The 57,290-nt window shown below is 59.2% G+C and carries 47 protein-coding genes and 9 pseudogenes (1 of these 56 only partly in view); 32 read left to right on the forward strand and 24 right to left on the reverse strand.

The genetic code is table 11. From position 1 onward, the window contains the following. Nucleotides 1–177, forward strand: the 3' portion of a protein-coding gene (locus tag QAZ47_RS32070; RefSeq protein WP_236473435.1) for a helix-turn-helix domain-containing protein. Its footprint begins 132 nt before the window's first position; 177 of the gene's 309 nt are visible here — the last part of the coding sequence; the start codon falls outside the window, past its left edge; it ends in the stop codon at nucleotides 175–177. 1,181 nt (nucleotides 178–1,358) lie between these two features. Then, a pseudogene (locus QAZ47_RS05815) lies at nucleotides 1,359–1,553 on the forward strand (DUF459 domain-containing protein); the annotation flags it as partial. A 69-nt stretch (nucleotides 1,554–1,622) separates the two neighbouring features. On the opposite strand, the gene QAZ47_RS05820 reads toward QAZ47_RS05815, so the two are convergent. From QAZ47_RS05820 to QAZ47_RS05835, 4 genes and pseudogenes are all read right to left on the reverse strand, one after another. After that, complete coding sequence (locus QAZ47_RS05820; RefSeq protein ID WP_063169408.1) at nucleotides 1,623–3,077, reverse strand: glutamate synthase subunit beta; 1,455 nt, start codon at nucleotides 3,075–3,077, stop codon at nucleotides 1,623–1,625. Between the two features lie 41 nt (nucleotides 3,078–3,118). Continuing rightward, nucleotides 3,119–3,282, reverse strand: a pseudogene (locus QAZ47_RS05825) (thioredoxin domain-containing protein); the annotation flags it as partial. A 278-nt stretch (nucleotides 3,283–3,560) separates the two neighbouring features. Further along, nucleotides 3,561–3,830: pseudogene (locus tag QAZ47_RS05830) on the reverse strand (pyridoxal-phosphate dependent enzyme); the annotation flags it as partial. An 8-nt stretch (nucleotides 3,831–3,838) separates the two neighbouring features. Next, nucleotides 3,839–4,043, reverse strand: a pseudogene (locus QAZ47_RS05835) (isopenicillin N synthase family oxygenase); the annotation flags it as partial. Nucleotides 4,044–4,844: 801 nt separating this feature from the next. Between QAZ47_RS05835 and QAZ47_RS05840 the strand changes: the two are divergent. The 3 genes and pseudogenes from QAZ47_RS05840 to QAZ47_RS32075 form a co-directional block, all read left to right on the forward strand. Further along, a pseudogene (locus QAZ47_RS05840) lies at nucleotides 4,845–5,124 on the forward strand (DUF411 domain-containing protein); the annotation flags it as partial. Nucleotides 5,125–5,133: 9 nt separating this feature from the next. Then, nucleotides 5,134–5,367, forward strand: coding sequence for a hypothetical protein (locus tag QAZ47_RS05845; protein WP_127312611.1), 234 nt, complete (start codon nucleotides 5,134–5,136; stop codon nucleotides 5,365–5,367). 41 nt (nucleotides 5,368–5,408) lie between these two features. Further along, entirely contained in the window at nucleotides 5,409–5,900 is a 492-nt protein-coding gene (locus tag QAZ47_RS32075) for a cytochrome c (RefSeq protein ID WP_244514239.1), read from the forward strand. A gap of 238 nt (nucleotides 5,901–6,138) precedes the next feature. On the opposite strand, the gene QAZ47_RS05860 is transcribed toward QAZ47_RS32075, so the two are convergent. Next, nucleotides 6,139–6,555 (reverse strand): hypothetical protein, encoded by a 417-nt coding sequence (locus QAZ47_RS05860; protein WP_063169404.1) that lies wholly within the window; start codon nucleotides 6,553–6,555, stop codon nucleotides 6,139–6,141. 697 nt (nucleotides 6,556–7,252) lie between these two features. Here QAZ47_RS05860 and QAZ47_RS05865 point away from each other — a divergent pair. The 12 genes from QAZ47_RS05865 to QAZ47_RS05920 all read left to right on the forward strand — a co-directional run bounded on the left by QAZ47_RS05865 (nucleotide 7,253) and on the right by QAZ47_RS05920 (nucleotide 20,239). Further along, nucleotides 7,253–7,528 carry a hypothetical protein gene (locus QAZ47_RS05865; protein ID WP_063169403.1) on the forward strand — a complete coding sequence of 92 codons (276 nt, stop codon included), beginning with the start codon at nucleotides 7,253–7,255 and terminating at the stop codon, nucleotides 7,526–7,528. 785 nt (nucleotides 7,529–8,313) lie between these two features. Then, complete coding sequence (locus tag QAZ47_RS05870) at nucleotides 8,314–8,595, forward strand: acyl carrier protein (protein WP_029356603.1); 282 nt, start codon at nucleotides 8,314–8,316, stop codon at nucleotides 8,593–8,595. After that, entirely contained in the window at nucleotides 8,596–9,804 is a 1,209-nt protein-coding gene (locus QAZ47_RS05875; RefSeq protein ID WP_063169402.1) for a beta-ketoacyl-[acyl-carrier-protein] synthase family protein, read from the forward strand. Nucleotides 9,805–10,657: 853 nt separating this feature from the next. Then, nucleotides 10,658–11,248 (forward strand): NodA family N-acyltransferase, encoded by a 591-nt coding sequence (locus QAZ47_RS05880; RefSeq protein WP_063169401.1) that lies wholly within the window; start codon nucleotides 10,658–10,660, stop codon nucleotides 11,246–11,248. Beyond that, nucleotides 11,245–11,904 (forward strand): chitooligosaccharide deacetylase NodB, encoded by a 660-nt coding sequence (gene nodB, locus QAZ47_RS05885; protein WP_063169400.1) that lies wholly within the window; start codon nucleotides 11,245–11,247, stop codon nucleotides 11,902–11,904. The genes QAZ47_RS05880 and nodB overlap by 4 nt, the downstream gene beginning before the upstream one ends. Before the next feature lie 15 nt (nucleotides 11,905–11,919). Beyond that, nucleotides 11,920–13,245: a chitooligosaccharide synthase NodC gene (gene nodC, locus QAZ47_RS05890; RefSeq protein WP_063169399.1), complete on the forward strand. Its 1,326-nt coding sequence runs from the start codon at nucleotides 11,920–11,922 to the stop codon at nucleotides 13,243–13,245. Between the two features lie 261 nt (nucleotides 13,246–13,506). Continuing rightward, nucleotides 13,507–14,421, forward strand: coding sequence for a nodulation factor ABC transporter ATP-binding protein NodI (gene nodI / locus QAZ47_RS05895; protein WP_024505873.1), 915 nt, complete (start codon nucleotides 13,507–13,509; stop codon nucleotides 14,419–14,421). Nucleotides 14,422–14,424: 3 nt separating this feature from the next. Beyond that, the gene (locus QAZ47_RS05900) at nucleotides 14,425–15,213 is read left to right on the forward strand and encodes an ABC transporter permease (protein ID WP_063169398.1); all 789 of its coding nucleotides are present in this window, start codon (nucleotides 14,425–14,427) and stop codon (nucleotides 15,211–15,213) included. Between the two features lie 283 nt (nucleotides 15,214–15,496). Further along, complete coding sequence (locus tag QAZ47_RS05905; RefSeq protein ID WP_063169397.1) at nucleotides 15,497–16,258, forward strand: sulfotransferase domain-containing protein; 762 nt, start codon at nucleotides 15,497–15,499, stop codon at nucleotides 16,256–16,258. A gap of 392 nt (nucleotides 16,259–16,650) precedes the next feature. Further along, nucleotides 16,651–17,934 carry a dicarboxylate/amino acid:cation symporter gene (locus tag QAZ47_RS05910; protein ID WP_210326678.1) on the forward strand — a complete coding sequence of 428 codons (1,284 nt, stop codon included), beginning with the start codon at nucleotides 16,651–16,653 and terminating at the stop codon, nucleotides 17,932–17,934. 275 nt (nucleotides 17,935–18,209) lie between these two features. After that, entirely contained in the window at nucleotides 18,210–19,271 is a 1,062-nt protein-coding gene (locus QAZ47_RS05915; protein WP_051695606.1) for a LacI family DNA-binding transcriptional regulator, read from the forward strand. 164 nt (nucleotides 19,272–19,435) lie between these two features. Continuing rightward, a complete protein-coding gene (locus QAZ47_RS05920; protein WP_063169395.1) occupies nucleotides 19,436–20,239 on the forward strand; it encodes a TIM barrel protein in 804 nt (267 codons plus the stop codon). A 48-nt stretch (nucleotides 20,240–20,287) separates the two neighbouring features. Here QAZ47_RS05920 and QAZ47_RS05925 read toward each other — a convergent pair whose 3' ends face one another. Further along, complete coding sequence (locus tag QAZ47_RS05925; RefSeq protein WP_063170390.1) at nucleotides 20,288–21,205, reverse strand: LysR family transcriptional regulator; 918 nt, start codon at nucleotides 21,203–21,205, stop codon at nucleotides 20,288–20,290. A 701-nt stretch (nucleotides 21,206–21,906) separates the two neighbouring features. On the opposite strand from QAZ47_RS05925, the pseudogene QAZ47_RS05930 reads away from it, so the two are divergent. The 5 genes and pseudogenes from QAZ47_RS05930 (at nucleotide 21,907) to QAZ47_RS05950 (ending at nucleotide 28,686) form a co-directional block, all read left to right on the forward strand. Then, nucleotides 21,907–23,130 (forward strand): annotated as a pseudogene (locus QAZ47_RS05930) (IS110 family transposase). Nucleotides 23,131–24,348: 1,218 nt separating this feature from the next. Then, nucleotides 24,349–24,630, forward strand: coding sequence for an acyl carrier protein (locus QAZ47_RS05935; RefSeq protein WP_029356603.1), 282 nt, complete (start codon nucleotides 24,349–24,351; stop codon nucleotides 24,628–24,630). After that, nucleotides 24,631–25,839, forward strand: a complete 1,209-nt coding sequence (locus QAZ47_RS05940) for a beta-ketoacyl-[acyl-carrier-protein] synthase family protein (RefSeq protein ID WP_063169394.1) — start codon at nucleotides 24,631–24,633, stop codon at nucleotides 25,837–25,839. A 772-nt stretch (nucleotides 25,840–26,611) separates the two neighbouring features. After that, nucleotides 26,612–27,655 (forward strand): annotated as a pseudogene (nifA, locus tag QAZ47_RS05945) (nif-specific transcriptional activator NifA); the annotation flags it as partial. Between the two features lie 464 nt (nucleotides 27,656–28,119). Next, nucleotides 28,120–28,686, forward strand: a complete 567-nt coding sequence (locus QAZ47_RS05950; protein WP_024505228.1) for a sugar O-acetyltransferase — start codon at nucleotides 28,120–28,122, stop codon at nucleotides 28,684–28,686. A gap of 307 nt (nucleotides 28,687–28,993) precedes the next feature. On the opposite strand, the gene QAZ47_RS05955 is transcribed toward QAZ47_RS05950, so the two are convergent. The 14 genes and pseudogenes from QAZ47_RS05955 to QAZ47_RS06020 form a co-directional block, all read right to left on the reverse strand. Then, entirely contained in the window at nucleotides 28,994–29,887 is an 894-nt protein-coding gene (locus QAZ47_RS05955; RefSeq protein ID WP_024505229.1) for an SIR2 family protein, read from the reverse strand. A 34-nt stretch (nucleotides 29,888–29,921) separates the two neighbouring features. Further along, a complete protein-coding gene (gene nifT, locus QAZ47_RS05960; RefSeq protein WP_024505230.1) occupies nucleotides 29,922–30,134 on the reverse strand; it encodes a putative nitrogen fixation protein NifT in 213 nt (70 codons plus the stop codon). Continuing rightward, nucleotides 30,131–30,451: a nitrogen fixation protein NifZ gene (locus tag QAZ47_RS05965; protein ID WP_024505231.1), complete on the reverse strand. Its 321-nt coding sequence runs from the start codon at nucleotides 30,449–30,451 to the stop codon at nucleotides 30,131–30,133. Before QAZ47_RS05965 ends, nifT begins: the two co-directional genes overlap by 4 nt. Before the next feature lie 85 nt (nucleotides 30,452–30,536). Further along, entirely contained in the window at nucleotides 30,537–30,731 is a 195-nt protein-coding gene (locus QAZ47_RS05970; protein ID WP_024505232.1) for a 4Fe-4S binding protein, read from the reverse strand. 29 nt (nucleotides 30,732–30,760) lie between these two features. Then, nucleotides 30,761–32,242: a nitrogenase cofactor biosynthesis protein NifB gene (nifB, locus tag QAZ47_RS05975; protein WP_063169393.1), complete on the reverse strand. Its 1,482-nt coding sequence runs from the start codon at nucleotides 32,240–32,242 to the stop codon at nucleotides 30,761–30,763. A gap of 273 nt (nucleotides 32,243–32,515) precedes the next feature. Further along, nucleotides 32,516–32,602 (reverse strand): annotated as a pseudogene (locus QAZ47_RS05980) (helix-turn-helix domain-containing protein); the annotation flags it as partial. A 691-nt stretch (nucleotides 32,603–33,293) separates the two neighbouring features. Next, complete coding sequence (locus tag QAZ47_RS05985; protein WP_063169392.1) at nucleotides 33,294–34,010, reverse strand: alpha/beta fold hydrolase; 717 nt, start codon at nucleotides 34,008–34,010, stop codon at nucleotides 33,294–33,296. Nucleotides 34,011–34,265: 255 nt separating this feature from the next. Continuing rightward, entirely contained in the window at nucleotides 34,266–34,565 is a 300-nt protein-coding gene (locus QAZ47_RS05990; protein ID WP_024505235.1) for a ferredoxin family protein, read from the reverse strand. A 12-nt stretch (nucleotides 34,566–34,577) separates the two neighbouring features. Next, nucleotides 34,578–35,882 carry an FAD-binding protein gene (locus QAZ47_RS05995; RefSeq protein WP_063169391.1) on the reverse strand — a complete coding sequence of 435 codons (1,305 nt, stop codon included), beginning with the start codon at nucleotides 35,880–35,882 and terminating at the stop codon, nucleotides 34,578–34,580. Nucleotides 35,883–35,892: 10 nt separating this feature from the next. Continuing rightward, nucleotides 35,893–37,002: an electron transfer flavoprotein subunit alpha/FixB family protein gene (locus tag QAZ47_RS06000; RefSeq protein ID WP_024505237.1), complete on the reverse strand. Its 1,110-nt coding sequence runs from the start codon at nucleotides 37,000–37,002 to the stop codon at nucleotides 35,893–35,895. Between the two features lie 16 nt (nucleotides 37,003–37,018). Then, the gene (locus tag QAZ47_RS06005; RefSeq protein WP_063169390.1) at nucleotides 37,019–37,870 is read right to left on the reverse strand and encodes an electron transfer flavoprotein subunit beta/FixA family protein; all 852 of its coding nucleotides are present in this window, start codon (nucleotides 37,868–37,870) and stop codon (nucleotides 37,019–37,021) included. A gap of 188 nt (nucleotides 37,871–38,058) precedes the next feature. Next, nucleotides 38,059–38,436: a nitrogenase stabilizing/protective protein NifW gene (gene nifW, locus QAZ47_RS06010; protein ID WP_063169389.1), complete on the reverse strand. Its 378-nt coding sequence runs from the start codon at nucleotides 38,434–38,436 to the stop codon at nucleotides 38,059–38,061. A gap of 179 nt (nucleotides 38,437–38,615) precedes the next feature. Beyond that, the gene (gene nifS / locus QAZ47_RS06015; RefSeq protein WP_063169388.1) at nucleotides 38,616–39,827 is read right to left on the reverse strand and encodes a cysteine desulfurase NifS; all 1,212 of its coding nucleotides are present in this window, start codon (nucleotides 39,825–39,827) and stop codon (nucleotides 38,616–38,618) included. A gap of 347 nt (nucleotides 39,828–40,174) precedes the next feature. Next, a complete protein-coding gene (locus QAZ47_RS06020) occupies nucleotides 40,175–40,495 on the reverse strand; it encodes an iron-sulfur cluster assembly accessory protein (RefSeq protein WP_029356570.1) in 321 nt (106 codons plus the stop codon). 210 nt (nucleotides 40,496–40,705) lie between these two features. Here QAZ47_RS06020 and QAZ47_RS06025 point away from each other — a divergent pair, with 210 nt between their 5' ends. Further along, nucleotides 40,706–41,029 carry a hypothetical protein gene (locus QAZ47_RS06025; protein ID WP_126066777.1) on the forward strand — a complete coding sequence of 108 codons (324 nt, stop codon included), beginning with the start codon at nucleotides 40,706–40,708 and terminating at the stop codon, nucleotides 41,027–41,029. Between the two features lie 51 nt (nucleotides 41,030–41,080). Continuing rightward, nucleotides 41,081–42,217, forward strand: coding sequence for a ChuX/HutX family heme-like substrate-binding protein (locus QAZ47_RS06030; RefSeq protein WP_082826587.1), 1,137 nt, complete (start codon nucleotides 41,081–41,083; stop codon nucleotides 42,215–42,217). A 156-nt stretch (nucleotides 42,218–42,373) separates the two neighbouring features. On the opposite strand, the gene QAZ47_RS06035 is transcribed toward QAZ47_RS06030, so the two are convergent. Next, nucleotides 42,374–43,606: an MFS transporter gene (locus tag QAZ47_RS06035; protein ID WP_063169386.1), complete on the reverse strand. Its 1,233-nt coding sequence runs from the start codon at nucleotides 43,604–43,606 to the stop codon at nucleotides 42,374–42,376. A gap of 1,487 nt (nucleotides 43,607–45,093) precedes the next feature. On the opposite strand from QAZ47_RS06035, the gene QAZ47_RS06040 reads away from it, so the two are divergent. The 6 genes and pseudogenes from QAZ47_RS06040 to QAZ47_RS06065 all read left to right on the forward strand — a co-directional run bounded on the left by QAZ47_RS06040 (nucleotide 45,094) and on the right by QAZ47_RS06065 (nucleotide 50,704). Next, a complete protein-coding gene (locus QAZ47_RS06040) occupies nucleotides 45,094–46,272 on the forward strand; it encodes a cytochrome P450 (protein WP_063169385.1) in 1,179 nt (392 codons plus the stop codon). 29 nt (nucleotides 46,273–46,301) lie between these two features. After that, nucleotides 46,302–46,424, forward strand: a pseudogene (locus tag QAZ47_RS06045) (ferredoxin); the annotation flags it as partial. Nucleotides 46,425–46,562: 138 nt separating this feature from the next. After that, entirely contained in the window at nucleotides 46,563–47,150 is a 588-nt protein-coding gene (locus QAZ47_RS06050) for a nuclear transport factor 2 family protein (RefSeq protein ID WP_050580531.1), read from the forward strand. Between the two features lie 148 nt (nucleotides 47,151–47,298). Next, complete coding sequence (locus QAZ47_RS06055; RefSeq protein WP_063169384.1) at nucleotides 47,299–48,900, forward strand: SDR family oxidoreductase; 1,602 nt, start codon at nucleotides 47,299–47,301, stop codon at nucleotides 48,898–48,900. A gap of 138 nt (nucleotides 48,901–49,038) precedes the next feature. Further along, nucleotides 49,039–50,091 (forward strand): LLM class flavin-dependent oxidoreductase, encoded by a 1,053-nt coding sequence (locus QAZ47_RS06060; RefSeq protein WP_063169383.1) that lies wholly within the window; start codon nucleotides 49,039–49,041, stop codon nucleotides 50,089–50,091. Then, nucleotides 50,078–50,704 (forward strand): nitrogen fixation protein NifQ, encoded by a 627-nt coding sequence (locus QAZ47_RS06065; RefSeq protein ID WP_063169382.1) that lies wholly within the window; start codon nucleotides 50,078–50,080, stop codon nucleotides 50,702–50,704. The genes QAZ47_RS06060 and QAZ47_RS06065 overlap by 14 nt, the downstream gene beginning before the upstream one ends. Here the strand turns inward: QAZ47_RS06065 and rpoN are convergent. Beyond that, entirely contained in the window at nucleotides 50,701–52,134 is a 1,434-nt protein-coding gene (gene rpoN, locus QAZ47_RS06070) for an RNA polymerase factor sigma-54 (RefSeq protein WP_063169381.1), read from the reverse strand. The two genes, QAZ47_RS06065 and rpoN, sit on opposite strands and share 4 nt — an antisense overlap. A 68-nt stretch (nucleotides 52,135–52,202) precedes the next feature. Then, a complete protein-coding gene (locus QAZ47_RS06075) occupies nucleotides 52,203–52,736 on the reverse strand; it encodes a peroxiredoxin (RefSeq protein WP_063169380.1) in 534 nt (177 codons plus the stop codon). A gap of 1,173 nt (nucleotides 52,737–53,909) precedes the next feature. On the opposite strand from QAZ47_RS06075, the gene QAZ47_RS06080 reads away from it, so the two are divergent. Beyond that, nucleotides 53,910–54,182 (forward strand): hypothetical protein, encoded by a 273-nt coding sequence (locus QAZ47_RS06080; RefSeq protein WP_199489650.1) that lies wholly within the window; start codon nucleotides 53,910–53,912, stop codon nucleotides 54,180–54,182. Between the two features lie 161 nt (nucleotides 54,183–54,343). On the opposite strand, the gene QAZ47_RS06085 is transcribed toward QAZ47_RS06080, so the two are convergent. Further along, nucleotides 54,344–55,297 (reverse strand): IS481 family transposase, encoded by a 954-nt coding sequence (locus QAZ47_RS06085; RefSeq protein ID WP_063169377.1) that lies wholly within the window; start codon nucleotides 55,295–55,297, stop codon nucleotides 54,344–54,346. Nucleotides 55,298–56,093: 796 nt separating this feature from the next. Here QAZ47_RS06085 and hisC point away from each other — a divergent pair. Beyond that, nucleotides 56,094–57,224 carry a histidinol-phosphate transaminase gene (gene hisC / locus QAZ47_RS06090; RefSeq protein WP_063169376.1) on the forward strand — a complete coding sequence of 377 codons (1,131 nt, stop codon included), beginning with the start codon at nucleotides 56,094–56,096 and terminating at the stop codon, nucleotides 57,222–57,224. Nucleotides 57,225–57,290 lie beyond the last annotated feature (66 nt).

The following is a 57,290-nucleotide window of genomic DNA, read 5'->3' on the forward strand; positions in this document are numbered from 1 at the left end:
GCCAAAAGCCAGATGGAGCGCCGGCTCAGGAACCGGCGCAAAAACTCGAGCCTGCCGGCGCTGATCGAGCTGGTGCTGGCGCGGCCGCTGGTGTCGGCAGGTCTGGTCGCGGCCGAGCTGAAAATTAGCCAGCGCGCTGCGCTCGGGCTGGTGCCGAACTCGGCATCCGTGAGGTGACCGGCAGGGGGCGCTACCGGGCGTGGGACCCCGTTTAGCTGCGGCGGGCTTTGGCGAAAGCGACAGCACTGATGATTTTTGCTGTACGCTCATTCTCCCTCATCTGCGCGTTGACAGAAAACCAGCAGGCGAGGGTCACAGCACGCTGTGCTCCCCGCGATTTCCGGAAAACCAATGAAAAACGACTTTGATCGATCGCGCGGGACGTATCATTCAACCATGTCGAGAACGGGCGTGACGGCACGTACACTATGGACCGAGAGAACTTTGTCTGGCGACTTTGCGCACGCTTGCAAAACTCTTCGGAAAACTTCCTTCTGTTGATCCAATGATCGTAATGAGCTGGAGTGGCATCGCCGCTCTCCTCGGTTCTTGCTCTCTCAGTTGAACTTGATGCTAGCCTGCACGAAAACGCCGTAGCGCTTTGCCTTCCAATCGTCGGCCTGCGGGGAACCACGACCGCCCATTGCCTCTTCGAAATGAGCGGTGCCGTTATTCGCCACGGCCGCAACACCGCCTCGAGCTGGACGCCATGCCCATCGCCGTCTTCGGGAATTAGCTTGATCTTGGGCGCATGTGGTGCTGCTCTTTGCCGTCGAGCCGCGTGAAGAGGAACGCCACGTCACCAGAAAGGCTGAGTCGCTCGGTGAGTTGCGTCTGCCCGGCCAAGCCGAGTCGCAGCGAATGCCAATCGTTGTCCTGGCTGAGAGGTTGACGTAGGTGGGACGGTTGGCACACAGGTTCCCCAGTTGGTCGCCTGCTGCGTGCAACCGAAAGCATCGTAGCTCTCGTGCCAGAAATTGTTGCCAACAAAAGCACCGATGCGGTAGCGCGGTGAGTTCAAGAAATTATATCCAAGATCGGCGGTGAAATAGCTGACGCCGCCCCCGCGCTGATCACTGAATGTGTTTGAGTAGCCCCCCATTTCCGTAAGAAGTCCTCGTCATGAGAAAATCCTCCCTGATGCCGCCCGCACCGAGGAGGCCTTTACGAAAATGCCAGTCGGATTGTGGACTCGAATGCGCGTCTAGATCGTCATAGGTGAGCCGCGAGACCAGTGACGTACCTTTATGATTGTAAAGTTCCTTCGATGCGTTGCCGGTACTGGCCAGTAACGTAGTCCACCCTCGAAGGAAAAGACTGAGGCCGCCGACCCGGCTACCGACGCCGACTCGCAATCACCGGCACTCGACGGCGGTTCGGAACTTCTCGGTGCCGCAGCGCCGGCCAAGCCGGACGGGCCCGGTGAAAAATTCGTCGTCGAGGGCAAGGCGCCCGCTGCTGCGCCCGGCCGCGCCGACGATTTTTCTTGGCCGCCAAGGCGGCAGCCTGCGGCCGGGGCCACAACCGAAACGACCACGGCGATCAGTCCGTAAGCTGCCCGGGGCAGCGGAAGGGCGGAAAGCGCCTTCAGGTGGCCGCACAAGTAGGGTCTCGAGACGGACTCAGCGCGGCAGCACGCTCGATCCCATCAGCGCCTCATCGATGGCGCGCGCCGCCTGGCGGCCCTCGCGGATCGCCCAGACGACCAGCGACTGGCCGCGCCGCACGTCGCCCGCCGCATAGAGCTTTTCGACGCTGGTCCTGTAGTCCCGGTCATTGGCCTCGACATTCTTCGAGCGGCGGCTGTCAATGGCGATCTTCATCTGGCCGGCCAGTTCCGACACCGGCCCGCGAGCGGCTGGCCCGGCAAAGCCGATGGCGATGAACGCGAGATCGGCGCGGATGACGAATTCGGTGCCGGCGATCGGCTTGCGCTTTTCGTCGACTTCGCAGCATTTGACCCCGGTCAGCTGGCCGTTTTCGCCGATGAATTCAAGCGTCGCCACCTGGAATTCGCGCTCGGCGCCTTCGGCCTGCGAGGATGACGTGCGCATCTTGGTCGCCCAGTATGGCCAGACCGACAGCTTGTCTTCCTTTTCCGGCGGCTGCGGCCGGATGTCGAGCTGGGTGACGCGCACCGCGCCCTGGCGGAAGGCGGTGCCGACGCAGTCGGAGGCAGTGTCGCCGCCGCCGACGACGACGACATGCTGGCCGCCGGCGAGGATCGGATGCGACGGCCACGCCACCGACTGGATCGGTTCGCCGCCGACACGCCTGTTCTGCTGCACCAGATAGGGCATCGCGTCATGCACGCCGCCGAGATCGTCGCCGGGAATGCCGGCCGCGCGCGGCGTTTCGGAACCGCCGCAATAAAGCACGGCGTCATGTTCGGCGAGCAGCTCGGCAACCGGCTTGTCGACGCCGACATTGACGCCGCAATGGAAGGTGACGCCCTCGCCCTGCATCTGCTCGATGCGCCGGTCGATATAGTGCTTCTCGATCTTGAAGTCGGGAATGCCGTAACGCATCAACCCGCCGGGCCGGCTCTCGCGCTCATAGACATGGACGTCGTGGCCGGCGCGGCCGAGCTGCTGGGCAGCCGACATGCCGGCCGGGCCGGAGCCGATGACGGCGACGCGCTTGCCGGTCTTCTTCTCCGGCGGATAGGGCCTGATATGGCCGGTCTCGTAAGCCTTGTCGGCGATCGCCTGCTCGACCGTCTTGATGGCGACGGGGATGTCCTCGAGGTTCAGCGTGCAGGCTTCCTCGCAAGGTGCGGGGCAGATGCGGCCGGTGAACTCCGGGAAATTGTTGGTCGAATGCAGGTTGCGGATCGCATTGTCCCAGTCGCCATTGTAGACGAGGTCGTTCCAGTCCGGGATCTGGTTGTGGATCGGGCAGCCCGTCGGCCCATGGCAGAACGGAATGCCGCAATCCATGCAGCGCGCGGCCTGTTTCTCGACCTCTTTGTCGGACATCGGCAGCGTGAATTCGCGGAAATGCCGGATGCGGTCGGAGGCCGGCTGGTACTTGTGCACCTGCCGGTCGATTTCGAGAAAGCCTGTTACCTTGCCCATAGTCCAGTTCCTGCTGTCCAGATGGTGCGCCTGGCGACGCCCTGCAGCTGGATCAGATGGGGCATCCCGTCCACACATGGGCCGCACCAAGTTGCCCAAAATTCGACTATGTACACTTGCCGGGCTCAAAGCTCGTGAGGGGCTCGCCATGCAGCCAGTTCTCGACTCTAATCGAAGGAGCCGGGGACTCCATCTGCAATACCACGTTGCGGTCCAAAGCTATTTCCAAAGGTTTCTGCACGAGCTGGTTTCCTCTCAGAGACGGCACACGGGTTCAGGGAGGAGCGCATCGCTCGTCTTGCCCCATTGAGTGCAGTCACAGTCACTCAGTCTCAAAAGCCATGCCAACGCGCTCAGCGCGCAGTTAGCGCCCATTGCTTCGAAAAACCTCGTCAGTGCCCAGATGTTGGTTGTAATGAACCTGACATTTGTCTGACGCTGTCAGCTTTTGGACACGCGATCACGCGCTTCGTGCCGCCAGATGGCCAGGCCGAGCCCTGTGTTGCCAGCGGTCGCTTCGATGATTGTACCGCCCCGCGCGTGCCACGCTGTTCGGCATTAACGATCATCGACAACGCAATGCGATCCTTGATCGATCCGCCGGGATTCTGGCTTTCGATCTTGACGAAGCGACGACACCTGCCGGTATCGAATCTCTTCAGTTCGACGACCGGCGTCTCCCCAATCAGATCGAGCACTGACAAATGGCGGACGCAGGCGAGAGGACGCCTTTGTCGACGGTCGGCGGAACATCTCGAGGCTCATGCGGCTGCGGTCTCCAGAATGTCGGCATAGTGCCGTTGCGCAATATCGGGATGCGAGCGCAGTCGGCTCTTCAGCAGTTGCGGAACAGGGGATTGTCGGGGTCGCTGGCGGGGCACCCGCTTCGGCAGCCAGTTCAGGCGGCAGGTCAAGAAACCGTATGTCGGCATCAAGCCGCGCGCCGAAGAAGAAGGGAATAGAAACAGTGCCCTTCGAAAGACCCAGGGCGACGGAAATCATTGCATCGGGCGAGTTCATGCGCCTGAAGCAGCGCTGGCTGCAACTGCTTCATAGCGACAGGCGGGCGGAGACTCTAGCGGGGCTTTCGCCGCTTGGTTGATTGAGGCTCTCGACGAAGCCACTAAGATTCGGCGGCCGATAATAGCTTGCTGCTCATTGGGACGCCGACCAACGCCGGGATTGAGAAAGGCAACCCTGCCCCACAAGGCGGGTGTCACACGTGCGGTGCGTCCGCTCGTCGCGCCGGATGGTCTTTGAGACCTGGGTTCACGGCTATTCAGATGCACCCCTGTCGGCTTTTCGGTGCAGGCCGCCAGGCGGCGTGTTGCAGCAGCGGTAATTAGTTTGAGAGCGTGCGAGCACGGGCTGCATAGTGAGATCATTTGCCGGCGTGGGGACCAAGGTGTGGCGCAGCCTTAGAGAACTCAACACCGAGACCGGAGCAACGGAGACGGCTCTTTCGTCGAGACAGTTTAATTGGAAGGCCGAGAAGCACCGGCTGGGTAGCGTCACGCCGCATCATTCTTTGCGGAGCTGGAGCGCGCGGGATCGCTGGAGCGGCTGGTGAAAGCGGTTGCCGGGGCGCACGCCAACAACAACACGTGAGCTGGCGCCTCGTGTGGCAAAAGGAGGGGGCGAGAGCCCATGGCCTGCAATGAAGCGATCAAGCATTGCGATCGTGGAACCAAGCTGCCTAGTCGACCATCCGGACCGCGGCCTTCAAGCCAGCTCGCCTTGGAATCGGCCTTCCAGGAATCACCGTCAAGGCCGACTCACGACCTTTTCGCCATGAGCCGCGAAGAGGGCATTCCGCCGGAAGCCGATGGCTGCCTTCTCTCGTTCATCGACGGCTATGTGGTGAGCGGCCATGTGCCGGTCGGCACGGTCAACAAGCTCTTGACCGAGCGGCCCGACATCAAAGGGCATGACGCTGCCCGGCATGCCGATGGGCTCCCCCGGCATGAGTGGCACGAAGGAAGCGCCCTTCGAGATTCTCGAAATCCGAAAGTCTGACGCGACCGGCGGCATCTACGCCACGGAATAGGAGGCTTCGATGATGGAATGCATGAGCGGCATGATGATGTTCGGCACGGGCCTGGTGTGGCTGCTTGTCGTCGTCGTGCTCGTCCTCGGGACGGCCGCGCTGATCAAATACCTGTTCTCCAGCGGCGGCAAAGGAGAAGGGCGTCGGTCCTCTTATCGATGCGTGGCCGCGGCAGGCCTCGGATTGGTCTGGACATTGCCTTGGCTCGCCAACCGGATGGCCGCGCCCCGGCCGCGGCGATAGCGCTAGGCAAGACGGTTTTAGCCAGGCGAAGGTCAGCGCGATTGGAAAGCCCGCTGCCTTCGGGACGCATGCCGGCGCCGGGACCGGCCGCGGTCGTCGGCGGCGGCTACCAGAGCGACATGCCGGGCTTCGGGAATGTCCTCACCGACGAGGAGATCCGGGCCGTTCTGGCCTTCATCAAAAGCACATGGCCCGAGCGGGAACGCGCCTATCAGGCAGATGAGCCGCCGGGAGCGGGAGCAGACACAGTGAGACCAATCCTAGCCGCGGAGCCCTCGAACGCCCCCAACCGGAATGCATTGTCCATGAAAGCGAAACCGTCGCTTGCGATTCAATTTCTGGCGCTGATCCTCGGGACCTCCGCGCTGGCCCACCATCCGGGCGCCGATCTCGACAAGATGAGGGACAGCGCGGAGAGGTTCTTCCAGGCGATCGACGAGCAGGCCGCGCCGCCTTTCGAACTGGCCGACGCGGACGGAAGGGCCGTCCGCCTTCCGATCTCTCCGACAAGATCGTGGTGCTCTACTTCATGACGAGGTAACCTTGGAAGAAGAAGGCGACGGCCACTGGCGGCAGGATGGCAAGCACGCTGGCCGCAAAAAGCGGCCCATACTCATAGAAGCGGGCCGGTTCTGTCGCAAATCGTGCTTTTGGCCACAACTGGACGCTTTCGCGCGCTTATGGACCAGCTCACATGACAGGGCTCGACGTGCCCCGGGGTGGCGCCCTACTTCCACGCTCGCACTGTCACACTCCCGCCGAAAGGCGGGTTTAGTGAGTTATGGCAGTGACTGTGCCACCAGTCCAAACGTCGAGTTTCGCGGCAACTTCGACGCTTTCCTTAGCTGACTTGCCCAAAACCAGCGCGGCCAAAGCATACTGCTTGCCGCTCCCGATGGCATAATATTCACCTTTCACGGGATCACTTGGCAGCCAATTGCCGTCCAACAATACGGCTTCCCCATTTTTGCGCACTATCAGCGCCTCAAATTCAAAATTGTCGTCGTTGCGCGGCACAGGAATATCAGAAACATCCATGCCCTTCTCAACCCAGTCTCGAACGGCCTTTGGAATACCCAAGGACGAAGAGGAAACGCCGATGAGTGTGCCGTCGCATAAGCGAAACACCTTCGTTTTCTCACCGACGGATACTGAGTCAAAACCCAAGGCTCGGCCGTCGCCAGCCATGGTTCCGTTCCTGTAAGCTATTGTTGTCATTGGCACCCTTCTATCGCTGCATCAAACTTCAGGACCTTGCGCATGTCCCCTGTGTCAAGGTCACTGACCGACGGCCTATTTGCCTGATACACGATACAGGCTGCGCTCCTTGAGTTCGCGCACGGGTGGCCGTCATCTTGCCGCCTTCGCGCAATGCCTTGAACAGGCCGAGTCTGTCCCCCAGCGGGAATGACAACCACCTCCATGTCGTTGAAACGCAGGAAATCCGTCACTTTGCCTCGTCGGTAACGGGCGGAGCCGGAGCGGTCGTCACCGGGCAAGCGCGGTCGCAGTAGGTATCCTGGGCAGCCCGTCAGACATGGATGGCTTCGGTTGTGTCATGCGACTTCTTGTTGGTCGGTCACGTGTTTCCGGATAACCAGCATGCGCTGTGCCAAATGAGAAAACCATTTAAAGTCAATCCAGCAGATCTGACTGTATTCCGACATTGTCGGAAATTGGACATCGCCGAACGCGGGCGCTCGGGGCTTGTGATGATACTTGGGCGTGCTGCTTCGGAGGAGGGATGCGCCTCGTACCGGCCGCGAAGCCTTCCTGCATTTAAGGCGCCAGATCAATTGAACGCGATGCCGGGCAGCGTCGCAGCGGCTAAGCCAGCCACTCGCATTGCTCCCTGACAGGATGGTGCCGATCCTGCTGAGATCGCATGCTGGCGCGACGTTGCTTTGCGGCCACCGTCGCGCCTGCCCGTGAACTGTTCGCGCCTGTGCTCATGCTCGCCTTGACACCCTCGATGGGTCCATCCGGGATGGTCAACCATCCGGAACATAGCGGGCAGGCGGGCATCTTCACCAGCAGTCTCTGTGTCGCTCTCGTGGCGGCAAACAAGATCGAGGCTGGCGGGGTGATGATCAACGGTCCTCGAACCATCGATTTTGATCGCGGTGGCCGTTCAGTGCGTTCAAGCACGAGGCGCCGTTAGACGGCACCGCAGCATCATAGCGAAGTGCCATGCAGGACGACTCCCTGCAGCATCGTCTCGCGCAGCCAAACACTTGCCGGATCACTGTTGTGAACGGCCGGGCGTTTGACGGCCTGTGACGCGAAAAGGCAACGGAAGATCTAGCATTTATGGGGGAAATGTTTTTTCGGAGTGCTTGACCCGCAGGAAGGGCAGGGCATGACTGCCTATCGCCCGACCCGGCAAGGCCGCACTCATGACCGGCTGGGCTCGGTTAATCCTGCATGCCGCGCCCATGAGGTTACTTGTCCGGAGTGCGTCGAGCACAACGAGGAGATGTAGTTCACGATCTTTGAAAAGCGTGGTCAACCATCCAAAGTGTGGATGCCTTTCATCGAAACAAACGATTTCATCAATGTTCTGGAATCCTGCATGGGCAGAAGCACCTGATGGACACCGATGCCCCCACTGCCTCATGGCGTGGCGAGCGTCTTAAGAAACCGCCCGAAAGGAGATTTTTCATGCGCTCTACCGGGCAGTGGAGTGCTGGGAAAGGGAGTTGCAACTGACCGGCCATGTCAAACTGTCCGACTTCTTCCGAGCCTATGGACAGACCGGGAGACGCGCACGTGTAGCGGCTCACATCGTCATACTGCACCTACGCCACACACCGGCCGGACCTGATCCGGCTTTATGAGCATTGGGTTTTGTCAGTTGCCCAAGCGTGATGGCTTTCGCGACGCGGCGCGCCTCAGGAACTGAGCCGCGTCCAGGTCGAAACGCGGGAAAGAAAGACAGGAAACAGAATGGCCGATCAATTCGCAACGGACGTCATTGCCCTGATCAAGAAACGCGCCGAGTCGGAGAGCGGTGAGGGAATGCCTGCGTCATTCGTCGGCGAGATAACAATCGCCACGGAACTGGACGCGCTCGGGTTCGATTCGCTGGGTTTGGCGGACGTCCTCTGGGATGTGGAGCAGGCCTACGGCATCAAGATCGACATGAACACGGCCGATGCCTGGTCCAATCTCAAGAATGTCGGCGACGTCGTGGAAGCCGTCCGCGGCTTGCTTGCGAAGGAGGCTTGAATGGACAGGCGCGTCGTTATCACCGGAGTGGGCGGCCTGTGCGGACTGGGCACCGAGGCCGCCTCTATGTGGAAAGAGATGCGCGAAGGCCGCTCCGCCATCGGCCCGATCGCCAATTCCGAGCTTCATGACCTGGAGGGCATGACCGGCGCTGAGATCAAGGCGCTGCCCCAGCACGACATCAACCGGGGGCATCTCATCTCCATGGACCGCTTCAGCTTGCTCGCCGTGCTTGCAGCGCGCGAAGCCATGCGGCAGGCCGGACTTTCCTGCGACGAGGGGAATGCCCATCGCTTCGGCGCGACAGTGGGCGTCGGATTTACCGGTTCGTACGCAACAGAACAAACTTACCGCTCACTGCTTTTGGGTAGCGCAATCCGTGCTGAACTCTTCACTGGAGTAAAGGTGATGCCCAGCGCCGCTTCCGTCCATCTTAGCTTGAGCCTCGGCTTGCGCGGGCCGGTCTTCGGGGTGACCTCCGCATGTGCCTCGGCCAACCATGCGATCGCCTCGGCGGTGGACCAGATCAAGCTGGGCCGGGCCGACGTAATGGTTTCCGGGGGCAGCGACGCACCCTTCGCATGGGGCGTGCTGAAAGCATGGGAAGCAATGCGCGTGCTTTCACCCGATACCTGCCGGCCCTTCTCCGCCGATAGGAAGGGCCTGGTGCTGGGCGAGGGTGCGGGCATGGCCGTGCTGGAAAGCTACGAGCATGCCACGAGGCGTGGTGCCACAATTCTTGCCGAGATCGCCGGCGTCGGCCTTTCCGCCGATGCCTTCCACATTGCCGCGCCATCTGTCGAGGGGCCAGCGTCGGCGATGCGCGCCTGCCTTGCCGATGCCGGGCTGAATGCCGAGGACGTCGACTACCTCAACGCGCACGGCACCGGTACCAAGAGCAATGATCAGACTGAAACGGCGGCGATCAAGCGTGTGTTTGGAAACCACGCTTATTCGATGTCCATCTCTTCCACCAAGTCCACGCACGCGCATTGCCTCGGCGCAGCGAGCGCGCTTGAAATGATCGCCTGCGTGATGGCAATCCAAGAGGACGTCGTGCCGCCGACCGCCAACTATCGCGAGCCAGATCCCGCTTGCGACCTCGACATCACACCCAATGTGCCGCGGGAGCGCAAGGTGCGCGTCGCCATGAGCAACGCCTTCGCCATGGGCGGTACGAACGCAGTTCTGGCATTCAGGCAGGTGTAGAAGCCATGCAAGACGCCTCATTTGAGGTCACCTGTCGTATCTAGCTGCTTGCCGGACCACTATGTAAAGCGAGCGCTATTGGCTGCCTCTGCGATGCGGGAATTGGCAGCGGACGTCTCTCGATCAAACAGGCATCTTGCTTGTAGAATTCTTTTAATCGTGAAGCGGCGCGAGTGCGCTATCCGTTGAGGTGAGCAAGGCCGGCGCCCTGGGTGAGCGCTGGTGTCGGGTGGTGGAAAGTACAGGGGGAGCTGTGTGGCCCCTCTTTCTCGGCCTCGACGATGTGCGAAGGAGCCTGCGCGGCGAACGGGCCAACGCCCCAGGCTCAGAACCTGGGCGAACCTAACTCCCGCCAAAGGACAGCCCAGAGCTGGATACACGAAAGAGATACTGAACCCGCGAATCAGATTCTGATCAATCGTCGTGTCTGAGCTCCACTCGGCTCTTACGGAGATAATCGCGCGGCCCGGCAACGGCCGCGCGTGCCGCGGGCGTGAGCTTTGCGCTTCGTCAGAAGTGCCTCGAGCGTGACGACGATAATTGACCAGCCATATGGAACGCATTCGCCCAGTTATCCAAAGCGTGGATACCTTTCATCTAAACAAAGGATTTTACCGTTTTTGCTGCAGGTCCCATAGAAGCGCTTCAAGTTGGAAAGATAGGTAGTTCCGATGGTTGCGTTGGATCTGAGGAGCATCATCTGGTGTGCGGGGCGTACAAAGTCAGTCGCATCTGCATTGCGGCTTGGTCTTTCGGCGGTCCCCACAAGTTACGCCCCGTTGGCGCGACGCCAATTATTTAATCAATGCTTGGACATTTATCTCAACCAGACAGCTACAAGGTGAGGTCTTCCATGCGTCCGAATGTCGAGTGGAAGTTGTGCTGGGAAAATGAGCTGCAACTGGCCGACCATGTCGAACTCTCCGACTTTTTTCGAAAGACCTATGGACGGACTGGCGCCTTCAACGCGGAGCCATTCGAAGGCGGCCGCAGTTGGGCCGGCGCGAGGCCGGAATTCCGCGCAATCGGCTACGACGCGCATGGGGTAGCGGCTCACATCGGCATGCTGCGGCGCTTCATCAAAGTTGGCGAGGTCGACTTGATCGTCGCTGAATTGGGCCTGTACGCGGTTCGTCCGGATCTTGAAGGGCTCGGAATCGGTTTTTCGATGCGCGTGGCGTACCCAGTGCTCCATCAGTTGGGTGTTCCATTCGCTTTCGGCACGGTTCGGCACGCGCTGCGAAACCATGTCGAAAGATTCTGCAGAGCCGGCCTCGCGAACATTGTGTCGGGCGTTCGCGTACGGTCGACCCGTCCAGATGTGCATCCCGACCTGCCGCCCACGCGCCTGGAAGACGTACTCGTGTTGGTTTCGCCGATCGGACGCTCGATGGACGAGTGGCCGTCTGGTACCCTGATCGACCGGAACGGTCCGGAACTATGAAGCCTCTGGACTACATATGCGAAGGGCAGAGTGACAATGCCGATCGCATTGCAGAGCGCAGCGTCTATCTGACGTTTGACGACGGTCCCAATTCATTTTTCACACCGCAGATACTCAATGTGCTGGCGCAACATCAGGTGCCGGCGACCTTCTTCGTTGTTGGGGCCTACGCGGCCGACGAGCCGGAACTCGTTCGCCGAATTATTACAGACGGCCACGGTATAGCCAACCACACGATGACTCATCCGGACCTAGCTAAATGCGGGTCCGTCGAAGTCGACTGCCAGATAGTTGAGGCAAACAGAGTCATAGGGATGGCTTGCCCGCAGGCCATGGTTCGGTACTTTCGTGCACCCTATGGCATCTGGACCGAAGAAGTAATCGCTGCATTAGCGGGTGAGGCATTGGCGCCCGTCCATTGGTCCATTGATCCACGCGACTGGTCTCGCCCCGGCGTTGACGCCATCGTCGACAGAGTGCTCGCCGATATCCGGCCGGGCGCAATCGTGCTGTTGCACGACGGGTGCGCTCCCGACGAATTGCAACCAGGCAATCAAGCCAGTCTGCGCGACCAGACGGTGACAGCGTTGTCACGCCTAATTCCAGAATTGCACGGCCGCGGATTTGTAATCCGATCACTTCCTCAACATCCCTGAACAAACAGAGATCCTATGGACCTTCTCACCACAGCCAGTACTGTTGCCGTTTCGTCTTATGCGGTGCTCTCGACTGTTTACAGAGGCATGCAAGCGGTCTACTCCCAACCGGAAAATGTTACGCCGCCGTCGGAAAGCTTGTTCGGATCCGACCGTTGGCCGAGCGTGGATGTCATTATCCCCTGCTACAATGAGGACCCGCGCACACTCGCGGCGTGTTTAGCTTCCATTGCAAATCAAGATTACTCCGGAACATTTCAGGTCTATCTGGTTGACGACGGTTCTGGAAATCGTAATGCCGTCATCCCGGTACATCACGCCTACGAGGGCGACCCGAGATTCAATTTCATTCTGCTCCGCGAAAATGTTGGCAAACGCAAGGCGCAGATCGCCGCCATCCGCCGCTCATCTGGAGATTTCGTGCTCAGCGTCGACTCTGACACGACACTTGCGTCCGACGTCATCACGAAGCTTGCAGTAAAAATGCGGGATTCCATGGTCGGAGCGGCCATGGGCCAGCTGACGGCATACAACCGCAGCGACACTTGGTTGACCCGATTGATCGATATGGAATACTGGCTGGCTTGCAATGAGGAGCGCGCGGCGCAAGGTCGCTTTGGTGCGGTCATGTGCTGCTGCGGCCCATGTGCAATGTACCGCCGGTCTTGTCTCCTTTCTCTGCTGGATCAATACGAGACGCAGCTGTTCAGGGGGAAACCAAGCGACTTCGGTGAAGACCGTCATCTTACGATCCTCATGCTGAAAGCAGGCTTTCGAACCGAGTACGTTCCAGGTGCCGTCGCGGCGACAGTCGTTCCGGACAAGATGGGACCTTATTTGCGCCAACAACTCCGCTGGGCACGAAGCACTTTCCGGGACACGATGCTTGCGCGAGGTCTACTGCGTGGCCTGGATCGCTATCTAACTTTGGATGTGATGGGAGAGAATCTCGGCCCATTGTTGCTCGGCATCGCGGTAGTAACGGCGCTCGGTGAGTTACTATTTTCACATACAGTAAATTGGTGGACGGTGCTGGCTATTGTCACGATGACCATAATCAGATCTACGGTGTTATCTTTCCGCACTCGGCAGCTTCGATTCATCGGCTATTCAATGCACGCGTTAATCAGGATATTCCTGTTGATCCCCTTGAAGGCTTACGCCCTGTGTACATTGAGCAATAGCGATTGGCTGTCGCGTAAAAGTGTTCCCCTGCCCAACAGCAGCACAAAGGAAATCACAAGCGCGATGCCGCTTGGCGGAGCAAATGCTGCGGGCAATTCTGGAATTGCGGAGTCACTTCATACTGCAGATCTTTCGCTCACAGCTAGTGAAGTCTGACGGCCTTGCAGCGCCGAGTGACCGAGTAAGTTGTGTCAGTCGACACGGGGTGAAGCTTGTCGAGTTACCTATGGTCAGAACGGGGACTATGTGGAAGCGACACGTGGCATCTTGACGTTATTCTTTGGCGGAAGCGATACACACGTCGCTCCGGCCGCGACTTTCCAAAGGTGTCATCTCAAGGCGGTGGCCTGCTCTGAACCAGAATTCGCAAGTAAGCTGCCGGTGGCCAATCGGACTCATTCCGCTTGAGATAGACGCATGTCCAATGTAGCAATCGACCTTACCGGCGTAACCAAATTATTCGGAAACAAGCTCGTTGTGGACGGGCTGTCCTTCACCGTTGCATCGGGAGAGTGCTTCGGTCTGCTGGGGCCTAACGGCGCAGGCAAGAGCACGATTGCGCGTATGCTCCTCGGTATGACCCGGCCTGACGCGGGTGATATAACAGTCCTCGGTCTACCAGTGCCGGCACGCAGCCGCTTGGCCCGCAAGGGCATAGGCGTGGTCCCGCAGTTCGACAATCTCGACCTGGAATTTACGGTACGTGAGAACCTGTTGGTGTTCGGGCGCTACTTCGGCATGAGTACAAGAGAGATCAACGCCGTCATCCCACGGCTGCTCGAGTTCGCTCGCCTTGAGAGCAAGGCGGATTCACGTGTCGGCCTGCTATCCGGCGGGATGAAGCGGCGCCTGACGCTGGCACGTGCTCTGATCAACGACCCCCAGTTGCTTGTGATGGATGAGCCCACGACCGGCCTCGACCCGCATGCCCGCCATCTGATCTGGGAGCGACTTCGTTTCCTGCTGGCGAGCGGAAAAACGATCATTTTGACCACCCATTTCATGGAAGAGGCTGAGCGGCTTTGTGATCGGCTGTGTGTTCTCGAGCGGGGACGCAAGATCGCCGAGGGCAGTCCTCATGCGCTGATCGACGAGTACATTGGGTGCAACGTGATCGAGATCTTCGGCGGTAATCCACAGGAGCTGATTTCGCTGATCAGACCGTACGTTCAGCGTGTCGAGGTAAGCGGCGAGACGCTCTTTTGCTATGCGCCTGAGCCGGAGGATGTGCGCATCCAGCTTCGCGGTCGAGCGGGTCTGCGTATTCTAGAGCGTCCACCCAGTCTGGAGGACGTTTTCTTGCGGTTAACCGGACGTGAGATGGAGAAGTGAGCAATGGGTGAACGTTTTGCGGCCGCTCTACCCGCCAACGCCTGGAACTGGATGGCGGTGTGGCGCCGCAATCATCTGGCATGGAAGAAGGTGGCATTTGCTTCAATGCTCGGCACCCTTGCTGATCCGATGATTTACCTTTTCGGGCTCGGCACTGGCCTTGGACTGTTGGTAGGCCGCATCGAAGGTGCATCCTACATCGCCTTTCTGGCAGCCGGCATGGTTGCGACGAGCGCGATGACAGCATCAACCTTCGAAACAATTTACGCGGTTTTCGGTCGAATGCGCGATCAGGGCACTTGGGAAGCAATCCTGCACACACAACTTACCCTCGGCGACATCGTTCTCGGTGAATTGACCTGGGCAGCCACAAAGGCTTTTCTGGCCGGTACGACAATTGCGATTGTTGCGGCCGCGCTAGGTTATGCCGCGTGGACGTCGGTTCTCTACGTGCTACCGGTCGTCGCTCTCACCGGATTCGCCTTTGCGAGCCTGGCCATGCTCGTCATCGCGCTCGCGCCCAGTTATCACTATTTTATTTTCTATCAGACGCTTGTCATCACACCCATGCTGTTCCTTTCGGGCGCGGTTTTTCCAGTCGGCCAATTGCCAGGAGTGTTTCAGCAGATTGCGGCCTTCTCGCCCCTGGCGAATTCTATCGAGCTAATCCGTCCGGTGATGCTCGGCCGCCTGGGCGACAATGTAGGGCTGCATATAGGCGCACTTTGCATGTTCGCTGTATTGCCTTTTTTTCTGTCGGCTGGACTGTTTCATCGACGACTAATGCGTTGACGCTTGCTTACACCCATTAACCAGAAGGAGGTCCGCAATGCCGGATGCAAACTGCCCACAGCGGCCCGGAGGCATGCGTATGCTAGGAATCGCGAGTGGTACAACGCCGAAGCCGGGCGCCACCCAGCCGCTGCAGGCACCCGCCCAGCTTCGCGACCACACCTCGAAGAACAGGCTGGATGGTGAGGCGCGGACCCACCCGGAGCGTTCAATCGATAGCAGCCAAGCTTCTTGTGCGCGTCCACAGACCGTCGCGGCCATTATTTAGTTGGATACACATGCAATGACCCACAACGAAGCAACTCTTGAGCCTTTTGTGATCCTTGCTATGCCAAGGACCGGAACACACTATTTAGAAGAATTGCTAAACGAGCATCCGACCGTTTTGAGTAACGGTGAGTTGCTAAACGAATATGATCCCAATTGGCCCAGCACTGATCGCCTGCTAGGCACGGATCGCGAGCTTCTTGAGCTTGCCTATGTGCGCTGCCCTATGCGCGACTACAAGAATGTGACGCATCTTGGATGCAAGATCAATGAACCTCAGTTTCGCGAGCGTCCCGCATTCTTTGCGGAACTGGCTCGTTGGCCAGCACTCAAGGTCATCCTTGTTGTTCGCCGAAACGTATTGGAATCGCTCCGATCCTTTGTGCAGGCCAGGGAAAGCGGTCACTGGCTGAAGTTCAGCTGGGACAACGATACCGCTCGGCCACCGAGCGTCAGGTTGTCAATCGCCGACTGTGAGGCTTATTTCAAAGCCGCCGACGATTTTCACGCTCGCGTTATGGACTCCTTCACGTCGACCAACCTGCTTGTAATGGAATACGAGAGCCTACTTCACGAACCTGCCCAATGCCTGGGAGCGGTTTGGGATTTCCTGGGCGTTCCAGCGCTTGAGCCATCAGATAACGCCATCCTGCAGCGCCAGGAAACGCGACCGCTGGATCAAACGGTGGAGAACTTTGACGAGTTGCGGATTCACTTCGCACGGGGACCTTATTCAAGATTTTTTGACCTCGGAGATTCAATGCGCTCCTACGCTTAATCGCTTGTACCGCGTGCTCTGATGGGCGTGTAGGATATCCTGCAGTTTGCGCGCATTCCGTCGCAAAACTGACAAACCAAAGTCACCAAGACGACAGAGATATCGGCCGGCAGTCGATCTGCGGCAGACATCAAAGACACGGCCGCAAGGCGACCTGGTCAATTCCCTCTCTGGCGAAGCACTTCTTCAGACGCGATCTTTGGCGAGCCTTGAGTGCAAATTCCGGCAAAGGTGGAGGGTTCCAGTGCGCAACCCGCACCAATCTCGCTGGACGGGACAGGCCTCCAGTTGGCACGGCGCTTGCTCCGAGATGACAGCAGCGCTCGACCGGAGCGCAGCATGGGAGAAGGAGGAGCCCCCACCCCGATCCGGTCAGGGAGAGAGAAACGGTGTTGGTTCCAAGAGTCCCCCGCGCGATCGCAGCGCCCCGCAAGCCCCATTTTGCCCGGACCTACGTGCAGGTGCTTGCCGCCATAGTCCTGGGAGCCGCAATTGGCTACCTCTATCCGGAAACCGGCCAGAGCCTGAAGCCGCTCGGCGATGCCTTCATCAAAGTCGTCAAGATGATTATCGCACCTGTCATCTTCCTGACAATTGCGACCGGCATTGCCGGCATGAGCGATCTGCAGAAGGTCGGCCGAGTTGCCGCCAAGGCGATGGTTTATTTCCTCACCTTCTCGACACTTGCACTCGTTGTCGGACTGATTGTCGCGAATATCGTTCAACCTGGCGCCGGCCTCAACATCGATCCGGCCTCGCTCGATGTCCAAGCCGTTAAGGGCTATGTGGCCACGGCTCACGAGCAGTCCGTGACCAGCTTCCTGATGAACATCATCCCGTCAACGATTGCCAGTGCCTTCGCGGAAGGCGACATCCTGCAAGTCCTGTTCTTCTCGGTCCTGTTCGGCATTGCTTTGGCGATGACCGGAGAGACGAGCAGGCCGGTCGTTACCTTTCTCCAGGCGCTTACCGCCCCCATTTTTAAGCTCGTCGGCATTCTGATGAAGGCTGCACCCATCGGCGCCTTCGGCGCAATGGCCTTTACGATCGGCAAATACGGAATCGGTTCGGTGGCCAACCTCGCGATACTGGTCGCGACGTTCTATCTTACCGCCTTCCTCTTCGTGTTCGGGGTTCTCGGCGCGGTCTGCCGCTACAACGGCTTCTCGATCTTTTCTCTCGTCCGCTACATCAAGGACGAGCTGCTGCTTGTCCTGGCAACGTCCTCCTCGGAGGCCGCGCTGCCCTCGCTAATGGAGAAGATGGAGAAGGCCGGCGCCGCCCGTTCGGTCGTAAGTCTCGTCATCCCTACTGGATACTCATTCAATCTGGACGGTACCAATATCTACATGACGATCGCCGCCCTCTTCATCGCCCAGGCGACGAACACAGATTTGTCAATTGCCGATCAGATCCTCCTGCTGCTAATTGCGATGCTTTCCTCGAAGGGTGCGGCAGGCGTCACCGGCGCCGGCTTCATCACATTGGCCGCTACTCTCTCTGTCGTGCCGAGTGTTCCCGTTGCCGGAATGGCTCTAATTCTTGGCGTGGACCGCTTCATGTCGGAATGCCGCGCGCTGACGAATTTAGTCGGTAATGCGGTGGCATCGCTCGTTGTCGCTCGCTGGGAAGGCGAATTGGACCAGTCACGGATGGAAACCGCTTTCCGCGGTTAGGGTTACATCAAACTGGCTCCCCGCAAGCAAGATCGCAACAGCGCGACGTGTAAGTAGCGGCCTTGACACAACAGTCGAATTGCCAGCCTCCAAAGAGCGCTGGAAATAGAGTACTAACGCAGTGAGTAATACAACACCATGAAGCCCCTAAGCAAACGAACGGTTCACGGAGACTCATCTGGGTGCGCATGGAGCGCTGTTCGTCGAATGCGCTATCCGCGGGGTGGGGGAACTATTTCAGCTTGCCGCCCCAAGCCGTCGCGGGAGCGCACCGGATGATGGAGGACCGGCCGATCAGAATCGCTAGGGGAAAGCGCGTCACAATAGCCGATCTCGCCCGCGAAGCCGGAGTCAGCGTAGCAACAGTCGATCGGGTTCTGAACGTCCGCCTTCCGGTGCGAGAGGAGACCGCCCAGCGGGTCCATGCGGCCGCGCACGCGATCGGCTATCATGCTGCCGGTCTCATCAAACAGCGCTTGCAGCAGCACCTGCCGCACTACAAGCTGGGCTTCATCTTGAGAAAACCTACCCACGATTTCTACCAAGATTTCGCTCGCAAGATCGAAGAGTCGGTCAGTATGGCTAAATCCTTCCACGGCCTTCCGATCATCGAGTTCGCGCAGTCACATTTGCCGCGTGACCTGCTCCCGCTTCTTAAGGACCTTGGGAGCCGCTGCCAGGCGATCGCCATGGTGGCGGCCGATCACCCGAAAATCACAGCATCAGTCGAGGAGCTCAAGGCGAAAGGTATCCCGGTATTTTCGCTGCTATCCGACTTCGCCGATGGCGTGCGCGAGGGCTACATCGGCCTCAACAACAGCAAGGTCGGACGGACTGCCGCTTGGGTGTTTTCCAAGGCCGCAAAACGGCCCGGCAAGGTGGCGGTGTTTGTCGGAAGCCATCGCTTCCAGGCGCATGCGACGCGGGAAACGGCCTTTCGTGCGTATTTTCGTGAGAACGCGCCAAAATTCGAGGTGCTTGATGCGCTCGTGAACCTTGATGAACGGCAGCTCACTTACGAAAAATTGCTGGATCTTATGCAGCGGGAACCAGAGCTCGTCGGCTTCTATATGGCCGGCGGGGGGATAGAGGGGGCAATTTCCGCGCTCCGAGAAGAGGGGAGCGGTCAGGATCTCGTCGCGATCGTGAGTGAAATGACGCCGCAGTCACGTGGGGCGCTTGCGGATGACATCTTGACGATGGCGGTCGGCACGCCAATGCGCCGACTTTGCCAGGAGCTGATAATGGCAATGGAGCGGGCCATCAAAGCCGGCGTCGCGGAGAGCCCGGGGCAGACATTTCTGCCGTTCGACATTTATCTTCCGGAAAATATTTGACCTTGATGGATTTCTATCATGAGCGCCCATTTTCCTTTCACCGATGAAAGGAAAGCTCGATTGACTCGGCCGTCTCTGTCCGATCTGTGAACCGGCGTGGTTCCGTCTTGAAAGAAGCCGGATGCCGAAATGGCAGCCGCGCTTCATGGAAGGAAAGTCAAGCAATGCGCCAGGTATCGCCCCGCTTTGCACTCGATCACATGGCGGCGCCCCGCCTTGACGTCAGTGCGCTTTTCGCGCTTGCCCGTGACCAAGGCCTGACCGACGTCCAAATCCGTTACCCTCATTTCAGCAATCCTGTCGCACGCGGCATTCCGGCTGCGGACGTTCGGTTGGCCGCTACCGAAGCGGGCGTCACGATCATCTCTGTCAACGCCTTGCAGCGGTTCAACGACTGGACTCCAACGCGTCAGGCCGAGGCAAGCAACCTCGCCGATTATGCGACGGCGTGCGGGGCGGAGACGCTCGTGTTGGTGCCGGCCAACCGCAGCTCGTGGCCCACCAATAGCGAGCGCCAGGACAATCTTCGTTTCGCTCTAAACGAGATCAAGCCAATCCTCCAGTCGCGGGGTCTGATCGGTCTCATCGAGCCGCTGGGTTTCCGAACCTGCTCGCTTCGATCAAAGAAGGAAGCGGCCGAGGCCGTTGCCGCGGTTGATGGCCAGTCCGTCTTTCGCCTCGTGCACGACACGTTCCACCACACCCTGGCCGGGGAGACATGCCTGTTCTGCGAGCTTACCGGCCTGGTGCACATTTCAAGCGTAAACGACCCGACCTTCTGGATTTACCCCGATCGCTTTCTTGCAGGTTCCGACAATGGCAGCCAGATTCAGGCGCTGCTGGATGGCGGCTACGCGGGACCTTTCTCATTCGAGCTGGTCGAGGAAGTCCATTCTCTGGACGATCTCGCAGGCGCACTTGCCGCCAGCATCGACTTTATCCGGCGAGGGCTATTGTCGTCAAAGTAGATGGTGACAGGAGTAGTGACTATAGGTGCGCCTGAATTTTCCGTGGGTTCACAGCGGGGCAGCCATCCGAGATGCCTCCTGTATCATTATCTCCCGCATCCAGATGCTTGCCGGATCGCTATTGTGGAGGGCCGGCCATTGGAGGGTCTCGGTGAATGTGGGAAATGGCAGCGGAAGTTCGATAACCCGCAGGGGGAACGTTTTTTCGAAATGCCTGACCAGCCGTAAGGGCATGGTCGCTATACGAGCTGTGCCGGACACCATAGGTGGAATCATGCTGAAGCCCTGCACGGCGACCTCGACACGTCTCTTAAGGCCATGCTCAAGCAAAAACCATTCCTCGATAGACGGCTTCATCGTACGCCCGAACCTGACCGCGACGTGCCTCATCGACATGTATCTCTCGAATGTAAGCTGCTGTGGCAGCTGCTTGTTTGTGGGACAGCCTACGCACACGAGCTTCTCGTCAAACAGCGCAACGCTTGAATGCACACTCGACGTGAACATATCCGGTAGAATTAGAAAATCGACGTCACCGCGCCGGAGAAGCTCATCGGGGCTATCGTCGACAGGCAGCAGTTCGAAGCTGACGGCGGGGGCTTCCCGTGAAATACGCTCCACAAGCTTTTCGAAAAACACGAGCGTGACGAAATCGGAAAGAATGATCCTGAAGAGGCGATCGGCTCGAGCTGGGTCAAACGGATCCGAAGAAATAATCGAGCACTGGATGTGCTGGAGAGCGTCGCGAACTGCGGGGGCAAATGCTGCCGCACGCGGGGTTAGAAATCTTTCGCGACCTCTTATCGTAAACAGTTCATCGCGGAAATAATCGCGCAGTCGGGCGACGGCCGCACTCATGGCGGGCTGACTCAGGTTAATCCTGCGTGCCGCCGCCGAGAGATTACGCTCCGTCAGGAGTGCGTCGAGCACAACGAGGAGATTTAGATCAAGTCCTTTGAAACGCATGTCATCAGCCATCCATGGGATGGATGCCTTTAACCGAAACAAACGACTTTAACAATTTAGCATTCTTGCAATCTTTTGTCGCAAAAAGTTTATGATGGATGACGTTAAGGTCCGACATATGAGCCGCGTGATCTGCCGAAGCGAGCAATCGTTCGTACTGTGCAGGTCAGAGATTGGCAGTTTGAAACGCCGGGCCGATGGCGCCGGTCTATCAACCAGCGTCTTCGGCGGCCCCGACCTAGCTAGGCGTGGAACCTAATAGGGTGCACCTTTCCAGTCCGAGGCGACTGATGGGCGGTTTGATCCTAAGCTGCCGTGAGGCCTGTGCCAATTGTATCGGCGAGCCAATGCAGCAGTCCGGCAGCGTTTTTGAGAGCTGTTGTAGGCTCGGCCTAAGCCCATTGGCGCAAGCCTATCTGAACGAAGCGCTTGGCCTTGCCGCTATCCGGTATGTGATCTGTGGTGCCTTCTCGTCCTGCTGTTCTTGTTTTGGAACGCCCTTATGGTGAGCCCATCCGGGACGTGGGGCACCGGGAGCACAAAGGTGCAGGCAGGCCGTCAATAGACCGTGGGCTGAGAGCCCGAGCTCGTTACATGGCCGCCCCTCGCGACTTTCCCGGATGCGCTGCGAGCGCGGATCAGTAGATGTCGTGTTGCCCGCCAGCTCCCGTCTTTGACCGAGCCAAGAAGGAGGAACGGGCATGCTTATCATCGGACTGGATATTCACCGCGCCTTCGCCGAAGCAGTGGCATGGGAGGAGGGCAGGCTCAGGCGACTCGGCCGCGTCGACATGCGGCGCGATCTGCTGGCGGCGTTCGCCGCGAAGCTGTCGCCGAACGATGTCGGGGTGATCGAGGCCACCGGCAACGCGACGTCCGCTGCAGCTGTGGTTGCGCCGCATGTGAAGAAGGTGGGGATCGCCAAGCCGAAACAGGTGTTTATCGTTGCCTATGCCAAGATCAAAACGACGATCGACGCCGACGTTCTTGCGCAGCTCTATGCCAGCGGCTTCTTGCCAGAAGTCTGGATTGCGGACGAGCCGACGCAGGCTCTGCGTCGACAGGTGACACGGCGCAATCAGATTGTCCGACAGAGATCTCGATTGAAGAGCGTCATCCAGTCGATCCTTCATAGCCACCTGATCCGTCCTGCCCGCATGCTGACCTGTGCGGCGCCAAGGGTCGGACCTGGTTAATCGAGCAGGTCGTACCGCAGGACGAGCGCCTCGCGATCGATGGGCATCTGCGCGAGTTCGACCGATTGGGCGAAGACCTCCAGGTCATCGAACGCGATCTTGTCCGCTCGGCTCTCGAGGATGAAGGCGTGAAGCGGCTGATGACCATTCCCGGCGTCGACATCACCGTCGCGCTGGCGATGAAGGGCGGCGATCGGCGACGTGTCGCGCTTCGACGATCCGCAGAAGCTCGTGACCTATCTCGGGTTGAACCCAAGCGTCCAGCAGTCCGGCCAGGTCCGGCCTACCATGGGCGGATCACCAAGCAGGGCCGTGGTCATGCGCGCGGCATGCTCGTCGAGGCGGCCTGGGCGGCCGCTCGTGCTCCCGGACCGTTGCGAGCCTTCTCCCTGCGGCGTGCGAGCCCGGCGCGGACAGCATGTCGCGGCCGTGGCAACCGCACGCAAACTCTCTGTCGTGATCTGTCATCTGTTGAGAAGGGCGAGAGTTACGCGTGGGCTCGACCCTCCCTGCATGCCAAGAAGCTTGCGCGATGTGGAACTCAAGGCCGGGAGCAAGGCTGTGCGCGGCCAAAAGGGAGCGCACGCCTACAACATAAAGAGCCACCGGGAAGAAGAGCGCCGCTGGGTGGAGCAGGCCGAGGGCGCCTATGCACGCCTCGTCGCCGGTTGGAACCCACGAGGTCCGAAGAGGGTAGGCACGGATGCCGCAAACGAGGCGCGACGATAGAAGCTGCGCGGCAGGGCTCTCATCTCGGACCCTGCTCTTCGCCACGCGGTCGTCCGTGCGCGACAGGAGAATAGCGCAGATTTATCAAAAAGGCTCTTGTCGATCACATCAGTGGTCTTGGGCGCTGTACGGCCGGGTGAAGACTTTGCAGGTGGCCCGGAAAGCGTTTGACCTGCAGCGAAGCAATTGTCGTCATTACGCGCTCGACCCGGGCGCCCAGCTTGGCATAAGGGCTACGTGGCCTCAGGAAGCGTCGTCGCCAATGCAGACCATGGACGAATTCCCAGCCGATGCCGAGATGCCGGTCGACCGTGCCTGTCGCCGTCCGGTGATGCGATGCCCCCGAGCGGATGAGTTCGCCCCGGATGCTCCCGGTCACGACGCACGGGTTCGGGTTCCAAGGCGCTCAGTTTTGTTCGCGCCCAATCGGTGTAGGACGCGGCAGAAATACGAGCGTGACGAAATCGGAAAGAATGATCCTGAAGCGGCGATTCGGTAGAGCCGGGTCAAACTATCCGACGAAATAAACGATCACTGGATGGGCGGGGGAGCGTCGCAAACTGGAGGGCAAGAGCTCCCGGACGCAGCGTTAAGTTTGAATACCTCCGCGGACATGGTCGCGAGCTTATCGCGCAAATAAATCGAGCAGCCGAGCGCCGGCCGCACTCATGACCGGCTGGGCTCGGTTAATCCTGCATGCCGCGCCCATGAGGTTACTTGTCCGGAGTGCGTCGAGCACAACGAGGAGATGTAGTTCACGATCTTTGAAAAGCGTGGTCAACCATCCAAAGTGTGGATGCCTTTCATCGAAACAAACGATTTCATCAATGTTCTGGAATCCTGCATGGGCAGAAGCACCTGATGGACACCGATGCCCCCACTGCCTCATGGCGTGGCGAGCGTCTTAAGAAACCGCCCGAAAGGAGATTTTTCATGCGCTCTACCGGGCAGTGGAGTGCTGGGAAAGGGAGTTGCAACTGACCGGCCATGTCAAACTGTCCGACTTCTTCCGAGCCTATGGACAGACCGGGAGACGCGCACGTGTAGCGGCTCACATCGTCATACTGCACCTACGCCACACACCGGCCGGACCTGATCCGGCTTTATGAGCATTGGGCTTTGTCAGTTGCCCAAGCGTGATGGCTTTCGCGACGCGGCGCGCCTCAGGAACTGAGCCGCGTCCAGGTCGAAACGCGGGAAAGAAAGACAGGAAACAGAATGGCCGATCAATTCGCAACGGACGTCATTGCCCTGATCAAGAAACGCGCCGAGTCGGAGAGCGGTGAGGGAATGCCTGCGTCATTCGTCGGCGAGATAACAATCGCCACGGAACTGGACGCGCTCGGGTTCGATTCGCTGGGTTTGGCGGACGTCCTCTGGGATGTGGAGCAGGCCTACGGCATCAAGATCGACATGAACACGGCCGATGCCTGGTCCAATCTCAAGAATGTCGGCGACGTCGTGGAAGCCGTCCGCGGCTTGCTTGCGAAGGAGGCTTGAATGGACAGGCGCGTCGTTATCACCGGAGTGGGCGGCCTGTGCGGACTGGGCACCGACGCCGCCTCTATGTGGAAAGAGATGCGCGAAGGCCGCTCCGCCATCGGCCCGATCGCCAATTCCGAGCTTCATGACCTGGAGGGCATGACCGGCGCTGAGATCAAGGCGCTGCCCCAGCACGACATCGATCGCAAGCAGCTCGTCTCCATGGCCCGCTTCAGCTTGCTCGCCGTGCTTGCAGCGCGCGAAGCCATGCGGCAGGCCGGACTTTCCTGCGACGAGGGGAATGCCCATCGCTTCGGCGCGACAGTGGGCGTCGGCGGCTTGGGCTGGGATGTGATGGAGGAAACTTACCGGGCCCTCCTTTTGGACGGCGCGAGGCGAGTTGGCATCCTCGCTGTACCCAAAACGATGCCAAGCGCCGCCGCCGGCCAGGTGAGCTTGAGCCTCGGCTTGCGCGGGCCGGTCTTCGGGGTGACCTCCGCATGTGCCTCGGCCAACCATGCGATCGCCTCGGCGGTGGACCAGATCAAGCTGGGCCGGGCCGACGTAATGGTTTCCGGAGGCAGCGACGCACCCTTCGCATGGGGCGTGCTGAAAGCATGGGAAGCAATGCGCGTGCTTTCACCCGATACCTGCCGGCCCTTCTCCGCCGATAGGAAGGGCCTGGTGCTGGGCGAGGGTGCGGGCATGGCCGTGCTGGAAAGCTACGAGCATGCCACGAGGCGTGGTGCCACAATTCTTGCCGAGATCGCCGGCGTCGGCCTTTCCGCCGATGCCTTCCACATTGCCGCGCCATCTGTCGAGGGGCCAGCGTCGGCGATGCGCGCCTGCCTTGCCGATGCCGGGCTGAATGCCGAGGACGTCGACTATCTCAACGCGCACGGCACCGGTACCAAGAGCAATGATCAGACTGAAACGGCGGCGATCAAGCGTGTGTTTGGAAACCACGCTTATTCGATGTCCATCTCTTCCACCAAGTCCACGCACGCGCATTGCCTCGGCGCAGCGAGCGCGCTTGAAATGATCGCCTGCGTGATGGCAATCCAAGAGGACGTCGTGCCGCCGACCGCCAACTATCGCGAGCCAGATCCCGCTTGCGACCTCGACATCACACCCAATGTGCCGCGCGAGCGCAAGGTGCGCGTCGCCATGAGCAACGCCTTCGCCATGGGCGGTACGAACGCAGTTCTGGCATTCAGGCAGGTGTAGAAGCCATGCAAGACGCCTCATTCGAGGTCACCTGTCGTATCTAGCTGCTTGAGGGGCGGGGCATTGTGATACAGGGAGGGCTGTGGGGTCCCTCCTTCTCGGCCTCGACGATGTGGGAGGAGCCTGTGCGGCGAAACGGGCTAGACGCCCCCAGGCCCAGAACTTGGGCGAAACCAACTCCCACCAAAGCACAGCCGCTTTAGTAGCCGAACAATGAAGCCTCGCTCGACGAGCCGCCGCCTCTACTGTCAGCGGCATCACGCGGTTGAAGCGAACAGCGCAGCGGCTACTGTTTCCCGCACAACTCGGACGGCAATTGGGACAAGTCCGCACATGTCGTCACGTAAGCTGAACGCCGCAGGTACAGCCAAATTGGGGGCGGGGCGTTTCTGCCGTTTTGATAGAATTCTATCAAACTGACAATTTTCCTTGCACGAATGCAAGGAGAGCTCGATTGACTCCCCTCCTTTCTTGTCAAGGATGGGTTTGCAGGCTGCGGTGCGGCAGAAGCCGGACAGAACGGCGACCGGTCGAGTAAAGGCCTGCGCAAACAAGCGCGCATATTGCGGGCGCCCGCACGGAGGAGAAGACGCTCGTCCTGGTGAAAGACAACGATGCTCAGGCGCCATTGCCATTTGCCGAGGGGGTCCGCGCGCCGGAAATTTCGAAGCAACAAAGGTGAGATCGAGAATGATGATGGCGAAATACAACACAGCTCACCGTCCAGTGCAGTTCTACCGGCGGGTGGCGGAGTGGGATGGGCTGCCAAATGGAACGTAAAAAGATCAGCAAGGAGATGCTTGGCGATAGTCAGGCGCTGCGCAAGCTGCGTGAGCACCTTGTCAAGGTGGCCAAGGCGAAGACTACGGTCCTGTTGCGAGGTGAATCCGGAACCGGCAAGGAGCTGGTTGCCAAAGCCATTCACGAGCTCTCGCCTCGCGCCAAGCAGCCCTTCATCAAGGTCAATTGCGCGGCGCTCACCGAGACGCTTCTGGAATCTGACTTGTTCGGTCATGAGAAGGGTGCCTTCACCGACGCGAGCAGTTTGCGCAAGGGGCGCTTTGAGGCTGCCGACAAAGGCACATTGTTTCTGGACGAGATTGGCGAAATATCAGGTTCGTTCCAGGCTAAGCTGCTGCGTGTCCTGCAGGAGCAGGAGTTTGAGCGCGTCGGCAGCAACCACACCATTAAAGTTGATGTTCGCGTGATTGCCGCAACGAACAGGGACTTGGAAACGGCAGTTCAACGCAAGGAGTTCCGGCAAGACCTCTATTATCGCATCAACGTCGTCACTTTACGCGTGCCGGCATTGCGCGAAAGGCGAGGTGATATTCCGCTCTTGGCCGCTCAGTTTCTCAAGAATTTCAATACTGAGAATGATCACACGCTGACCTTCGCTCCCGAAGCGATTGAGGTGCTAATGAACTGCGAATTTCCAGGTAACATCCGAGAGCTCGAAAACTGCGTTCAACGGACGGCAGTTCTGGCGACGGGTCCATCAATCCTCAGAACTGACTTTGCCTGTTACGCGGATCAGTGCTTGGCCGCGGCGCTGTGGAAGAACGGACAGCCGACGTCAGAGAAGTCGACTACGATCGAGCCTTCCGCCGCCTGTGCCGCCCCGCCCGTCGGCGACGGGCAAGCGCCGATAGGCCCTGCCACGACTCGTGGTAGGGTGCCCGATGCCGATACGGTCATTGCTGCCATGGAAAAGTGTGGCTGGGTGCAGGCAAAGGCGGCGCGCCTGCTCGGTTTGACCCCGCGCCAGATCGGCTACGTGCTGAGAAAACGCGGTATCGAGATCAAGCGTCTCTGAAACAACCCGCCGAGCAAGAGCTGGAGCAGGTCAAGCATTGGTGCTCTGGCGCCGAGCCCATCGGCCAGGCTTACGAAGTGGGTGTGAACAGCGCTGCCAAGATTCCGGCCGTGTGCTTTCTACCACCAGTCGTACTGGGGCTCTGCGACTGACAAACTAAAAAGGAGTAATCCTCTGGCGGGACCTGGTCGATACATTAGCTGATGGCTTACCGCTCGATATCACGCAATCTGAGATGGGCATGAAAGTGAGTTCGACCGCTGGACAGTTGCCGACTTCGTCAGGTATTGGCCCCTGCGACCGGTTGATCTCCGATATCCAAATTCTTGGAAGTTGGTCGAGACGAAACTGTCGCCCCGGCTCGTGACCGACCGCGCGCCCGGCAAGATCGAGTTACAAAGTTGCCGAGGCAGTTTGATGTGCGTTCCTGCATCACTGTACGGGACACGACCTGACGGGAGACTATGATGCGTAGCCAAAAAGAAAAGATGCTCGCAGGCGAGTTTTACAATGCGGCGGATCCGGAGATCCAAGCTGACCTGTTGGCAACCGGGGCTTGGCTCAAGCGGTACAATGATACGCTGGGGCAGACCACGGGGCATTGGCATGAGCTTTTGTCCGAGCGGCTGGGAGAGGTTGGGCGCGGAACGGTCATCCGTCCGCCCTTTTTTTGCGACTACGGATTCAATATCCGCATTGGAGCCAATGCCTACATCAACTTCAACTGCGTTATTCTTGACGTGGTAGAGGTCAAAATCGGGCAAGGAACGGCAATTGGGCCTGCTGTGCAGATTTATACCGCCGATCATCCACATGATGCCGAGCAGCGGCAGGCCGGCCTGCAGGTCGGGCGTCCTGTTCACATTGGCAGCCGTGTCTGGATCGGCGGTGGAGCAATCATTCTGCCTGGCGTCACGATTGGTGATAATGCAGTGGTAGGCGCTGGCTGCGTGGTCACACGAGATGTTCCCGCCGGGGCAAAGGTAGTGGGAATTCCTGCTCGCGTGGCCGACCCACATAAACAGGCATAATCAACCTCGTTGACCCTGGAGGTGCATGCGAACTGTCGAAACTGTGCCGAATTTTTGTCGAAGCCATTGAGCGCTGCATATGTTGTCGCGACTCGGGCGCTTCAGTTCTTTTGCCACGGGGGTCACAAGATCATGTGCGTAATGCCGCCGCAACGTGCTCACGTCCCGCAGCAGCGGACCCTTTCACATGGCCCAACGAATTCAGAGCCTACGTTGTGCTGCCACTAGCATTACTGCTCACGAATGTATTCCCAACTGAGTTTTCGCCCTTGGAGGCAAGCAGCGACTCACCAGCAATCGCCGGCCATTAATCCTGGCTAGCATCGACCCCGACGAGGCGAGCCGCGGCGTTGCGGATCGGCATGTCGATGACCGTGATTGCGCCTTCGGCAAGGAAACGACGTTCGTTTCTGGTCAGCGTAGCCGAATCGATCACCGCAAAATGTGGGCCAGTGGAGCGCTTCATCAGCTGTCTGGCATATGTGCGCAGCATCTGATCGTTGAAGCGGCAGCCCACGAAGAAAAAACCCCGGTTGACGCGCCGTTGCTTCACCGCGTCCGGGATCGGCGTCTGGATATCAATTTCGGTTAGGACTTCGACGTAATCGGAATCAGCCACGAGGAAGTTTGCCGCCGGCCTGACGCTGCCGTGCGGCGCATAGAGCACCGTCCTAGCCACTTGTTCGGCCTCGAGTTCTGTTCCTGACAAATCGTAAGTTCTCGTCCAGATGTTACCGATTCCGGTCGCGCGCGTCGTTCCTTGTATCTCGACAACGTCTGTTTGGCCGGCCTCTGCAAGGGCTGCTCGCATGGCGCCATCGTACCAGCTGTCGATGATGACAGACAGTTGAAGGGTTGCGAGCCAGGCGTGAAGAACGGTCGGCTCGGCGGGGGCTGCGAATATCTCCGCCATCCACGCTTGGAGAGTCCGACGATGTCGGCGCTGCTCGATAAACTGCGCGACCGACCACATATTGGTGCGAATCCTGGAAGGGGCAGGCGCCCGCTTGTTGAGGGCCGCGGCGACATCTTCAGGGGTGCAAGGTACAGGGGATTCCGGTGGGTTAAGCTGCAGAAGACCAGGACCGAGATAGGGGATCACTCGATCGGCCTTGAGAGCGCCGTTCAGCAGGTCAATCAGTTTTTTGGCAAAACTGCCCCGGACGACGACGAGATGGTCCCAGCTCAGCATCGTGTTCATACGCGTTTCCTCTCCGCCACTGAACCCACCGGCATCAGGCCCCGTCGGAAATCTTCATCGCCTCGACGGTGATCGGCAAACGCGTGTCGCGCGGAAGGTCGGGCAGCATGAGCCGCCAACCGTTCCTGAGCGTCACGGTCCCGCCCCATAAGTCAGCGTTCTCAATCTCGGTGATCGGCTCTTCGAGATCCTTCTTGGGGACATAAGCCGACAAGCCAGTAGCGGTCCTGCGAATCATTACTTTCATCCGGCTGTTCCCCCGTTGGAAATGCCTTCAGCTCCGCAGGGAACCTCGACTTTGTCGAGGCTAATGAGTTCGCGCGCTCGCATGCCGACGACCGTGCCACGATCGATCCATTCGACCGCATAGATGAAGAATTGCTGGAGAAAGGTTCCAATGTCGCGCACGTAGCCTTCGTCGCCCTTCCGCACGAGGTTTTCGCCGATCTCCTTGCCGGGATAGGTGCCGTCGTTTTTTATGTGGCGTATCGCACGGACCCGCTCACCCTGCATGAACCGTGGCGGTCTGCCGATTTCGACCTCCTGTTCGCGTCTGGACCACATGCTGTCCATTCCTTTCTCGAGGCTTTTGTTGTGGTCGCGGGTTGCAGGCGTCGTCGTGCGGCGAACCCGACCGTTTCGGTAGGAATCAAGCGGGAACGCAGGTTTTCGGTACCGGACAGACCGACACGCATTGCTGCGTATCGAAGGCCTCCTTGCATTCGGTGCACTTGTTTGGATCGATCACATAGGCGTCGCCCTTGAACTTGATCGCTTCCGAAGGACATTCGAACTCGCAGGCCCCGCATTGGGTACATTGGGATGCGATGATCTTTAAAGCCATTCTAACTCCTGGTTATCGGACGAGACGGCTCAGGCCGTCGCCGCTAGTGGTCTGATCCCAAACTCTGCCGCGTAAAGTGCGCTGACTGCGGTCTCGATGTAGTCATGGCCATAGGCGTCGGTTACGCGCAGTCCAACTCGCGAGAGTTGTTCCTTCGGGCGATTTCCGATCTTGGCGCATAGCACTATGTGTATGCCTTCGAGCGCTGCGATGACGCCCTCGAGGATGGCGTCTTCGCCCCCGCCTCCGAGGCAATACCGCTCGACCTTCCGATGCCCGACCAAGCTGATCCCTCTAGGCGAGACTTCATAAACCTGGAATTCCTTCGCGTGGCCGAAGTGTTCGTTGACCCGTCCACCTCCCTTAGTGGCCACCGCAACCAGAAGCGACTTTTCGGAGTCTGTTGCCTTGACCATACCGATGGCCTCGCTCCTCGCCGCCTCATGATCACGGCGCTCGTGTGCGACCACCTGCCGATAGGCCTGACGCTTGCCAGCATCGTAGGCGACATCGTCGGGAATACCGTCCAGCGTGAATTCCTGGCCACGATCTTCACCGAGCAGGCCGACAGCATCTGCCCGGCACTGCCGGCAGTGGCGCATCAACTTGGCGCCACCTTCAAGTCGATCCTGAAGAGCCATCATCTCCGTTGCCGTTGGGCCGCGCTGCCCGATGAGTCCGTAGTGGGTACCGTGCGCCGGGTCCGAAATCAGAGGCATCACGTTGTGCAGAAACGCGCCCCGCTCCCTGACCATTTTGTTCACCTCAAACAGGTGCTGGTCGTTCACTCCAGGAATCATCACCGAGTTGATTTTGGTGAGGATGCCGCGCGCGCTCAGCATCTCCAGGCCCAGCATCTGCCGCGCGTGCAAGATTCGAGCGGCTTCGATGCCGAAGTAGCGGCGATTTTCATAAAAGATCCATGGATAGATCTTCGCGCCGACTTCCGGGTCGACCATGTTGATGGTGATCGTCACGTGATCAACATTCATTTCGGCAAGCTCGGCGACATGGTCCGGCAGCACGAGCCCATTAGTGGAGACGCACAGCTTTATGTCGGGGATTTCCCTGATGACGCGGTCGAACGTTGCCTTCGTTTTCTCCCAATCGTAACAGGCATCCCCCGGCCCAGCGATGCCAAGAACCGAAAGCTGCGGAACTTTGTTGGCAACGGCGATGACCTTGCGTAGCGCTTGGTCGGGCGTCAACTTCTCAGACACAACACCAGGCCGGCTCTCGTTGGCGCAATCGTATTTGCGATTGCAATAGTTGCACTGGACATTGCAAGCCGGCGCGACCGCCACATGCATACGCGCGAAATAATGATGCGCTTCCTCCGAAAAGCAGGGGTGATCCTTGATCCTTTCCCAAATAGCCGGATCCTCTTCGCCCGGGCTGGTCGGCGACGAGCCGTAGGAAGACGATGCGCAGCCACCGGATTTCGCGGCTGCCAGAAGACCCTCGGATGTCGTGCTAGTCGGCCCCTCAATCGAAACTGTCGGTGAGGACATCAAACGGCTCCGTTGCTGGTAACGTCGCGGTTCAAGGTGCAAGAGCCATACCAACTGAAAAAAGCGGCTTCAGTTCACTATTCGGGTCGATATCGCATTGTGTCAGGCCGGCGCGACACAATTTTGTCCTGCTTGCGACAGTGCAAGTCCAAATCCGTTCAGAAGCACGAAGCACTCCTTGTCGCGCACAGGGCGCGCAAGACCACTGGCCTGACGATTGGCTCATCAGGCTCTTAGAAGTTCCTTCACCTCGATACTATGCCGGCGTATCGCCTAGCCGACTTGTCGCAGCTTGAGGCCGAGAATTCGAGCCGCATTAGCCTGAACCCAGCCGGCCTTCTCCATTGTGTCGATCAGCCGTCACGCTTCGTCCGCCGCGGTCCCAGCCCCCGTCCGGCCGTATCGTTAGAATCGCAAGTGGCCATCTCGTGTTCAGGCGGGCGCCGATGCGCCGAACCGGCATCGTGCTGGCCCGTGAGAGCTCGTCGATGACATTGCCACGTTCCGAAAGATTGGTTCCTTCCAGAGGAGAACGCCAAGCACGCAGTTCTCCGGCTCGCGGACGTTGCCGGGGAAATAGCATTGCGAGATCAGCTCAACTGCCGACGGCGCAAAGCCATGGTTCTCCATATTTCAAGGGTAAGCGCTGTGTCCTTCCAGGAGGACCCGCGATCTGTGGGCCTGCCGATTCTGAGGTGGATCGGAGATCGGCTTGTGTCTGAACTTGAACTTACGATTGACCCTGAGCGGCAGCCTCGGCGTTTTCGAGGGTGATCAACGGCGCTGTTGGTCGGCGGCATTGGTCGATGGACGACAAGGCACGGAGTCATCTCCGAGACCCTGGAGCCGACGCGGTGATCTCGGAGGTTGCCCGGCGCTACGGGCTGCGGCCGCGGCGGAACGCTCGCAAGCTTGCGACGTCGGCAGGACAGGCCACTCCCGCCTAGTGGTTTCGGTGGCGCCACCGGAACGACCCGTTGGGCCTACATCCTTGCACCAGAGCTCAAGGCCACGGCCTGAGAATCGGCCGCCGCTCCCCCTACTTGGTTCCTCAGCCGACAGCGCTAAGAAGGAGAGCAACTTCCGTCGGCGCGAGGATCATTGCGTCGTGGCCAGTGGCGAGTTCCTGCCACGCCCAGCCATCCTGCTTCGCGACCCATTCTCGCGCTCCCGCCATCGGCGGGTGGAGTGGATTAGTGCAGACGACATAGGTTCGGGGTCTGCCGTTGCCGAGCGGGTGCTCGAGCTTAAGTCCGCTTTCGTAGGTGCCTGCCGGATGCGGTGTTATCCGGCGCCGCACCCAGTCCGTGAGCGAGTGTCCCTCGGGAGTGCCGAATGCTGTTGGCGGCGGAGTCGGCATGAAGATACCCCGTCCTTCCTCCGCAACCAATTTTCGACGGGCGGCGACGATGTCGGGGGGCATGGTGCTGAATACACTTTGACCGCTCTCGACGATGGCGCCGTCGAGATAAACGAGATGGCTGATATGGTCGGGTATCCGGTCGGCGGCGCCGGTGATGCTGATGCCGCCTAGACTGTGACCGACAAGGATCACATCGCTCAGCTCTTCCGTTACAATGTGGTTGACGATGTCGGTCACGAATGTGTCGGGCGTGATGTCCTTGCACAGCAAACGTGCGCGTTCGCCGACACCTGTCTGGGTAGGCGTGGTCACGTGGCATCCCATCTTGCGAAGATTGGCGGCGACGTCCCGCCAACACCATCCGCCATGCCAGGCACCATGCACTAGCACATACGTCTTTATCATGGATTGTGCCGTTCCATTTGCTCACCGGCCGTTGTGGCTGCCATCCGGCACGATGGCCGGACATTGTCCAAAGGGGCTCGACCACGTTACCGGTGGTAAGTCCGGCACAGGCGCCCCGTGGCCTGAGGATACCCCTACCAAGTCGAGGAAACTTGAATTGCGAAACCCAATATTCACTAGCTCTTTGCAAGTGGATGGAGAGGCTCATGGTGTGCCGCAGTTGCTCGCTGCCGGCATGCTCTTGGCACCGGCTGATCATCCGAACTTGAACAGGACACCAAAGCCGCCGCGCGGATAGTTCCACTCGATGTCGCCGCCTTTCTCGCACAATATCCGGCAGGTGCCGCATTCCATGCAGCCGTCGGCGGTGATCTCGACTTGACCCTTGTCATTCAACTCATAGCATTTCGCCGGACAGACGTAGGTCAACGCAAGCAAGTTCGCGCTTGGCTTGTCGTGCGGTCGCACTATGATATGGGGGCGGCCGGAATCGACCAGATAGCGGTTCTGGTAAAGTTTGTCCTCGACACGAACCTTCGTCACTGCGATCGTCATCTTGTACCCTCTTCAGCGCCATGCCAATGCCAGGCGGACCGCGTCGCTGACCAACCCCCAGCGCGAGCGCGCGTTGATGAAGGCGGCCGTGGTGTTCTTTTCCTTCTCGATCTTCGGCGTGCCGTCGACACGCATGAAGGTCTGAGCGGCATGCGACATCAACCGCGGATAGCTGTCAAAAAAGTTGCTGGAATTGGTGTGGAGTAAGGCTGGCATGTCCTTGTATTTCTTAAGATCCTTGATCACAAAGGAGTCATCCAGCATCGTCTTGTAGAGCGCAAGGTTCGCTTTGGTCATAGGACCGTTGCGGCTTTTGACTTTGATGATCGCCTCAGCCGCGACACGACCCGAGGTCATGGCAAGGTTCGAACCCTCACGGTGAATGGCATTGTTCAGTTGCGCTGCGTCGCCGACGATGACCCAACCGTCGCCGAATAGCTGCGGAATGGCCCTGTAACCACCTTCGGGGATAAGATGGGCGGCATATTCTTTCACCTCCGAGCCAGCGATCAGCGGCCGGATCGAAGGATGGTTTTTCATCGCATCCAGGAGGGCGGACGGGCTCTCCATCGTCGCGGCGAAATCCGAGACCAGGCAGCCGATGCCGAGTGAAATCGACTCCTTATTGGTGTAAAGGAAGCCGAGCCCGGCCATGCTGCGAGAGATCGTGCCCACGGCCTCGATTACGCAGCCTTCATCGCCCTTCACCCCGAACCGCTGGCCAATGACCTCTTCGGGCAAGAAATGCATTTCCTTGACGGCAATCGCCACGGTCTCCGGCTTCGGCATCTCGCGCAGGCCTGCGCGAGTGCCAAGCAATCCCGACACCCCTTCTGCGAGAACGACCACATTCGCGAAGACCACTCCGCCAGCCCGGTCTGTGCGGACGCCGATCACCTTGCCATTGCCATCACGGACGAGTTCCGTCGCGGTCGTCTCACACAGGACCGTCGCGCCAGCCTCGCGCACCTTGCGGGAAAACCATTTGTCGAACTGGGCGCGGATGATCGTGTAGCGGTTGGGTTTCGCCTCATTGAAGTCGTCCGACCGGTAATGAATTCCGGTGTGAGACGTGTCGTCCATCACCCAAAGTCGCTGTTCGACCAGGTGCCGCTCGAGGGGCGCATCATCCCGGAAGTCCGGGATGATCTTCTCCAGCATGTTCGCGTACATTATGGCACCCTGGACGTTCTTAGAGCCCGGATATTCCCCGCGCTCCAACTGCAGGACCTTCAGCCCCTGGCTTGCCAAAGTGTAAGCAGCTGCGTTTCCAGACATGCCGGCTCCGACCACAATGGCATCGAATTGTTCAATCATGTCCTCTCCCTCAACTCGCAAGCTTGTCTCGACTGTGCGGCGACAGCCGCCGGGTGAAGGCTTCCGTCAGTGCGGGCAGGAAGCGGATTGCATCCGTGACGATCCCGAGGTGGGCGAACTCGAAAATCGGCGCGTTCGGATCGGTGTTGATCGCGACGATGAGATCGGCCCCCTCGACCCCAACTCGGTGCTGGATGGCGCCGGAAATTCCGGCCGCGATGTAAAGCTTCGGTCGAATGGTCTTGCCAGTTTGTCCAATCTGTCGATCAGCCGGCATCCAGCCCTTCTGGACCAAGGGGCGCGAACAGCCATGCTCGGCGCCGATCGCTCGGGCAAGATTCTTCACAAGCTGAAGGTTCTCCGCCGCTCCGAGACCGAGGCCTCCCGCAACCACGACATCCGCATAGGCAAGATTTGCCATTGCCGACTGGTTATCCGGTAGGAAGCCGAGGACTTTGGTGACGATATCGTCCTCAACGAGCGACAGCTTGTGCCGCATGACACGCCCGACCGGCTTATCCACCCGTTGCGGCATAGGCATGACCCTTGGTCGCACCGTCGCCATTTGCGGCCGGTAATTTAGTGTATAGATCGTACACAACAATGAGCCACCAAAAGTCGGACGGGTCGCGGCGAGTGAACCGTCGGAATCTACATCAAGTTCGGTGCAGTCGGCCGTGAGCCCCGTCTGCAGGGTCGTCGCTACCGAGCCTGCAAGATCCCTGCCCAGTGTGGTCGCGCCGAGAAGGAGGATTTCGGGTTTATGGGTATTGACCAGATCCGTGAGCGCCTTGGCGAACGGCTCGTTCCGGTAGTCGGCGAGCGGCGGCGCATCGACGATGTAGACAAGATCCGCCCCGTAAGCGAAGGCCTCGGCAACAGCGTCCTCGACCATCTCGCCCGGCGGTCCCAGCACGACGCCCGCGAGCTGGACTTCAAGCTTGTCGGCTAATTTGCGGCCTTCGCCCAGCAGTTCGAATGATACAGGATGCACATTGCCGCGTTCGAGCTCGAGGAAGACCCACACGTGCCGGTAGTCTTTGAAACGGTCGGGAAGTTCTTTCTTTACACCGGCACGGCCGGGGGCAATGCGAGGGGTAGTTTGGCTTGCGGTCGACATTTTCTGCTCCTGGCCGTCACGTGCCGCTGTTGAAGGCCAGCTCATGTTCCAGCGCCGGCCGGCGGGTTAAGATATCGGCGATGAGTTCATCGGCTATGTCCTGCAAGCCCCTTTCCGCGGTGTCGATCTGCGCCGCCCTTTCTGCCCGTGCGGTGGGGGCGAAAACACGCTTGACGACTGTAGGCGAGCCACGCAGACCGCACCGGGTGAGATCGTCAATGCCGGCGTCGGCTGCAGTCCACTTCACGACTTGGCTGCGCGCCGCGCACAGAGCCTGCTGGAGCGAGCCCCGGCGGATTTCGTTGGTGTCTTCCAGCATGGTAATGAGGCAAGGGAGTCTGCTCTTCAGCAACTGGGTGCCGCCTTCGGCGCGACGAGCGACTTCGATCTCTCGCGTATCGAGATCGATGGAGGCAATCTTCGCGACATAGGTAAGTTGCGATAAATCTAGGCGCTTGGCTATGCCCGGTCCGACCTGGGCGGTATCGCCGTCAATCGTCTGCTTGCCGGTGAAGACGATGTCCGGCCTGCCGAAAGTCTCCCCAATTTTTGCGATTGCTTGCGAAAGAGCAAAGGAAGTCGCCAGCGTATCGGATCCGGCAAAATAGCGGTCCGTCAAGAGAACTGCTCGGTCAGCACCGTAACCGAGCGCCTTTCGCAGCGAGTCCTCCGCCATGGGCGGACCCATTGTGAGCACAGTAACCTCGCCACCATGAACGTCGCGCAGTTTGAGCGCTTCTTCGAGGGCGAACAGGTCGTAAGGATTGATGATGGTCGGAACACCCTGACGCATGATCGTGTTCGTCACCGGGTGCACGCGGATCTGTGCCGAATCCGGCACCTGCTTGATGCAGACTACGATATGCATTGGCGGTTTCTCTAAGCTCCCAGTCCGGATTCGTGCTTGGCGGTTCACCTCATTGCCTGCATCGTTCATGCCAAGTCGTCTTCCTGCCTCTATTCCAGAAGGTGGCTTCGTTTGCTTCCGAGGAGGCGTCATGAGGACTGGATTTGTCGACTTCTCGACATTGTCGCGTCGCAGCCGTGTCGGGCTCATTACTTTCCGAACCGCTTCAGTGCAGAGTCGAGCGGGACGAAGGCGCGGCCAGGTGCGGGACATATGTTTGGATCGTGGTCCCTTAGCACCTTGAACACACGTTGCGTGAGCGGCGAGGAAGTCGCGAAATCTTCGTAGGCGCGTTCCAGCTTGGCGCGCACCCGCGCGGCGATTACCTGGTTAGGCAGACCGGAGAAATCTTCTTCGGCAAGGTATTGGCCCACGCGCTTCATGATATGGAGCCGCGAGACATTCATCACTTTCGGGTCGTAGGAGACGTCAAGGCAGGCGAAGAAGTCCTCCGCGGCCGACAGGCCCTTCAGTCGCGCTAGGATATCGGTGCGATCGATCGGGCGGCTATCAGCGGAGCAGTTCATTGTATTCTCCCGGCGCGAAATTGTGGTGTCGATGCATTGGTGACATTGCTGACGGCGTGCCGACCTCTGGCACGGCGGCTGGGCAAGAGACTTGGCGATCTCAAGCTTTTCTGAAGTGGTGAAGGCGACCCCGAGTTTAACTGCTCTCCTTGCGCAGGGTCGTCACGTTGAGGAAGACCTCACGGCTCGTCGGCTATTGTGCCGCTCGGACCCGGGCCGGAATGAAGCTGTTCTGCACCTCGCCCGCACAGTCCAGCACTGGGAACGGCCCGTAGCTTCTCGGTGATCGCAGGCAGGACCTCAAGCACGCGGTCTACGTCATCTTCGCCGTTGTCACGCGACAAGGAGAAGCGGACTGCCCCACATGCCGCGTTCATAGCGATCAGAACATGGCTCGGTTCCAGTGAGCCAGAGGCACAGGCGGACCCGGCGGAACAGGCGATTCCCAGCCGGCTCAGGACAATTGGAATTGCATCGCCTTCGATACCTTCGAATCCAATGTTTGCAGTGTTTGGCAATCGCTCTTGCGGATCGCCGTTGATGGATGTGTTTGGGATGCGCTGGATGATCCCGTTCTCAAGGCGGTCGCGCAACCATTTTATTCGTTTTGTCTCGTCCATGAATTTCAAGGCGAGTTCGGCCGCCATGCCCAGTCCGACTATGCCGGGTGTGTTTTCAGTGCCTGCACGCCGGTCGCGCTCTTGGTGCCCACCCTTGATCATGGAGGAGAAGCGCACGCCACGTCTTACATAAAGCGCGCCTATCCCCTTTGGACCATGCAGCTTGTGGGCGGAGAGCGACAGCATGTCGATCGCGGTCGATTTCAGCTCAATCGGAAGCCTTCCGACCGCCTGCACTGCATCAGTGTGGAAAAGCGCGCCGACTTCCCTGGCTAGATCGGCAAGCTTAACCACGGGAAAGATCGTACCGGTCTCATTGTTCGCCCACATTATCGAGACGATTGCCACTTGTGGGGTGAGGGCGGTTCTGTAGGCGTCCAGGTCGAGCCGGCCGTAGTGATCGACTGGGATAATGTGCACCTTGACGCCGCGCGTCTTCTCAAGGTGCGCGCACAACTTCAGAACGGCCGGATGTTCAACCGCGGAAGTCACTATTTCCGTTCGGTCGGGCATCACCTCCAGCGCCGAAAGGATGGCTGTACTGTCGCTTTCAGTCCCGCCCGAGGTGAAGATGATCTCGTCCTCGAATCCCGCGCCGATGAGGGCTTGCAACTGTTGCCTCGCCTTTCTCACGGCTTCAGCAACCGATGCGCCATAGGCGTGCATGGACGAATGATTGCCAAATTGCTCCGTAAAGAAAGGCAACATCGCTCCAACGACTGCAGGATCAACCCGCGTCGTTGCGTTGTTGTCGAGATAGACAGGGTTCATGGGAGTGATCCTTCAACTGCTGAAATGATTCAAGGGTAGTCGGGCCATTGAACCTCTGGCGCATATCGTATCTGGTAAGGTGGGCGGCCGGGGGAGCGATGGCTTGGCTGACCGGTCGCTGTCGACATTGCCCTTTGGTGGCGGCATCCGCCGGGAATTCAGCTGTTTCGGGCAATTTTGTTTGCTTGCCCACGGCAACGATCGATGATCGCGATTTGGTGCATCACCGAACGCAATTGTTCCGGGCCGACAGTGCGTGTCGGCCGGTTCCAGAGCGCCGGCGGTTACCGGTTCGACGCAGTATTCCTTGGCGTCGCTATAGTCGAACATAGCCTGTTCCCTCGCAATCATTTGCAGGACTTGCCGCAGCCGCACGTCTCACGCGCATTGGGGTTATCGAAAACAAAGCCGGATGTTTCGAGCCCAGTGACGAAGTCCACGGTCATGCCGGCGGCATGGGGTTGGGAGCCTCTATCCATGAACACCTTGAGCCCATCTCGCTCGATGATCGCATCGCCCTCACGTGAGACGCTCTCCAGGCCCATTGAGTATTGGAAGCCGGCGCAGCCGCCGGCATGGACCATGATGCGAAATCCTTCCGCCGGCTCGCTGGCGCGGTAAAGAGCGGCCTTGATGGCGGCAACAGCGTTGTCGGTGAGCGTAATCATGGCTCGATTTCTCCTCGGTCCGGCGTTTTCGTGGATCATCTCGCATGGACCGTGCCAAAGGGAAGACGTGTCAAAAACCGTAGGACATCCCGACGTCTCTTATGCTCGATTGCTGGGGAGACGTCCGACAACCGACACTTACTGTCGGGTTTGTCGCGTCCGCGTCACAGGAAGGGCGCCTGAGTTCGCGATGCACTCACGCGTAAAGCAATGAACAGAGCCAAAGATGTTCAGAGCTTGCCGCGGAGCAACTGGCACGATTTTTGTGAAGCCTTCGTTGCGGCGGCAAAATTGCCGGCCGATTCACCTTTGGGTTGCCCTCGCAATCGAAGAACGAAGGAAAGCAATATGATCCATCAGACCCGCCTTGGTGGGAAAGCAGCACCGCCGGTGGTACCCGAATGCTCGATCGGCCGATTGGCGCCGACCACCCAACAATCGCTCGCTACCGGCGATTGGCCGCTGACCGCCCGGAGACAGGATTCGACTGGCATGTGCCTGACGATCGATCGCGTCCGCCGTGCACATCCCTGAGGCCCGTTTTTCGATCGATCGTCAAAAGAAGAACGGGGCAGGGGTAAAAACATGGATCAGCGCAAGAAGCGGTCGCCCAACGAAATCCGGCGTGCGTGGGAAGTCTGTCCGAACATTCCCGCGCGTGATTTCGCCGCCCAATTGGCCATTTCGGAAGCGGAACTGGTCGCGGCCCATTGCGGTTTCGGCGCGGCACGCATCGACCCGCGCGTCAATCACCTTCTGACGGGCCTCGAATTCGTGGGCGAAGTGACGGCGCTGACCCGCAATCAAGGTGCCGTGCACGAAAAGATTGGCGTCTTCAACAGAGTGATAACCGGCAACAATCACGCCATGGTCCTTGGTGACGAATTCGACCTTCGCGTCTTCCCGCAGGCTTGGAGGTATGGTTTCGCTGTTGAAAGGCGCCATCGCGGCGGAATCCAGCGCAGTTTGCAATTCTTCGACGCCGCCGGCGCAGCAGTGCATAAGGTGCATCTCAGGCCGGTCTCCAACCTTCATGCCTATCGAAAGCTGGTGGCCGAGCTCGTATCCGCCAACCAGGAGCCGACCATGTCGCTTAAGGCGAGAGTAGCCGACCTGGGCGCGAGGACTGCGGACTGGGCCGGCACGGTGGACGACCTACGCGAGTACTGGAGCCGGCTGACTGACGTCAACCTTCTAAAGACGCTCAAGCTCAGCCGCTGCCAGGCTTTGCGCATGGTCGGCCAGGATTACGCTTGGCTGCTCGACAATGCCGCAGTTGGCGCCGTGCTCCAGCGTGCGGCCGAAGACGAATTGCCGATCATGTGCTTCGTCGGCAACCGAGGTTCTATCCAGACCCATTCCGGCTTAATCAAGTCGGTCAAGCAGATCGGGCCGTGCATCCATGTGCTGGACGAAACGTTCCGGCTGCATCTCAGGACCCACCAAATCCGTGAGGTTTGGGCCGTGCGCAAGCCGACCAATGACAGTCACGTCACCTCGCTCGAAGCATATGGGTCCGACGGCAAGATCATCATCCAGTTGTTCGGTGCGCGCAAGGAAGGCGAACGCGAGCGCGACGACTGGCGGGTTCTGGCGGAAAACCTGCCTCGTTTCCCCGACAGCTACATGAGAAAAGACCGATCGTCGTCGGTGGGACGCCGGCGCCCATCTGCCTCCGCAGCCAGTAGCCGGGCATTGAAGCCGAGACCGGGGACACGATGACGCAATAAGCGCGCTGTATTATCGCAACGCGATGAGCAGGAAGCAATTTGGCGCTGCCCCATCGACCGCATGGTTACGACGAAGCCGCGGCCTTTGGGCCGAGCTCAGAGGTGACAATAGCGTGAACGCCGCCGACCGTCACTCCCCACCAGGCGGTCAGGTTTTGCGGTTCGGGCCGAGCAAAAATACTGTCAAGACAGCGAGGAACGTGGCAACCGCGCTGTAGACAAAGACACTGGCAATACCCGTGTGATCCACCAATAGGCCACCGCAAGTTGTGCCGGCTGCGATGGCCACTTGGAAGGTTATGACCATCAGTACACCAGCGCTCTCGGCCTGTTTCGGAGCGGCGCGTAGCACCATCCATGTCTGCAATCCGACCGGGACCGCGCCAAAAGCAAAGCCCCATACGGCAACTGCAATTGCCGAGGTCAAGGCCGATGCTCTCATGGTCAGGAGCGAGACAGCGGCTACGGCAATGAGCAGGGGCGGCAGGGCCGCGACCGCCTTGAGACTGTGTTTGGTGAGGAATGCGCCGGCTAAATTGCCGAAGACGCCGGCCGTGCCAAAAGCAAGGAACACGAGCGGGATTGACTTCTTGTCGAGCGCAGGAACGCTCTCGAGAAAGGCGCGGATGTAGGCGAAGCTGGCAAAATGGCCGGAAGCGACCAATAGCACGACTAGCACCGCAACCTTCATCGCCGGATTCTTCGCGACATCCAGCGGACTGCGGAATCTGCGCACTTCGATCGGAGGCAGTGGCGGAATGGTTACGAGTTGCACGAGCAGCGCAACGGCACTCACGATTGCGGCGACCTTGAACGAGGCTCGCCATCCCCAAATGTCACCGACATAAGCGCCGATTGGAGCCGCGCAGACGGAGGCGACAGAAACGCCGGTGAGGATGACCGACATGGCGCGCGGCATGAGGTGACTTGGAACCAGCCGCATCGCCAACGCTGCCGAAATTGACCAAAAACCACCAAGCGATATGCCAAGGACGACGCGTGCCGCCAGCAAAACCGGCAGCGACCCCGCAACCTCCGCCAGAACGTTCGACAGGATCAGCAGGAGCGTCATCGCCCAGATGACGACCCTGCGGTCCAGACGCTTTGTCACGATGGCGATTATCGGTGCCGAGATCGCCGCGACGATTGCGGCCGCTGTTAGCGCCTGTCCAGCCGTGCCCGTGGTGATACGGAGATCATGCGCGAGCGGTGTCAGAACGCTGGCGGGCAGAAACTCTGCCGTCACAAGCCCGAAGGTGCCGAAGGAAAGCGAAATGATGGCACCCCATGCAGGGCCAGAACGTTGATAGGGACTTTCTGGGTCAAGCCGATCTCGGTCGAACAAAGCCGCGTCCACTAAATCTGTCGCCGATTCGGTCATGAATGAGTTCTCCGGCTAGGAGCTGTTGCAGCAGGGGTGGCTACATCGCCGGGGATCAAAGCCGCGAGACCTTCCGGCGGCGGCCAGTCGGCATCAGTCGAGGCCTCGGAGCCCGACGCATCCGAGGCCTCATCGGAGGGCCGACGGACCCAACCGTCGACAATGCGGGAGAGTTCTCGGCGCGGTCGCATCGATCGCATTCGTCGAAGTGCGGTCTGTTCACTGCGAACCAAGCAAGCCGAACGCGGTGTCCTCGATCGAGGCCTTGATGGGGGGATGATCGACGATCTCTATATTGCTTTGAAGCAGGAAGTTCCGTCGCCATATGTGGTTATCCTGGCAGCCAGAATTGAGCGGTTGTCGCAAGCACCAAGGCGGTCGCAATGAGTGCAACGAGGCGGAAGTCTGATCGATGGCTGCGGTTCGATGGCCGCGCGATCGACAAAATTGAGGTGATGAGTTATCCCTTTTGAAGCCGTTGCTCCCAATTCTGGGATAAGGTAATTGCAGGCGGTCCCAGCAACGTCGGGCGGCCTTTTTGGTGATCGAATTCATGGGACGACACTCTCGGTCCGTGACGCATCTGCGAATGACTCCGCAAGTTCCGTGCCATCAACGACAAATCTGGCTCTGCTGAGCGGGTGGTGGAGGCACGAGCGTGGGCTATCCCAAGAGCTTGCCGCAAGGTTGTTCGAAGTTGAGGTGCCGGATAGACCGCAAATATGTCGGGCGGCCTGGGGTTGGCCAACACGAAGATGCGCAAGTTCAAAAGGACGAGCTGAACCCTTGCCGATATCCATCCGAGGCTGATCTGGAGAAGGTCAAGAACTGCGTCTTGAAGGCTTCCGCCGCACCGGCAAATGCTAAGCCAAGGTGCTGGGCAAGATGGACAGGGCCATCCAACCCGTCGACTGGACGCTCATTAATGGCGTCGGTGTGGCTCTGTAGCTGGCGAGAAAAACGCCCTGCTGAAAGACAAAAGCTCGTGTGGCCGGCTCTGAAGGACGGCCAATGAGGCATGCGAGGAGAGGCTATAGTCCATTCGTGTAGACTGATCTTGTCCTACGGAGGCGGCTAACCACCCCGCCAGACATCATCGAGGGGAGCGCCACTAGGCTCACCCCAAGTGTTGGTCGTTTCCACCTGGTGACCTCGGCCAAGTCACCAAGCCGCTTAGCGCAAGCTTTCGAACTGGATGCTCCCCGGGCACATGATCGGCTAGCGATCCCACCAGTTGAGTTGCTCCAAGTCGCTGTCTAGCATTCTACATTCTGTGTCCGACGCTGGACAAGAATGTTGCAATCCCGACCAGCAAGTCAGCGCAGGCGCCACCTGTTGCCCAGCAAACGGCAAGGATTATCGAAAGACGAATTCGGCACGGAGCTTGCACCGACGATTGCATGCAAATGCCGACAGCATCTCATGAACGGTCTCTCGATTCTGGCGCGGTTAAATCGCGGCCGGTTCCAGATCATGTCCCGCCCGAAATGGTGAGGGACTTCAACCTGTTTACGTCGCCCGGCATGTTGCCGACGGCTAACGGGGATCCGCATGCAGCGGTTGCTTGCGTTCATGCCGGGCCTCCGATCTTTTATTCAACCAGCAACACGCGCGACGGTCGGGGTACCTGGGTCATCACTCGCGCGAGCGACCAGCGCCGGGTGCTGCAGGACACCGAAACGTTTTCCAGCCATCGCAGCATCTTCGCCTCTGTGCTCGGCGAGAGCTGGCCGATGATCCCGCTTGAGCTCGATCCGCCATTCCACGGTGTTTTTCGCTCACTGCTCAATCCGCTGCTTTCGCCAAAGCGGGTAATGGCATTGGAGCCGGCTGTCCGGGAACGAGCGATCAAGCTGATCGACAGGATCGCCGCATCAGGCACGAGCTGCGACATCATGAAGGATTTTGCAGTTCCGTTCGCGGTCAATATCTTCCTTCGCTTTATTGGGCTTTCGGACAACGGACTAGAAACATTTGTCGGCTGGGCTAGAGATCTGCTCCACGGCGATAAGGAGCAACGACCACCCGCAGCCCGGACGATCGTGGCCTTCATCGACGAACTTGCCACCGAGCGCCGCAAGGAGCCGGTCGATGATTTCATGACCTTCATCGTGAAGGCAAAGGTCGAGGGTCGTCTGCTCAGTGACGAAGAAGTCCGTGGCATCGGCGTGCTTGTGTTCGTCGCGGGACTCGACACGGTCTCAGCAGCCATATGCTTCGACTTGGCCCATCTCGCGCGCAACCCCAAAGATCAGGAATTGCTACGAAGCGAACCTGACCGGATTGCCGTCGCTGCGGAAGAATTGCTGCGCGCCTATTCGACCATTCAGATGATCCGAGTGGCAACGAAGGATGTCGACTTCAAAGGCGCGCCGATCCGCAAGGGAGATTATGTTTCCTGTGCCACGATGATTGCCAATCGTGACCCGGCGGAATTCGAATGCCCGAATGAGATCGATCTGGCGCGCGAGGACAACCGGCACGCTGCCTTTGGCTATGGTCCCCATCGTTGTCTTGGCTCACACCTTGCCCGGCGGGAGATTGTCATTGGCCTGGAGGAGTGGCTGGCGCGCATCCCAGCCTTTCGGATCAAGACAGGGACTGAACCTATCACCTTCGGCGGCCATGTGTTCGGGATCGAGAATCTGATCCTGGAATGGTCCTGAAGTTTCAGCCAACGACATTGGAGTTCGCTATGCGTGTCGTCGTACATAAAGCCAGATGCCAGGGTCATGCGCGCTGCTGGGCGCGGGCGCCGAGAGTCTTCAAGCTTGATGACGCCGGCTACATCTTGCCCGGTGATATTGATGTTGCCGATGGGGAGCAACTGCTTGCCTCAAAAGGGGTACGAGCCTGCCCCGAACAAGCTCTGGAAGTTGACGAGCCCCCCGCTAACTCAGTTGTAGAGAGAGACACACGCAAAGTGCAGACTGGCATCGGGAAGGACAAAACAATCATACAATTCGCGACAGACCCTGTCGACCACGCGAAAATTACCGAACTGCGTGACCGAGAGGCGATCCGCAACTGCCTGTATCGGTACTGCCGCGGGATAGACCGCGCCGATGAGGCGGCGCTGCGTAGCGCATACTGGCCCGAAGCGTATGACAGGCACGGTCCCTATTGCGGACCGGCAGAGGACTTCATCCAATTTGCTCTCGGTCTGCCGGGGCACCGTAACATCCATCAAATCACGAACAGCCTGATCGACTTCATCAGTTCAGCAGAGGCCGCGGTCGAGAGCTATTTCACCGCGCTGCAACGCGGACCGGATACAGACCAAGAAATACGTCAGACGCTGCTTTGCGGCCGTTACTGCGATCTGTTTCAGAAGAGGCAGGACGAGTGGCGAATTGCGGAACGGACAGTCGTCTACGATTGGGTTGAGGAGCAAATCCCGCCAGCGATTCTTGAGGCAGATAGGTTCGGCCGGCGACAGCCGATTGGAGCACCACATCCAGACGATCCCATCTACCAGTTGCTCAAGGGTCACATCCCCACCGACCAAGATGGCGTCGAGGGTCCCCAACTGGGAGCTGCATAAGTGGGTAGGAATGGAGGATGAGCGCCCTACGGGAACGACATCTGTGTGGGGCCGCGACTGGCGGTCACTGCAACGATTTGGCTCGGCCCTTCATTCCGCCCAAGGTTGATGGGCTGAGATCACAAGCGGTCATCGTGGAGAAGCTCTCGTGAAACTGGCAGCACGCACCGTAATCATCACAGGCGCTGCGGGCGGGATCGGCCGTGCCCTGGTCGATATCCTTGCCGCGGACGGAGACACTGTAGTTGCGGTGGACCTTCCGGGCAGTGGTGTGGTTGAACTGGCTCGGGATCTCGGGTCGCCGCACGTCGGTCTGGAGTGCGATGTGTCGCGAGAGAAGGACATGCTCTCACTTTTCGGCCAGGTCGAAGCACGGTTCGCGCAAATCGATGTCCTCATCAACAATGCGGCGGTTGGACCCACGATGGATAGGATCATCGACACCGCTGTCGATACCTTCCGACGCGGCGTGACAGTGAACCTTATTGGGCCATTCGTTATGGCCCGGGAAGCGGCGCGGCGCATGAAGCCGGGCGGTGCGATCGTCAATGTGGCTTCGATGGCGGGCGTGGTCGGCAATCCCAGGCGCAACGCCTACGCAGCCTCGAAAGCTGGCGTGATCTCGTTGACAAAGTCCCTTGCATGCGAGTGGGCTATGCGAGGAATCCGCGTCACGGCGGTGGCGCCGGGCTCCGTCCGCACCCCAATGGTCACAGAACTGGCACGCGCTGGCAAAATGGACCTCGCGGCGATACGCCGCCGCGTGCCGATGGGGCGCTTGGCTCGCCCCGACGAGATCGCCAGGGTCGTGCGTTTTCTGAGCAGCACGCAGGCGCGCTACATCACCGGCTCGGTGCTGGCAGTCGACGGAGGCTGGATGTCATTCAACCAGCCGGGGGATGCTCACCCGCCGGTGGATGGTGCGCTCCAAGCCGAGCTCTCCTGTCCGGCCGAATGCACAGATGCGCGAATCGTGCTCGTCACCGGTGGCGCAAAAAGCATTGGCGCGGCCGTCGCTCGCCGCTTTGCCGCGAACGGCGACACCGTCGTGATTGCTGATAAAGATGGCACTGCAGCGGCAGAGCTGGCTACATCGCTCCCCGGCAAGCATCTGGCGAAATCGCTGGACGTGGCCGTCGAGAGCGATGTGGTGTCGATGTTCGAAGAACTGAGGGGACGCTTCGGGTATATCGATGTTCTGGTCAATAGTGCTGATACCGCCGACAGGATTGTGCCTGCGATCGAGCAACTGTCGAAACAGCTCGAACACGTCCTGGATGTCAACCTTACCGGCGCCTTCACCTGCGCGCGCGAAGCGATCAAGGCTATGCGCCCGGGCGGCGTGATCCTCAATCTCGGGTCGATCGACAGCTTTCTGCCGTTCGCGCCGCGCCATGCCTACGGCGCCTCCAAGGCGGGGATGGATATGCTGACCCGTTGCATGGCGGCCGAACTCGGGCCGGTCGGAATTCGGACAGCCACCGTCGCTCCTGGCCACATCCGCACGCCCGCACTTGCTCAGTTGGCCAAAGCCGGCCGCATCGACCTGACAGCAATCGGACGACGCATCCCCATGGGCAGGATGGGACGGCCAGAAGACGTCGCAGATGCATCGTTCTTCCTTGCTTCGTCTGACGCCTCATACATCAACGGCTCGATCCTCTACGTGGACGGCGGCTGGACCTCGTTCGGTGATGCGGGAAACGCCAGCGAGCTCTATGACGAATGTTTTGCGGAGGCCGCAGGTTAATTGCCAGGCCTTCGCAGGGCGACCGGCCGAGCATTATGAAGCCTCGGCTCCACGACGCACCTGAGGTGCTTGAGATCCAAGCATGCGCATGCCGAGCACATTCCCGGTCGGCTGACGTGTCTATAACGAGGAGAAATCATGGAATTTGCCACTTTCATTCTGGCCGCCCAGCGTGGCTATCACCAATCCTCAGAAAGCGTCATCCGCAACTCCATCGAACAGGCCGTCGCTTCGGAGCAGGCTGGGTTCAACACCGCGTGGTTTGCTGAGCACCACTTCAACAATTACAGCCTCATACCATCCCCGCTGATGATGGTGGCGCACTGCGGCGGCTTGACAAGCACGATTCGCCTGGGCACTGCCGTCTGCGTGCTGCCGCTTTACCAACCGCAGCGCCTGCTGTCCGAGATCGGCTTCGCCGACATCGTTGCGAACGGCCGTCTCGAGCTCGGCGTAGGCTTGGGATACCAGCAGTTCGAGTTCGAACGGTTCGGCGTGGACATCGATGAGGCGCCGGCCGTCTTTTCGGAATACCTGGACATCATTCTCAAGGGCCTCAACCAAAACGTCTTCGAACACGACGGCCAGTATGAGAAGATCCCCCCAACAGCGATTTCGGTCCGCACAGTCCAGCAGCCGACGCCGCCTATCTGGATCGCTGGCGGAGCCGCACGGATGGCTCGGGCCTACCGCGAGGGGCACAATTTTTTTGTCACAGCCTTCCACGACGGCTTAGAGACTTTGACCACACTGCGTGAATCAGTCGAGAGGGCGGCGGCATCCGAGGAAAAGAACGTCACCGACGTCAAGATATCGCTGCTGCGCTGCTGCTATGCCAGCCACGACGAGTTGGAGATCAACAGCTATCTCGACAATGCCCGCTTCCAGCGCCGGCTTTCTGAAGCCCTGCATCAGCGTCGCCAACAGAGCCACGATGGCTACCTGCTGCAGGAGACACCGACCCAGCAGGATCTGTCCTTCGAGACCATGCGCAAAAATTTGCCGATTGGCAGCGTAAATCGCGTGATTGATCGCCTGCTGGAAGAGATCGATATCTTGAAACCGGACCAGATCGCAGTTCAGACTCAATTGGGCGACTTCGACCAAAAGACGATGCTGCGCCAGATCGAGCTCTGGGGCGACAAGATCATCCCTGCGGTCAACAAGGCGCTTTGTCATGCCGGAAGCTGAAGCCGGCCGTTACGATGATGGCTGCCTATCCAGCGCGCAATGGCGTGGGTCCGAGCTAGGGAGGAGCTTCGATCAGCATGTGCTGCCCTGCGTACATTCACGTTCGCTTGAGGAGGTCCAGGCGGGCGAGGTGTTGGCGACGGAGGGGACAGGCCTTTCGTCTGTCGAATTGCGTGATGTCTTGGCCGCAACTTTCCCGTCTACCTCCAGCAGCGTATTCGCTTTGGAGGAGTTGAGCGAGCCCGAGCCGGAACTGGAAGAGGAACTGCTACGCCGGCTGCTGCTAGCGCATGCTGCGCCGGCCGACCCGGCGAGCGCCCGCTTGGCCAAGATCATCGCCCGGCGTGCGATGCGCATGGACCATCTTTGGCGGGATCTTGGCCTCTCAAATCGCGCTGAGCTCAGCCGCCTGCTTGCCAGACATTTTCCCGCGCTGGCGGCAGGCAACACAGAAAACATGAAATGGAAAAAGTACTTTTACCGCAAGCTGTGTGAGGCCGAAGGCTTTTCGTCATGCACAGCACCCAGTTGCGGGGAATGCCATGACTTCGAAAGCTGCTTCGGCCCGGAGGAAGTTGAGAGTCGCCTCTCGCCGACCACGAATGTCGGTTAGTCACTTCGCTTGATCGCAGCTGCGGACAAACGCTTATCGCGGCGCCGTCGTATGGAGGAAGGGATGTTCATCGCCTCGCGATATTTGGTGACGGTACGGCGAGCGACATCGATGCCGGTCTCCTTGAGTTGAGCAACGATGTCTTCGTCGGAATGTACCTTGTCGAGCGATTCTTCGGCTATGATTGCCTTGATCCGATGGCAGACAGCTTTGGCGGAGTGCGCATCGCCGCCCTCGCAGGATGCGATTGGCGCAGCGAAAAAATACTTCAGCTCGAACACCCCGCGCGGAGTCAACATGTACCTGTTCGAAGTCACCCGGCTTACCGTCGACTCGTGCATGCCGATCTCGTCAGCGACATTTTTGAGACAGAGAGGCCGCAGATGGGCGGCGCCGTGTGTAAAAAAGGCATCCTGCTGGCGCACGATTTCGGTCGCAACCTTAAGGATCGTCTTAGCGCGCTGCTTGAGACTGCTGATCAGCCAGTTCCCTTTTTCCTGGCAATTGTCGAGAAACGCTTTGCCTTCCGGATTTTGCTTGGTCAGCTGCGAGATTTCGGCGACATAGGTGTGGTTGATCAACACTTTGGGCAGCGTGGCCGGATCAAGCTCCACCCGCCATCCACCTTCGGACTTGGGCATTACCCAGACGTCCGGTACGATGGTTTCCGGCGTCCCGGACTGGAACCGGTCTCCAGGCTTGGGATCGAGCGCGCGGATTTCGTTCCTCATGTCGAGGAGATCCTCCTCGTCGACTCCGCAACGCTGCTTCAATCCCTGAAAATCCCCCCGTGCAAGCATCTCGAGATTGGCGACCAAAGCTGCCATAGCCGGGTCGAACCGGTCTTGCTGGCGCAGCTGAATCTCCAGGCATTCGCTGAGAGTTCGCGCAAAAATGCCCGGCGGATCAAATTGCTGCAAGATTCCGATGACCCGTTCCACATCAGCTTGCCGAACGTTTAACGTCCTGGCCAGATCGAAAAGGTTTACCTGAAGATAGCCAGTGTCCTCCAGATGAGCGGCGAGCTGTCCGGCAATCAGCCGCTCCTGGGGGGTGAACGGGTTGAGGGCGACCTGGCGGGCGACATGGTCGTGCAATGTTTCGGTGTGGGCGGTAAACTCCTCGACGGCAGGTCGATCGTTGCCGCTACTGCGTTGCGACTTCCATTGCCCGCGCCCGCCAGACGGCCCGCCAATGGGCGATTCGCCGATTTCGCTTCTGCTTTGACTGCTCCGCTGATCCACCCCTGGCAGCGGCGAATCGTCGTCAAACGGGTCAGGCTTCAAAACGGGGTTCTTCTCGAGTGCCTGCTGCACGAGCTGATGGAGTTCAGTATGCGTCAATCGCAGCAAGCGAATAGCTTCAATGGCTTGAGGCGATAAGACCATACGTTGCTTCTGGCGTTGAAGCAGGCTTGCTGAGAGATGCATGTTGAACCGTGATCTGCCGAGGAGGCTCTAGTGTGTGCTTGGGTTGTGTGAGACTTTCCACTTCTGGGTCATGCCGCCGCCTTCAATTTGTCGAGAACGTTTTGCGGGGATGAAACGCCATAGGGGTCCGTCTCGCAGTTGTCACAGAAGCCTTCCTCCTCGAACCACTGCTCCACCACGCCATCGTCGATCAGAGCGGCGTATCGCCAGGAGCGCATGCCAAAGCCCAGATTGTCCTTCGCGACCAGCATGCCCATTTTGCGCGTGAACTCGCCCGACCCGTCTGGGATCAGCTCGATCTTCTGCAGCCCCAAGGACTTTCCCCACGCATTCATGACGAAAGCATCGTTGACCGAGACGCAGTAGATCGCGTCAATTCGCAGTTCCAGAAATTGATCATAGAGTTTTTCGAAATCGGGCAGTTGGAAGGTCGAGCAGGTCGGGGTGAAGGCGCCAGGCAGCGAGAACAGGATGATGCGCTTGCCCCCGAAATAATCGTCGGAGGTCTTGTTCTCCCACTGATAAGGATTTGGCCCCCCGATCGACTCATCGCGAACACGCGTGCGAAAGGTCACGAGAGGAACGTTCTTTCTATAGGTCATTGATTTGCTTCCAGGCCAAAGTGGTACGGTGCATTTTTCGGTTAAACTGAAGCGGCATCGACTTCGGTCGACAGTTCCGGCAGCCTCGCGCCTTGGCGTGGTTGCCTCGGACCGGTCTTGTGCAAGACCGCCCCCGAGCAGGCACGTTTAACGGCGACGAGCTTCCGCGGAGACGGGGAATTTTGCTCGCGTGCTTTATCGAGCTTTGAGAGGTAGGCATGGTCTGCAACCGTGATTTTGACTGCGTTCTATCGACCGAGTCGCAAGCGCCATGCCAATTGACCCGATGCCTTGGGTTCACTTCGGTTTTTGCAGCAACTTTCGTGTTGTGCAGTAATGCCGGTCGATATTATTGCTCAAGCAGCACTGGAAATTGGGTGCGACTCCGTTCGGCAAACCCGGCCTTTGTCCGAAGCCGGACACGAATGTCGGAAATAGCCAAACGCCAGGATCTGGGGCGGGTTAAGAAACGTTGCCGTGGGCACCGGCTTCAGCACAATTGCGCCACGCGAGCATGGCTCCCAGCGTCAATGCCGTGCAGCAGCGAGACGAAGTCACTGCAGAATATCAACCTCTGCGAAGTCGTTGAAACCCAGCATGTGCGAGCCGTTCGAGGCGCAGATCAAGGCATGCTCGAGGAAGAGCTCGTGCTCTCGGCAGCAAGTGTTGCGACGTCTGACAAGGATCGTCGCGCTTCAAGGAAAAGAACCTGAATGGTGCACGGCTTGTGAAGGCCGGCGCATGGAAATGGCTGGGCTGATCATCCTCCATGAGGGTTGAATGAAGAGCTGGCCCCTATCTCCCTCAGCTGCAACGGGGGGAGATAGGGCATGTCCGTCTATCGCGCTGGGTAACATTCCTCGGTGATGCAATAAGGGGGAGCAATTTCTCATTTCGGCAGACACGACCCAGCTCTCCTTTCATGCGCTGATTCCCCCAGGGGAAATCGCGACTCCAGGCTTCCTATGCAGCGAATCGCGGTGCTGTCCGATGTCCGACAATGTCGGATGCGGATCGTAGCTGGGCTAGATCCGTCACTTTGCCTCGATGGTTTCCCACTGGCCTTATATCTGCTTCGCCCAAATGCGGCGACATAACCTGTGCGGCATCTGTGAATGGATCGACTTCAATCGAGACCTCGGAGGTCCCGATGCGCGAAGGGAGCTTGCCGATATGACGGCCACCATAGCGAACCACGGTCCGGACGACGAGGGGACTTGGATCGGCGGGCCTGCGGCGCTGGGACACCACCGCCTGGCAATCATCGATATCCAGGGCGGCCGCCAGCCGAGGATGCTCCAGGGGGATGGCCGACCTGACTTGGTGCTCGTCTACACGGGTGAGACTTACAACTACCGCGAGCTGCGTCAACAGCTGGCCGGCCTAGTCCATCGCATGAACACGAGCAGTGACACCGAGGTGGTGCTGCACCGCCCCCGCGAGTAGGGCTCTTCGGCGGGTACACTTTTTTCACGAAATCCGTGAATGTTTCTCGCGACATCATCCCGCAATCGGTGGTGCAGCGGGTGAAGAGCCCGTATCCGGCTATCCAGAATGCCGCCTACGACAAAATACTACGTACGCGGTTCACTGTGATGCTGGACGACCTAGTTGTGGAGCTTCAACAGGTTGTCCTCGATCAGGGCGAGGCGACTGATAGGCGTTTTTGACTTTAGGCTGCCATGTGGACGATGCCAATTGTATCTGTGCAGCCAGACAGGCAGTTCGGCGGCACGATGATCGGATGTCGGATAGGCAATGGCGTAGGCCCATTCGCGCAGTGCTGTCTGGATGAAGCGCTCGGCCTTGCCATTGGTCTTGGGCGTATAGGGTCTTGTCGTGACGTGCTTGAGGCCGAGATCGCGGCAGGCCTTGGCGAAGGCCTTTGATCTGTAGCAGGAGCCGTTGTCGGTCATGACGCGGGCTATCGTGACGCCGAGGCTGGCGTAATAGGCGACCGCGGCCTTGAGGAAGGCGATGGCGCACTCCTTTTTCTCGTCGGGCAGGATTTGCGAGAAGGCGATGCGGGACGCGTCGTCGATGCAGACATGGACGAACTCCCAGCCGGCGCCGCGCGACTTGCCCTTTTGCGGATCGCCGGTGATACGATGGCCGACTTGGCTGAAGCGGCCGAGCTTCTTGATGTCGATATGGATCATCTCGCCGGGATGCTCCCGCTCGTAGCGCCGGACCGGTTCGGCCGGCTCGATATCCCTGAGCCGCGACAGCCCGGCACGCTTGAGAACCCGGCTGACGGTGGCGGGCGAGACGCCGACCTCATGGGCGATGTGCTTGCCGGTCAGCCGCTGGCGACGCAAGGCTGCGATGCGCTCGGCCACGGACTGTTCGGTCAGGCTCGGCATGACGGTGGGCCGCGACGAGCGGTCGACCATGCCGGCCCGCCCTTTGGTCTTATAGCGCTCGACCCAGCGCGCCACGATCTTGGCCGACACGCCATAGACGCGCGCCGCATGGGCTTTGGAAAAAGCGCCTTCTATCACCGATAACGCCATCTCCTCTCGACGCAGCGGTGTGAGACGGGCATTCTTGTGGATGTTCATTCGGACCCTCCGATGGATGCTGAAGCGTGGTAACTCCAGTCTCCTCGGTCCGGTCCGAATGGACAACCTCTCGAAAGCTCACACCTAGTGCCGGCAGTGGCACCGCTGTTGTCCGTCGACAGGTCCCGCGCTTGCTCGGTGCGACCAACAACCTTAAGCGCTAGGGCGTAACCTGACCCTGCAAGATCTCCTCACCGACTATAAGGTGCGCCTCACGATCTGAGACGATGGGACAGGATGGCTAAGGAGGTGCGCCGTCTTGCATGCCCCGCCAGCGAGGCGAACCCTCTCGGCTACGCGCGCCACCAGCGACGCTCCATATCGTCAGGCCTGCGTCTCATGCTCAGATGAGCCGGTATTTGGCTCTCTCATCAGCAAACCGAGAGAGCCCATGCCAAGACGGAAGCAAGCAAGACGAACGAGCGTCAGAGATATCCTGCGCCTGACCCATAAACAGGGCAGTCCGGTGGGCCAAGGTGGCAGAGCAACTGAGGTTCGGCAAGACTTCGGCTTCCACCTATCTGCGGGCGCTGGAGACGGGCTGTCGTGCAGGCCCTGCATGCGGCTTTGAGGACGATGCGATGTTGAAACACCGTCTGTTGCGCCGAATCGGCCGTCGGCCAAACGTTGGGTCGTCATCAGGTTCTCGACAGCTTCCCGGTGTCAAATCCAAACCGTGGTCGGCGATCCCCACCAGGGTGGGAAGGCAGCGCTGATATAGCCGAACGTCGATCAAGTCACGATCAACGATTGCCTCATGTCACATGCCCTGCGGGACTGAAAAACGGAGAAGAACATGTGCGATGCAAAACTGAAGACCGTGCTTTCGCTTTTTTCGCCGGTGGCCAGCAAATTAGATGCTCTCTCGTCCAACGGACCAGCGACGGATGCAAACTGCGTTAAGCTAAATACGAACGAGAACCCGTTTCCGTTGCCGAAGAGCGTAATGCAAAGTGCAATTGCTGCGATCGAACACCAGTATCTTTATCCGGAAGACGACAATCTCAGCTTAAGGGCAGCTGCCTCCGATGCTTACGGATTTTCCAAAGATCAGGTGATTGCCGGCAACGGTTCGTCGGAGCTGCTCGGACTCATCTACAGAGCTTTCCTCGCCCCAGGAGATAGAGTGGCAATGCTGTCGCCCGGATTTTCGTTCAACCGTAAACTTGCCATGTTGCAGGGTGCCGAGTTTCTCGAAATCGCATCGAGCGAAGCTCATCCCCTGCCGATAGAAAAACTGCTGTCCGGCCCCGCAAAAGACGCGAAGTTCATTCTGTTGGCTAATCCGAACAATCCGACCGGAACATTCGTGCCGGTGGCCGAAATCGAACGCCTTGTGGAGCAAGCAGATCGCTTGGTCGTCTTGGATGAGGCCTACGTTGACTTCGCACCCGACAATGCCCTGCGCCTCGTCAATAGACATCCGAATCTTTTGATCTTGAGGACTTTTTCAAAGAGCTATGCTGCCGCTGGCGTGCGAGTCGGCTTCGGTTTCGGTCACCCAGAAATCATTGGCAGGCTGCGCAACATCCAGAATGTCTTCAACATGAACGTGATCGGGCAGGCGGTCGGGAAAAGCATTCTTGCGCATCGCCACGCCTACGAAGAGAACCACAGGCACATCAAGCATGAACGACAGCGAGTGACCCTGGCGCTGTTGCAACTTGGCTTTTCCGTAACACCCTCCCACGCAAACTTTTTGCTGGCCCGTGTGCCGGCGGGACAGGAGGGCTCATGCTGGCAAGCCGCGTTGAAAGAGCAGGCGATCCTCATCGCCAGCTTTCCTGACGTAGATTTGAAGAACTGTATTCGCGTCAGCATTGGCACCACAGAGCAGATGGACAAATTCCTTGCTGCCGCCGAACGCGTCTGTATGAACTTTAAGAAGGATCGCGGTGCTCACAAGCATGAAGTCGATTCACATTAAGCATCAAGTAATGATATGTCGTGAGCTATGATGATTAGCGAATAAATATAGGTAATTTGGAGAACA

The sequence above is a fragment of the Mesorhizobium sp. WSM4904 genome (assembly GCF_029674545.1).
In the GTDB taxonomy this organism is placed as follows: Bacteria; Pseudomonadota; Alphaproteobacteria; order Rhizobiales; family Rhizobiaceae; genus Mesorhizobium.

Excerpts from the sequence above, each read along its gene's own strand:
- QAZ47_RS05820 (WP_063169408.1), bottom strand. The coding sequence starts at position 3,077 with ATGGGCAAGGTAACAGGCTTTCTCGAAATCGACCGGCAGGTGCACAAG.
- QAZ47_RS05845 (WP_127312611.1), top strand. The coding sequence starts at position 5,134 with ATGATGGAATGCATGAGCGGCATGATGATGTTCGGCACGGGCCTGGTG.
- QAZ47_RS05860 (WP_063169404.1), bottom strand. The coding sequence starts at position 6,555 with ATGGCTGGCGACGGCCGAGCCTTGGGTTTTGACTCAGTATCCGTCGGT.
- QAZ47_RS05865 (WP_063169403.1), top strand. The coding sequence starts at position 7,253 with ATGCTGGCGCGACGTTGCTTTGCGGCCACCGTCGCGCCTGCCCGTGAA.
- QAZ47_RS05870 (WP_029356603.1), top strand. The coding sequence starts at position 8,314 with ATGGCCGATCAATTCGCAACGGACGTCATTGCCCTGATCAAGAAACGC.
- QAZ47_RS05875 (WP_063169402.1), top strand. The coding sequence starts at position 8,596 with ATGGACAGGCGCGTCGTTATCACCGGAGTGGGCGGCCTGTGCGGACTG.
- QAZ47_RS05880 (WP_063169401.1), top strand. The coding sequence starts at position 10,658 with ATGCGTCCGAATGTCGAGTGGAAGTTGTGCTGGGAAAATGAGCTGCAA.
- nodB (WP_063169400.1), top strand. The coding sequence starts at position 11,245 with ATGAAGCCTCTGGACTACATATGCGAAGGGCAGAGTGACAATGCCGAT.
- nodC (WP_063169399.1), top strand. The coding sequence starts at position 11,920 with ATGGACCTTCTCACCACAGCCAGTACTGTTGCCGTTTCGTCTTATGCG.
- nodI (WP_024505873.1), top strand. The coding sequence starts at position 13,507 with ATGTCCAATGTAGCAATCGACCTTACCGGCGTAACCAAATTATTCGGA.
- QAZ47_RS05900 (WP_063169398.1), top strand. The coding sequence starts at position 14,425 with ATGGGTGAACGTTTTGCGGCCGCTCTACCCGCCAACGCCTGGAACTGG.
- QAZ47_RS05905 (WP_063169397.1), top strand. The coding sequence starts at position 15,497 with ATGACCCACAACGAAGCAACTCTTGAGCCTTTTGTGATCCTTGCTATG.
- QAZ47_RS05915 (WP_051695606.1), top strand. The coding sequence starts at position 18,210 with ATGATGGAGGACCGGCCGATCAGAATCGCTAGGGGAAAGCGCGTCACA.
- QAZ47_RS05920 (WP_063169395.1), top strand. The coding sequence starts at position 19,436 with ATGCGCCAGGTATCGCCCCGCTTTGCACTCGATCACATGGCGGCGCCC.
- QAZ47_RS05925 (WP_063170390.1), bottom strand. The coding sequence starts at position 21,205 with ATGCGTTTCAAAGGACTTGATCTAAATCTCCTCGTTGTGCTCGACGCA.
- QAZ47_RS05935 (WP_029356603.1), top strand. The coding sequence starts at position 24,349 with ATGGCCGATCAATTCGCAACGGACGTCATTGCCCTGATCAAGAAACGC.
- QAZ47_RS05940 (WP_063169394.1), top strand. The coding sequence starts at position 24,631 with ATGGACAGGCGCGTCGTTATCACCGGAGTGGGCGGCCTGTGCGGACTG.
- QAZ47_RS05950 (WP_024505228.1), top strand. The coding sequence starts at position 28,120 with ATGATGCGTAGCCAAAAAGAAAAGATGCTCGCAGGCGAGTTTTACAAT.
- QAZ47_RS05955 (WP_024505229.1), bottom strand. The coding sequence starts at position 29,887 with ATGAACACGATGCTGAGCTGGGACCATCTCGTCGTCGTCCGGGGCAGT.
- nifT (WP_024505230.1), bottom strand. The coding sequence starts at position 30,134 with ATGAAAGTAATGATTCGCAGGACCGCTACTGGCTTGTCGGCTTATGTC.
- QAZ47_RS05965 (WP_024505231.1), bottom strand. The coding sequence starts at position 30,451 with ATGTGGTCCAGACGCGAACAGGAGGTCGAAATCGGCAGACCGCCACGG.
- QAZ47_RS05970 (WP_024505232.1), bottom strand. The coding sequence starts at position 30,731 with ATGGCTTTAAAGATCATCGCATCCCAATGTACCCAATGCGGGGCCTGC.
- nifB (WP_063169393.1), bottom strand. The coding sequence starts at position 32,242 with ATGTCCTCACCGACAGTTTCGATTGAGGGGCCGACTAGCACGACATCC.
- QAZ47_RS05985 (WP_063169392.1), bottom strand. The coding sequence starts at position 34,010 with ATGATAAAGACGTATGTGCTAGTGCATGGTGCCTGGCATGGCGGATGG.
- QAZ47_RS05990 (WP_024505235.1), bottom strand. The coding sequence starts at position 34,565 with ATGACGATCGCAGTGACGAAGGTTCGTGTCGAGGACAAACTTTACCAG.
- QAZ47_RS05995 (WP_063169391.1), bottom strand. The coding sequence starts at position 35,882 with ATGATTGAACAATTCGATGCCATTGTGGTCGGAGCCGGCATGTCTGGA.
- QAZ47_RS06000 (WP_024505237.1), bottom strand. The coding sequence starts at position 37,002 with ATGTCGACCGCAAGCCAAACTACCCCTCGCATTGCCCCCGGCCGTGCC.
- QAZ47_RS06005 (WP_063169390.1), bottom strand. The coding sequence starts at position 37,870 with ATGCATATCGTAGTCTGCATCAAGCAGGTGCCGGATTCGGCACAGATC.
- nifW (WP_063169389.1), bottom strand. The coding sequence starts at position 38,436 with ATGAACTGCTCCGCTGATAGCCGCCCGATCGATCGCACCGATATCCTA.
- nifS (WP_063169388.1), bottom strand. The coding sequence starts at position 39,827 with ATGAACCCTGTCTATCTCGACAACAACGCAACGACGCGGGTTGATCCT.
- QAZ47_RS06020 (WP_029356570.1), bottom strand. The coding sequence starts at position 40,495 with ATGATTACGCTCACCGACAACGCTGTTGCCGCCATCAAGGCCGCTCTT.
- QAZ47_RS06025 (WP_126066777.1), top strand. The coding sequence starts at position 40,706 with ATGAACAGAGCCAAAGATGTTCAGAGCTTGCCGCGGAGCAACTGGCAC.
- QAZ47_RS06030 (WP_082826587.1), top strand. The coding sequence starts at position 41,081 with ATGGATCAGCGCAAGAAGCGGTCGCCCAACGAAATCCGGCGTGCGTGG.
- QAZ47_RS06035 (WP_063169386.1), bottom strand. The coding sequence starts at position 43,606 with ATGACCGAATCGGCGACAGATTTAGTGGACGCGGCTTTGTTCGACCGA.
- QAZ47_RS06040 (WP_063169385.1), top strand. The coding sequence starts at position 45,094 with ATGGTGAGGGACTTCAACCTGTTTACGTCGCCCGGCATGTTGCCGACG.
- QAZ47_RS06060 (WP_063169383.1), top strand. The coding sequence starts at position 49,039 with ATGGAATTTGCCACTTTCATTCTGGCCGCCCAGCGTGGCTATCACCAA.
- QAZ47_RS06065 (WP_063169382.1), top strand. The coding sequence starts at position 50,078 with ATGCCGGAAGCTGAAGCCGGCCGTTACGATGATGGCTGCCTATCCAGC.
- rpoN (WP_063169381.1), bottom strand. The coding sequence starts at position 52,134 with ATGCATCTCTCAGCAAGCCTGCTTCAACGCCAGAAGCAACGTATGGTC.
- QAZ47_RS06075 (WP_063169380.1), bottom strand. The coding sequence starts at position 52,736 with ATGACCTATAGAAAGAACGTTCCTCTCGTGACCTTTCGCACGCGTGTT.
- QAZ47_RS06080 (WP_199489650.1), top strand. The coding sequence starts at position 53,910 with ATGACGGCCACCATAGCGAACCACGGTCCGGACGACGAGGGGACTTGG.
- QAZ47_RS06085 (WP_063169377.1), bottom strand. The coding sequence starts at position 55,297 with ATGAACATCCACAAGAATGCCCGTCTCACACCGCTGCGTCGAGAGGAG.
- hisC (WP_063169376.1), top strand. The coding sequence starts at position 56,094 with ATGTGCGATGCAAAACTGAAGACCGTGCTTTCGCTTTTTTCGCCGGTG.